Origin of the sequence: Streptomyces sp. NPDC048295 (genome assembly GCF_040652135.1) — a bacterium.
Taxonomy (GTDB): domain Bacteria; phylum Actinomycetota; class Actinomycetes; order Streptomycetales; family Streptomycetaceae; genus Streptomyces.
Map to the genome: position 1 here is coordinate 1 of NZ_JBEZLL010000026.1, position 56,475 is coordinate 56,475.

A 56,475-nucleotide genomic window follows, 5' to 3' on the forward strand; every position below is an offset into this window, starting at 1 on the left:
GGTCATGCGGGAGTTGCTCCTGTGGGGTGTGGGGGTGCCGTCCGGTGTCGGCGGCGGCGGTGCGGGGCGGGGCCCCTGTGTGGTGCGGGACGGGGCGAGCGGGTCCGGTGTTGTGCGTCCGGGCCGGTCGTGGTTCCCCGTGATGACAGCCATGGTTAGCGGCGGCCGTGGCGGGGGTCAATGATGTGACGTACTACCCCAATACGGAGCAATGTCCGGAATGAACCGTTCTGGGCTGGTTATGTACTGTTCGGGCGGGGTTCGTGTCTACTACCCGCCCTAGGATGTGACGTGGCCCCTATGGGTGGCATCACATCCACGCGGTCATTTCGGCGCCCTTTCGAGGTCCTTTGCGAGGCCGCGGCCGGGGTCCGCGTGTGGCGGTCTGCGGGCCTGGACCCGTGTACGGGGCACCGGCGGCCATCTCTTGCCGGTGCTAGCGCACGCGCGCTAGCGTGTTGGTGTGCCCAAGACACAGCTGAACGTGAGAGTGGACGAGTCCACCGCCGAGGCCGCGCGGCAACGCGCGCTGCAGAGGGGGATGAGCGTGAACCGGTACATAGAAGAGCTCGTACGGCAGGATGCGGGCGAGGTCGGACACACCTTCGTCGAGGCCGCGGCCGACTTCATGAAGCAGTACGAGTCGGTGTTCGCCGAGGAGTTCGGCCCGGAGCGCAAAGGCACGCGTTGAACCTGCAGATCGACCTTTCCTGGCTGCTCATGGTGGCCGAGCACAAGACCCCCGGCGATCCGCAGGTCGTCGACTGGGGCGCGCTCGTGGCCGCGGTGGCCCGGCATGAGGCCGAGATCTTCGGCAGCCCCGTGTACAGCGACCCCCACTCCCGGGCCGCTGCCCTTCTCCAGCTGCTGCTCCACGTCCCCGCGCTCGAACACTCCAACGCGATGTTCTCCTCGGCCGTCGCGTACGGATACCTCGTCGCCTCCGGCCTCAAGGTCATCACCTCGCCCGAGCAGGTGCGCGACCTGGCCAGACTGGTGAAGGAGGGCAAGGCGGACGTCCGGGCCATCGCCGACGAACTCCGCCAGTGGAGTCTGTGACGGTCCCGCCGCGCGGCGGCGGGCCGATGCCTCAGTCCAGCACGGCAGGGCGCCGCGCCACTCCCAGCACGCAGGCCGAAGTGGGCAGCCGGACGCCCCACTCCGGCATCCGTACCCTGCGGTAGGTCTCCACCACGAACCCGGCCCGCTCGATGGCGGCCAGGGTGTCGCGCGATGTATGGCATCCGCCCGTCACCAGCGGCCAGACCGTACGGTCCAGCGCCCGCTGCGTCATGGCCATGGCCCGGTCGTCGGCCCGTACATGCTCGAAGAAGCGCAGCTCACCGCCGGGCCGCAGCACCCGCACGAGCTCCGCGAGCGACCGCTCCACATTCCGTACGGTGCACAGCACCAGCGAGGCGACGGCCCCGTCGAACGCCTCGCTCTTCACCGGCAGCGCCTCTGCTGCGGCCGGCACCACATCCACCGGGATTCCCGCCCGCAGCGCCGACCGCACCGCCAACTGCCGCAGGCTGCGCTCGGGTTCGATGGCCACCACCTCCGACACCGCGGGCGGGTAGTGCGCGAAGTTCAGGCCATTGCCCGCACCGATCTCGATGACCCGGCCGGACAGGCCGGCCAGCAGCTCCGAGCGCACCGCGCCCAGACCCGCCTTGGTCTCCGCGGCCACGCTCATCCGGGCGTAGAACCGGGCGAAGACGGGATGGTGCACGGCGTCCTCGGGGATTCTCGTGCTGCGCAGACGCATGACGACCTCCTCGACCGGGCGCTCGGGCAGAAAGCACGCTACTTGGATTCTCCCCCGTCCTGAGCGGCTCAGACGCTCAGGACGCAGGCCGATTCCCGCCCAGTTCCGCCGCGAGCCAACTCCGGGAACGCGCACGGAAGTCGGCCGGCTCCAGGGCCCCCGCACCGGCCGGCACCGCCCCCAGCAGCGGGGCGCCCGCCACCACGGGAAGGTCCGCCAGATTGCAGCGCGCCGCGAGATCCGGTTCGGCGGGCATGCTGCCCACCACCACACCGAGGCACTCCAGCTCCCGGTTCCGCAGCGCCTCGGAGGTCAGCGCGGTGGTGTTGAGCGTGCCCAGACCGGGGGGCGTCACCACCAGTACCGGAGCGGCCAGCAGCCGCGCGGCGTCGGCAAGGGTCGAGCCCTCGTCGTCGAACCGTACGAGCAGCCCGCCCGCGCCCTCGATCAGCACCAGATCGTGCTCGGTCGCCAGCTTCCGGGCCGCTTCGGCGATCTCGTACGGCCGCACCGGCGGGAGCCCGGACCTGCGGGCCGCGGTGGCCGGTGCCAACGGTTCGGGGAACCGGGCCAGTTCGACCGCGGTGACATGGCCGCCCGCCAGCCGTGCCACTTCGGCGGCATCTCCCGGCTCGCCGGGGGCCAGCCCCGTCTGCGCGGGCTTCAGCACCGCGACACGGCGGTCCGGGCACGCCGCCGCCACGGCCGCCGTCACGACGGTCTTGCCGATCTCCGTGCCCGTCCCCGTCACTACCAGAACCGTCATCTCATCCCTCTCGCGCGGCCGCGCACACTGCGCGGCAGATCCGTGTCACGTCCTCGTCACCCGTCACGTAGGGCGGCATCGTGTAGACGAGATCGCGGAACGGCCGCAGCCACACTCCTTCCCGCACCGCGGCCCGGGTCGCGGCCGCCATGTCCACCTCGTGATCGAGCTGTACGACGCCGATCGCACCCAGTACCCGTACATCCCGCACCCCGGGCAGTTCCGACGCCGGGGCGAGCCCCTCCCGCAGTCCGGTGCCGATCCGCTTCACCTCCTGCTGCCAGTCCTGGCCGAGCAGCAGATCGACGGAGGCGCACGCCACCGCGGCGGCGAGCGGATTGCCCATGAACGTCGGCCCGTGCGCGAGCACCGGCACCTCGCCGCGCGAGATGCCCTCCGCCACCCGGGAGGTGCACAGTGTCGCCGCCATCGTCAGATAGCCGCCGGTCAGTGCCTTGCCCACGCACATGACATCGGGCGAGACCCCGGCGTGCCCGGCGGCGAACAGCTCCCCCGTACGGCCGAAACCCGTGGCGATCTCGTCGAAGACCAGCAGCACATCGTGCTCGTCGCACGCCTCGCGCAGCACCCGCAGATACTCGGGGGAGTGGAACCGCATCCCGCCCGCGCCCTGCACCACCGGCTCCACGATCACCGCGGCCAGCCGGTCGGCGTGCTCCGCGACCAGCTCCCGCAGGTGCCGGACGTACGCGGCATCCGGTTCGGCGTCGAAACCGGCCGGGGGCTCGTCCGCGAAGACCTGGCGGGGCAGGACACCCGACCAGAGCTCGTGCATACCGCCCTCGGGGTCGCACACCGACATCGGCTGCCAGGTGTCGCCGTGATAGCCGCCGCGCCAGGTCAGCAGCCGCTGCTTGGCCGGCCGCCCGGCCGAGCGCCAGTACTGCAGACACATCTTCACGGCGACCTCGACGGAGACCGACCCCGAGTCGGAGAGGAAGACATGCCGCAGCGGCTCGGGGGTGATCTCGACCAGCCGGGTGGCGAGCCGGACGGCGGGTTCATGGGTGAGCCCGCCGAACATCACATGGCTCATCCGGTCCAGCTGACCCCGGGCCGCCGCGTTGAGCACCGGATGGTTGTAGCCGTGCACCGCCGACCACCAGGACGACATGCCGTCGACCAACTCGCTCTGCCCGTGGGCCGGTTCGGCCAGCTTCAGCCGCACCCCGGACGCGGACTCCACGACCAGCGGCTCCTGGCGCCCCGGCATCGGGCCGTACGGATGCCAGACGTGGGCCCGGTCCAGGGACCGCAGCTCGGCGGGGGAGAGGACCTCAGGCATTGGGGGCGAGATCCGTTCCCGCGCCGCGACGGCGGACCGCCACCAGATCCGTGCGCGCGGCCGGCACCTCCTGGGCATCGGGCGCGGCCTCCCCGGGCACGTCACCACAGGGGGCACACCCGCCGTCGTGCGAACCGCATCCACCACCCGGCTGCGACCGGTGCGCGGGCAGTGTCGTCGTTCCCGCCCCCTCCACCTCGAAACCGGCGTCCGCGATCATGTCCAGGTCCGCCTGGCCCGCCTGCCCCTCGCTGGTGAGGTAATCGCCCAGGAAGATCGAGTTGACCAGGTGCAGGGCCAGCGGCTGCATCGAGCGCAGATGGACCTCGCGCCCGCCCGCGAGCCGTACCTCCACGTCCGGGCAGACGAACCGGACCATCGCCAGAATCCGCAGACAGCGCTGCGGGGTGAGGTTCCACTCCTTGGCCAGCGGAGTTCCCTCGAACGGGATCAGGAAGTTCACCGGCACCGAGTCCGGGTCCAGTTCGCGCAGCGAGAAGACGACATCGACCAGGTCGGCGTTGCTCTCGCCCATCCCGGCGATCAGTCCGGAACACGCCGAGAGCCCGGCGGCCTGTGCCTGGTGCACGGTCTCCACCCGGTCCGCGTAGGTGTGGGTGGTGGTGATGTCCCCGTACGTCCCCTCGGACGTGTTGAGGTTGTGGTTGTACGCGTCGGCGCCCGCCGAGCGCAGCCGGTCGGCCTGCCCGTCGGAGAGCAGACCGAGGCAGGCGCACACCTCGACGCCCTCGTTCTGCTCCTTGATCGCCTCGATGGTCTCCGACACCCGGTCGACATCACGGTCCGTCGGACCGCGGCCGCTCGCCACCAGACAGACCCGCTTGGCCCCGCCCGCCACCCCGGCGGCGGCGGCCTTCGAGGCCTCGTCGGGTTTCAGCCAGGTGTACTTGAGGATCTCGGCCTTGGAGCCGAGCCGCTGCGAGCAGTACGAGCAGTCCTCCGGGCAGAGACCGGACTTGAGGTTGACCAGATAGTTCAGTTTCACGCGCCGCCCGAACCACTGACGGCGCACCTTTCCGGCCGCGGCCACCACTTCGAGCAGATCGTCGTCGGAGGTCGCCAGTACGGCGAGGGCTTCTTCGCGGGTCGGCAGCTCGCGCCGCAGCCCCTTGTCCACCAGCGTGTTCAGGAGGTCCATGGCGAAGATCCTGGCCTACGGCACGGCCCGCAGCCAAGGAGGAACCGGACAACAGAGCCCGGCAAGGGTGTGTGTATTGCCACACCATGCCCGGCTGCGCCCACGGTTAGGGTCTGTGAGCTGCCTACAAAAGGGACCGCTCATGTCCTTGGACCCGTTCGACTGGATCGACGAGGAGGCGCGCCGCCGCGCCGACGCCGGACTCGTCCGTACTCTGCGCCCCCGGCCCGCCGCTCCCGTACTGCTGGACCTCGCGAGCAACGACTACCTGGGGCTGACCCGGCACCCCGACATCACCGCCGCCGCGGCCGGGGCCGCGCGCGACTGGGGCGCGGGCGCGACCGGATCGCGACTCGTCACCGGTTCCACCACGCTGCATGCCGAACTCGAGAACGAGCTGGCCGAATTCTGTGGTTTCGAGGCGGCGCTGGTGCTGTCGTCCGGCTACGCGGCCAACCTCGCGGCGGTCACCGCGCTGACCGGCCATGGCTCGCTGATCGTCTCCGATGCGGGCAACCACGCCTCGATCGTGGACGGTTGCCGGCTCTCGCGCGCCGCGACCGCCGTCGTCCCGCACGCCGATCCCGACGCTGTACGCAAGGCCCTGCGGTCGCACGAGGGGCGGGCGCTGGCCGTCACCGACTCGGTCTTCTCGGTCGACGGCGACGCCGCACCGCTGTCCCGGCTGGCCGAGGTCTGCCGTACGGAGGGCGCCGCGCTGCTCGTCGACGACGCACACGGCCTGGGCGTGCTGGGGGAGGGCGGCCGGGGCGCACTCGCCGCCGCCGGCCTCGCGGGCGGAGACGGAACCGTGACCACGCTCACCCTCTCCAAGTCCCTGGGCAGCCAGGGCGGAGCGGTCCTGGGCCCCGCCCGGGTCATCGAACACCTCGTCAACACGGCCCGTACATTCATCTTCGACACCGGACTGGCGCCGGCCGCGGCGGGCGCCGCACTGGCGAGCCTGCGGCTGCTGCGTCGTGAACCGGAACGGGCCGGCCGGGCCCGCGCGGTCGCCGCCGCGCTGTACGAGCGGCTGACCGCGGCCGGTCTGACCGCCGTGCGGCCCGACGCGGCCGTGGTCTCGGTGCGTGCCCCCTCGGCCGACGCCGCGGTGCGCTGGGCGGCCGACTGCCGCACTGCCGGAATCGCGGTCGGGTGCTTCCGGCCCCCGTCGGTGCCCGACGGGGTGTCCCGGCTGAGGCTGACGGCGCGGGCCGACCTGACCGAGGAGCAGATCGCCACCGCCGTGTCGGTCGTTCGGCGGACCGCTCCCGTCAGCTGACCGGAACCCGGTGGAGACCGCCGACGAACGAGGTCCAGGCCGCCGCGGAGAACCACAGCGGGGGCCTGGACACATCCTTGGAGTCCCGCACCGCCAGCCGCCCGTCACCGAACGGTGCGGCCTCCACACAGTTGTTCATGCCCGTGCTGCGGCTGCTGCGCCGCCACCGTAAGTCGTGCTGTGCGAGGCGATCCGACATGAGGGCCTCCCTCGGGCGCTCCGGGGTTCACCGACCGCCGCGGTCGATCGCGGCGATGAGGTCCAACGAGTGCTCCGGCGACAGCGCGTGTGCCTGCATCGTGCGGAAGGCCGAGCTGTACGCCTCAAGGTCTTCTTTCCGCTCCAGATAGAGGCTACTCGTCAAATGGTCGAGAACGACCACATCCAGATCAGAAGTGTTCGGAAATGAGAAGATAACGAAAGGCCCGGTGAGGCCGGCGTAGCCGCCCATCGAGAACGGCAGCAACTGAAGTTGCACATGGGGCAGTTGAGCCACCCGGGTCAAATGGCGCAGCTGCTCCCGCATCACCCGGCACCCGCCGACCTCGCGCCGCAGCACCGCCTCGTCGAGCACCGCACTCAGCCGCAGCGGCGGATCGGTCCGCAGTACGCCCTGCCGGGCCAGCCGTACCTCCACCAGCGAGTCCAACTGGCCCGCGGGCAGCCCGTCCAGCGATGCCCGGGTCACCGCACGCGCGTAGTCGGCGGTCTGCAGCAGCCCCGGCACCACCGAGGTCTCCAGCGTGCGCGCGGTCCGTGCCTGGGACTCCAGGCTGATGAAGTCGCGGTACTGGGGCGGGATCAGGCCGCGATAGGCGTGCCACCACCCGGTGCCGCCACCGCCCGCCGAGCCCGCCAGCGTGGCCAACAGGTCACGCAACCGGGCGTCGTCCACGCCGTACGTGTCCAGCAGCCGGGTCACGTCGGCCGGCCGCACCCCGCTCGCTCCGGTCTCGATCCGGCTCACCTTCGACTGGTGCCAGCCGAGTATCCGCGCCGCGTCCCGACTGGTCAGTCCCGACGCGTGGCGCAGACCCCGGAGCTCCTCCCCGAGCTTGCGGCGTCGAACCGCAGGGCCGTGCTGCATCCGCGGCCTCCCTCCCTCTTCTGCCGAGCGGACAGTGTGCCGCCCGCATACGGTCTTGTGTGGCAGGGTTCACCGCATTGAGCGACAGATATATGCATATCTTGGTGGATCGCCGTTACAGGGGGCAGCATCAATGGCAATCTGGTGCGAAGCGCAACCCGGACCGATCGCGGGTCCGTCCGGGTGGGAAAGGGACGGCTCGCCATGGCAGACCATCAGGAAGCAAGCGTCACTCTGCCGAGCGAGCCGGTCTCGGTCTCGGCGGCCCGCAGGTACGTGGACCGGGTGCTCGGCGAATGGGGTCCGGTCGCCGACACCGATTTCACCGACAGCGTCCGGCTCATCGTCTCGGAGCTCGCGACCAACGCCGTCCAGCACACCTTCGGGCAGTCGCCCACCTTCACCGTGGACCTCCGGCTGGAGCGGGAGGAGCAGCTCTATCTGGGAGTGACGGACAGTCATCCCCGCTGGCCCAGGCGGCTGCCCGCCGCCGTTCAGCAGGACAACGGGCGCGGCATGGTGATCATCAGGACCCTGGCCAAGGAGTGCGGGGGACGGCTCACCGTCAGTCCCACCGCCGACGGCGGCAAGACGGTGTGGATCGCGCTTCCCTGGAGCGTCCCGGTGCAGAGCTGACCGACGTGTCGCGGTGACCGTCCGTCCCCGCGGGCGCCCGGCTTCCACTCCGGCCCCGCCCCCGGACCCGCGGCGCCCCGGCCCTGCCCGGCGGAGCACGGCCGGGGACGCGGCCCCGGTCCGCCGGGCAGGACCCGTCTCAGCGGACCCGGCCGTAGTAGACGCTCCTGGTCCAGATCTTCTCCAGCCGGACCACCGAGCCGGTCCTCGGCGAATGCCAGATCTTTCCCTTCCCGGCGTAGATGCCCACGTGGTAGACGCTGCGGCCGTAGTGGAAGAAGACCAGGTCGCCGCGTTGCCTGTGCGAGGCCGAGATGTGGCGGGTCCTGTTGTACTGCTGCTGGGCCGTGCGGGGGAGCTTCTTGCCCACCTTCTTGAACGAGTAGAACGTCAGCCCCGAGCAGTCGAAGCGGTTGGGGCCGGTGGCCCCCCACCTGTACGGCGATCCCTTCTTCGAGGCCGCGATGTTGAGCGCCTTCATCGACAGGGTCGCCGCCTGGGCGTCCGTCGCGGCGCCCGGGGCGAACATGGTGGTGCCGACAGCGGCGAGAGTCAGAACCGAGGCCGTTCCGGCCCGGACGAGCAAAGACGGGACATGAACCTGCGCAGTCATGCGCAACCCTTCGTCAGCCGCCTGTGAAGGATGACCTGTCGGGTTCGGGCTGGCGAAGTTGCCCGGCCGCTTGCGGCGGCTTCACCCCGAGGGTCGACCGGTGTTCAGGCCGACCCGTTGTGCTCGGGTCCTCCACTCCTGCCGATCCACTTCTGTCGACCAGTCATCCGGGCGGCGGCAGGACTCGGCGTCCGCCCGGACCGCCCCGCCGCGGTGGCGGGGGCTTGTCGTCCCAGGGATCTTGACTCACGGACTGCCGGATTTCCGAGCCGAAACAGGGATATGTGAGGCTCCTCACGACTGATCCGTTCGGGTGGGCATGGTGCTTTTCGAGGCTCCGGCGGTGAATCCGACCGGTGTCGTACCAGGGGCGGAAGGCTGGATTCCGATCACGGGCCACTCGGAAAACGCAAGTTGAGCAGTCCCCCGTGAGGGGGGCTTCCTACGCCGAACGAGCGAGGAATTTCGATTGGACCGTCGGGCGTGTCGGGTACGGGAGTTGGGTGACGGCCACCGGGTGCCGGACGCCGGGGCAGGGGGAGTTGGCCCGGCCCCGGCGAGCACGCGGAGCGCGGAAACCGGTCAACTCGGCGGTGCGGGGGGTACGGTGACGCGCCCGGCCCGACGCTCCCCGTCCAGTACCCGCAGCGCCCGGGCGAGCGTCGTGGCGTGGATCTGCGCCTCCCCGCGCTCGTGCATCGACGCGAGCGCGTCCCGTAGCGCGCCCGCGTGCGATACCAGAGCCTGAGCGGCGCGAAGGGCGCCGTAGGTGTCGCTGCCGCGGGCCGGGTTGATCCGCCCGACCTGGTCGAGGACTTCGAGGTAGCGGTCGATGAACTCCCCCTCGGCGCGCGTCAGTGCGGGAAGCGGTGGGAACTCCGGTGGCCGCATCGGCGGATTCACCTCGTGCCGTGCGGAGGGGATGAGGACTTCCGGCTCTCCAGGACGTGGTCCACCAGCCCGTACGCCTTGGCGCCCGCCGCGTCGAGGATGAGGTCGCGCTCGATGTCCTCGGTGATCTGTGCGGCGTCGCGGCCCGTGTGACGGGTCAACAGCGTCGTGAGCATCGCGCGGACCCGTTCCAGCTCCTGGGCCTCGATCTCCAGGTCGGACGGCTGGCCCCGCATCGGTTCGGCGAGCTCGGGCTGCCGCACGACGACCCTCGCACCGGGCAGTGCGTGCCGTCGGCCGGGAGCGCCCGCGGCGAGCAGCGCGGAGGCGCAGGAACCGGCCTGGCCGAGGCAGTAGGTCTCCACCTCGCACGTGAGGTACTGCATCGTGTCGTAGATCGCCGACATGGCCCCGAACGAGCCGCCGGGGGAGTTGATGTAGAGCGAAACGGGGCGGTCCGGGGCGTCGTGCTCCAGGTACATCAACTGTGCGATCAGATCACCTGCCGCCGCGTCGTCGACCGGGGTGCCGAGGAAGACGATCCGTTCGGACAGCAGCTTGGAGTACGGGTCGAGGGTGCGGGTCCCGTTGGTCGTGCGCTCGGTGAACTCGGGCAGTACATGACGGGCGGTGGGACGGAACAGCATGGCGATGCCTCTCCTCCGGGGACCGTGCGGCTCTGCGTGGTCCCTTCACGGGGTCGTGCCGACTTCCGTGAGAAATGTACAGGACGTACAGAAGCTTGGTGTTGGCTTGCCCGGCCCATGCGGCGAGGAAGGCGTCCGGCACGCCGTTGACGGCAAGAGACGTGAGGCACGGGTGGCAGGCGTCGTGGAGCCGGACCTTTCGCAGCTCCAGCTTCCGCTGCAAGGAGTACGCGGCCTCACGCAGGTGACGGGTCGTGAGCGGCCGGTCGAGGTCTTGGGCCGCCGAGGGGCGAAGTCCTGTGCAGGCTCGGCCTCCACGCCTGCGGGCGCCGACAAGGAGCCGGGCGGCCACGGGCTCGACGTGTTTCTTCGTCGGTTCATCCAGGTCCTCGGCCGCGATTCCTCCTGCCGGGGAGGCCTTCTGTCCGGTCAGGCCCGCACGGTCATGCTCCCGTCATGGATCAGTGAGAGAGCGTGTGGGACGACGACGCCCTGCCGGCGCGTTCCGGCGAGGCTTCGTCGCGCAACGGGCTACGACGTCGTGACGCATGCGGCACCGGCGCCGTTCCGCTCCGGCTCTTTGCTGTCAAGCACCCGTGGCGAGGATGCGGTGACGATGCGAGTCGAGCGGCCGGAAGTCTGGCTGAGAGCGCGTGTGGCGGTCAGGCCGTGGCCGCTGACCGAACGCGCCAGTGGCGCGGGTCCACACTCGGCGGCTGAGGGCGCGGGGCCCGGATCCCGGGGGAGGGGGGCGCCGACGTCGCACGACACTCTCACGCGCGGATTGCTCGAAAGAGTCGCTCGCGCCGAGCGGTACGCGGGTCGGCCGCTGTGCCTCGGACCGAGCCGCTTGGCCTCCGTCTCGGGAACGACCGGCCGGTCGTTCCCGAGACGGAGGCCGTGAGGCTACCCGTGGGTGAAGTGCGGCGGCCGCTTCTCCACGAAGGCGGACATGCCCTCCTTCTGGTCGGCGGTGGCGAACACCGCGTGGAAAAGGCGGCGTTCGAAGCGGACGCCTTCGGTGAGGGTGGTCTCGAAGGCCCGGTTCACGGCTTCCTTCGCCATCATGGCGACGGGCTTGGACATCTCGGCGACGGTGGTCGCGACGGCGAGGGCCTCGGCGAGCAGCTCGTCGGCGGCGACGATCCGGGAGACCAGGCCGGCGCGTTCGGCCTCGGTGGCGTCCATGGTGCGGCCGGTGAGGCACAGTTCCATGGCCTTGGCCTTGCCGACGGCGCGGGTGAGGCGCTGGGAGCCGCCGATGCCGGGGATCACCCCGAGTCTGATCTCGGGCTGCCCGAACTTCGCCGTGTCCGCGGCGAGCAGGATGTCGCAGAGCATGGCCAGTTCGCAGCCTCCGCCCAGGGCGTAGCCGGAGACGGCGGCCAGGGTGGGGGTACGGACCTGGCCGAGGCGGTCCCACGCGGTGAACCAGTCGGAGAGGTACATGTCCATGTAACTCTGCGGGCGCATCTCCTTGATGTCTGCCCCGGCCGCGAAGGCCTTCGCCGATCCGGTGAGGACGATGCAGCCGACGCCCGGGTCCCGGTCGAGGTCTTCAGTGACTGCCACCACCTCGGTCATGACCTGGAGGTCGAGGGCGTTCAGCGCTTCGGGTCGGTTGAGGGTGACGACGGCCACCCGCCCCTTGCGTTCCAGCAGGATGGTCTCGTAGTCGCTCATGCGGGGCTTCCGTTCGGGTTCGGTCCGGTGGTCCGGAGGGTGCGGACGATCGCCGAGAAGTCCAGGGCCGCGCCCTCGCCCTCGGCGAAGTCCGCGTACATCTCCGCGGCCTTGAGGCCGAGCGGTGCCTCCACACCGCCGGCGTGCAGCGCGTTGGCGGCGAGGCCGAGGTCCTTGGCCATCAGGGGGGCGGCGAATCCTGGGCGGTATTCGCGGTTGGCGGGGCTGGTCGGGACCGGGCCCGGGACGGGGCAGTTGACGGTGAGGGCCCAGCACTGTCCGGAGGCGGTGGAAGCGACGTCGTAGAGGGCCTGGTGGTCGAGTCCCAGGCTCTCGGCGAGGACGAATGCCTCGCTGACGCCGATCATCGAGACGGCGAGGATCATGTTGTTGCAGATCTTCGCGGCCTGCCCGGCGCCGGGCAGGCCGCAGTGCACGGCCTTCTTCCCCATGGCACGGAGGAGCGGTTCGGCGTCCGTGAACTCCGGGGCCCCGCCGCCCGCCATGAAGGTGAGCGTGGCAGCCTCGGCGCCCACCACCCCGCCGGACACCGGGGCGTCGAGAGCGCGGTGCCCGGCGGCCGTGGCGGCCTCGTGGACGGTCCGGGCGTCGGCGACGTCGATGGTGGAGCAGTCGACGAACAAGGTGCCGGGACGGGCGGCCGCGAGCAGGCCCTGCTCGCGGTAGAGGGCGAGGACGTGGCGCCCGGCCGGGAGCATGGTGATCACGACGTCGGCCTCCGCGGCGGCCTCCGCGGCGGAGGCCGACGGCTCCACGCCGGCGGTCGCGGCGGACGCGAGGAGGTCCGGTACGAGGTCGAAGCCGAGGACGCGGTGCCCGGCCCTGACGAGGTTGGCGGCCATCGGTCCGCCCATGTGGCCGAGGCCGATGAATGCGACGGTGCTGTTCACCAGACGACCTCCTGAGACGAACCGGTCGCGGCGAGCCGGAGCTCGTTCGCGCCGAGCGGGGCGAAGAAGCGGTCCACGTCCGCGCGGGTGACGTCCGCCAGCGCGGACGGGGACCAGCGCGGAGCACGGTCCTTGTCGACGACCTGGGCACGGATGCCCTCGACGAGGTCGGGTGAGTCGAGAGCGGCGCACGAGACGCGGTACTCCTGCTCCAGCACCCGTTCCAGCGGCCCGAGACGGCGGGCCCGGCGCAGGGCGGCCAGGGTCACCTTGACCGCGGTGGGGGACTTGGAGAGCAGGGTGTCCGCGGTGTCCTTCGCGGCGGGTACGCCCGATGCGAGGAGCCGCGCCACGATCTCCTCGGCGGTGTCGGCGGCGTAGCAGGAGTCGATCCACTCGCGGGCGGCGGAGAGCCTTCCGGCCGGAGGCTCCGCCACATGCCGTTCCATCACTGCGTGTACGGAGTCGACGGCGAGTTCCCGGGTCAGCGCCGGCAGGGCCGACGCGGGCACGAAGTGGTCCGCGAGCCCGCACACCAGGGCGTCGGCGGCACCGACGGGTGCCCCCGTGAGCGCCAGATGGGTGCCGAGTTCGCCGGGGGCCAGGGCGAGGAGGTAGGTGCCGCCGACATCGGGGACGAAGCCGATGCCGGTCTCGGGCATGGCGATCCTGGAGCGTTCGGTGACGATACGGACGCTGCCGTGGGCGGAGACGCCGACGCCGCCGCCCATCACGATGCCGTCCATGAGGGCGACATAGGGCTTGGGGTAGCGGGCGATCAGCGCGTTGAGACGGTACTCGTCGCGCCAGAAGTCCGCGGTGGCGGTGCCGCCGGTACGGGCGTCCTCGTGGATCGCGCGGATGTCGCCGCCCGCGCACAGACCGCGTTCGCCGGCGCCTTCGATGACCACCCTCGCGACCGCGGGGTCGTCGGCCCAGGCGGAGAGCGCCTCCTCGATGCGGAGGACCATGGGACGACTGAGGGCGTTGAGTGACTTGGGACGGTTGAGGGTGATGTATGCAGCGTGACCCTCGGTGCGGGTCAGGACGTGGTCGTGGTCGGCCGGTGCTTCGTTGGTCATCGCAGGTTCTCCGTCAGTCCACGCGCGACGATCACGCGCATGACCTCGTTGGTGCCTTCCAGGATCTGGTGGACCCGTAGGTCGCGGACGATCTTCTCGATGCCGTACTCGCTGAGGTAGCCGTAGCCGCCGTGCAGTTGGAGGGCCGCGTCGGCGACGGCGTAGCCGGTGTCGGTGGCGAACCGCTTGGCCATCGCGCACAGGCGCGGGGCCAGCGGATCGCCCGCGTCCAGGGCTTCAGCGGCCTGCCGGACCAGGGCGCGGGCGGCGGCGAGTTCCGTGGCCATGTCGGCGAGACGGAACTGCAGGGCCTGGGCGTCCAGCAGCCGGGCGCCGAAGGCCTCGCGGTCCGCAAGGTGGGCCAGGCTGCGGTCGAGGGCGCTCTGCGCACCGCCGAGCGAGCAGGCGGCGATGCCGAGGCGGCCGCCGTTGAGGCCGTTCATGGCGATGCGGAAGCCGTCGCCCTCGGCGCCGAGCCGCCGGTCGGCGGGGACGCGGACGCCGTCCAGGATCACCTGGCGGGTGGGCTGGGCGTTCCAGCCCATCTTCCGTTCGTCGGGGCCGAAGGAGACGCCCGGGTCCTCCCGCTCGACGACGAAGGCGGAGATCCCGCCCGGGCCGGGCTCGCCCGTCCGTGCCATGACCAGGTAGAGGCCGGAGGCGCCGGCGCCGGAGATGAACTGTTTGACGCCGCTCAACACGTACTGGTCGCCGTGCCGTTCGGCGCGGGTACGCAGGGCGGCGGCGTCCGAACCCGCGCCGGGTTCGGTCAGGCAGTAGCTGCCCAGGGTCGCGGCGGAGCAGAGGCCCGGCAGCCAGCGGTCCCGCTGCGCCTCGTCGCCGTACCGGTCGATCATCCAGGCGACCATGTTGTGGATGGACAGGTATCCGGCGATGGAGGGACAGCCGGTGGCGAGGGTATCGAAGACGAGGACGCCGTCGGCGCGGCCGAGGCCGCAGCCGCCGTATGCCTCGTCGACGTACACACCGGCGAGGCCGAGCGAGGCGGCCCGCCGGATGACGTCGATGGGGAAGTGCTTGTCCTGGTCCCACGTGACGGCGTGCGGGGCCAGCTGCTCCTGGGCGAAGTCGAGAGTGACCTCGGCGAGGGCGCGCTGCTCCTCGGTGAGGGCGGTGGTCATGGCGGCGCTCACCCCATCGTCGGGATCGTGAAGTTCGCGCCCTCCTTGACCCCGGAGGGCCAGCGCGAAGTGACGGTCTTGGTACGGGTGTGGAAGCGGATCGAGTCCGGGCCGTGCTGGTTCAGGTCGCCGAAGCCGGAGCGCTTCCAGCCGCCGAAGGTGTGGTAGGCGACGGGCACCGGAATGGGCACGTTGACGCCGACCATGCCGGTGTTCACCCGGCGGGTGAACTCGCGCGCCGTGTCACCGTCGCGCGTGAAGACGGCGACGCCGTTCCCGAAGGCGTGTTCGCTGGGCAGGCGCAGCGCCTCCTCGAAGTCGGCCGCCCGGACCACCGAGAGGACGGGCCCGAAGATCTCCTCGCGGTGGATACGCATCGAGGGATCCACACGGTCGAACAGGGACGCTCCGGCGAAGAAACCGTTCTCGTGCCCTGGCAGGGTGAAACCGCGCCCGTCCACGACGAGTTCGGCTCCCTCGTCGATGCCGATGTCGACGTACCGACGGACTCGGTCCAGGGCGTCGCGGCTGACCAGTGGTCCGAAGTCGGCCGCGGGGTCGTCGGACCGGCCGATCCGCAGGGCCGAGATCCGGTCCTTGAGAGCGGCGACGAGACGGTCGGCCGTTTCCTCGCCGACGGGCACGGCGACGGAGATGGCCATGCAGCGCTCGCCCGCCGAGCCGTAACCGGCACCGATCAGGGCGTCGACGGCCTGATCGAGGTCGGCGTCGGGCATCACGATCAGGTGGTTCTTGGCGCCGCCGAAGCACTGGGCGCGCTTGCCGTGCGCGGCGGCGGTGGCGTAGATGTGCGCGGCGACCGGGGTGGAGCCGACGAAGCCCACTGCCTGGACCCGCGGGTCCTGGAGCAGCGTGTCGACGGCCTCCTTGCCGCCGTTGACGACGTTCAGTACGCCCGGCGGCAGCCCGGCCTCCAGGAAGAGCTCCGCGAGCCGCAGCGGTACGGACGGGTCGCGCTCGGACGGCTTGAGGACGAATGCGTTTCCGCAGGCGAGAGCGGGTGCGGCCTGCCAGAGCGGGATCATCGCGGGGAAGTTGAACGGGGTGATGCCCGCGACCACGCCCAACGGTGAGCGCAGCGAGTGCACGTCGATGCCGGTGCCGGCGTTGTCGGTGAACTCGCCCTTGAGGAGGTGCGGGATCCCGGCGGCGAACTCGACCACCTCCAAGCCCCGTTGAAGGTCGCCGTGAGCGTCGGCGACGGTCTTGCCGTGCTCCGCCGACAGCATCCGGGCCAGATTCTCACGCTCGCCCTCGACGAGCTGGAGGAAGCGCAGCAGCACGCGGGCCCGGCGCTGCGGGTTCCACTGGCCCCATTCCGCCTGTGCTTCCTCGGCGTTGGCGATGGCGGCCTCGGTGTCGGCCCGTCCGGCCAGAGGCACGCGGGCCTGGACGGTGCCGGTGTTCGGGTCGTACACGTCGGCGAAGAGCCCGGACGCGCCGGGGATGTGCTTTCCGCCGATGAAATGGGTGAGTTCACGGACCATGGGTGCCTGCTCTCGTCAGGTTGGATCCGGGGATGGCACGGCGGACCGGCGAGCGACACCCGGATGGGGGCGTGCCGCTGCGGGAAGCCGTGAGAACTACGAGCGTGCGGAAACTGTGTGCGCGCGCTCCGCCGGATCACCAGGGTCGTGGGTACGGACCGGTGCCATGCGTGTCTGCTCCATCCTCGTGGACAACACGGAACAACCCGCGGCCGGTATCCTGACTCCCGGATCCCCGCGCGCCGCCCGCCTTCCCGACAGACCTCGTCAGTGGCGTGTGGATGGCAGCACACTCCCCGGTCACAGTGGCGGGACCGTGCCGGACTTGCACCGGCTTCCCTGCACCGCGGACCTTGTGCCACGAACATATAGTTGGACGTCCTAGTAAGTCCAGGGTGCCGCCAGCGCGCCTAGAGTCGGAGCATGCGCATCGTCTCCCTGCTTCCGGCGGCCACGGACATCGTGGCGGACCCCGGACTCGTCGCCGACCTGGTCGGACGCACCCACGAATGCGACTAGCCCCCCACCGTGCTCGCCTCCGTGCCTGTCGTGACCCGCGCCGAATTCGACGCGGACGAGCTCGGCAGCCGGGAGATCTCCGACGCGGTCGGCGGAGCCGGACATGCCGGCTCCTCCCGAGGCTGCGCGGCTGGGAAGACCTGCCGGCGGTACGCGCCGGGGATGTGTGGGTCCTGGACGGTCCCGCGTACTTCAACCGGCCGGGACCGAGGGGCGTCCGGGGTGCCGAGGTGCTCGCGCACGTGCTGCACGGAGTGGCGGTGGGGGAGCCGGTGACCGTGGCGGAAGCCTCACGGGTCGGGCTGAGCGGGGCACCTGTCTACAGGTCCCCGTGTCCGGAGACTCGGTGCTCTGGGGCACAGGCGTGGCTGGAGCAGCTGACGTCGTGGCCCATCCACTACATCTGGGATGGCAAGAACAAGGCGCTCCCAGATGTAGTGTGAGGGGCGCTGGTGGTTCGCCGGGCGCTCCCGCGCTCGGCGAGGCAAGAGGGAACCCGGTGAAAGACCGGGGCTGCCCCGCAGCGGTGAGCGGGAACGACCGCCGTCAGAGGCACCGGGCGCCTGGGCTCCCGGTAAGCGACGGCCATAGGAGCCTCCGGAAGAGGCGTGCCCGCGAGTCCGAAGACCTGCCACTGGTGCGCCCGCCGACGAGCGTGGGCGCCGCTTCGAGGTCCAGGGGGAGGGCCGCGCGGCAGGTGCGCGACGTCCCGGCGGAGGGCCGTACCCGTCCGGCATCGTGCCGTCGGCCCATGCCGCGTCGCCTTCCACCGGCCTGCCTCGAAGCACCGGGCACGACGACAGGGGGAGACCGGCATGCGGAGTTCCTCTCTCGCGTCCCGGCGGACAGCTCCAGTACCTGGAAGCTGTGTCAGCGAGCAAGTGGCCGGCCGGTGTGGGCGGCTGGTGCGCCCGCTTTGTGCGGCGTGGCAGGAGAGAAGCGAGGAATGGCAGTGATCTGTGTCGGAGGCATGATCGGAATCGGCAAGACGAGCGTCGCCGAACTGATCGCCAAGGAGCTGGGCAGCGAGGTCTTCTACGAGAGCGTGGACGACAACCCGATCCTGCCGCTCTTCTACTCCGCGAGCCCCGAGGAGATCGAGGCGAAGCGCTACCCGTTCCTCCTCCAGCTGTACTTCCTCCGGACGAGGTTCGCCTCGATCAAGGAGGCGTACCGGAAGAACGACAACGTCCTCGACCGGTCCATATACGAGGACTGGTACTTCGCCAAGGTCAATCACGACCTGGGCCGGATCAGCTCTCTCGAGATGCGGCTGTACGAGGGGCTGCTCGACGAGATGATGCGCGAGATCGACGGCCTGCCGTACCGCAAGGCACCCGACCTCATGGTCTACCTCAAGGCCGACTTCGAGACCGTGCTGCACCGAATCGGGCTGCGCGGGCGCGAATTCGAGCAGGACGAGAGCCTCGTCGAGTACTACCGGACACTGTGGTCCGGCTACGACGACTGGGTGCACCAGCACTACTCGGCGAGCGACGTCCTCGTCATCGACATGAACCGCACCGACGTGGTGAACAACCAGGAGGACGCGGCGCGCGTGGCGCAGCAGGTCAGGGACGCCCTCGCCACGTCCGGCGCTGTCTGACCGGCGGAGGCACGCGAGGCTCGGTCCCAGCGGGCGGCGGCACCGGCCACGTCCGACCGGGCCCGGCGTCCATGCGCGCGTCCGCCCGCGGACATCGGGCCGGTATCGGGAGGACGAGCGCATGGCGTCGCGGTCGGAGGAGGAGACATCCGGCCGGCGAGAAGGCCATTGCCCTCGGCGACACGATCGCGCTGCGGCTGGGGCGCGCAGCACCTGGGCAGGACGCCCGCCGAGGGCTCCTGCCCCCTCTACACTCGCCCCTGCGGCGACCCCGTGCGTCGCCTTGCCCATCCGACCTCTGGAGCCGGGAACCCTCAGACCATGAACCCCCCGACGCGTCACCTCCTCGTCATCGGCATCGGAGCCGGTGATCCCGACCACCTGACCTTGGCGGCCGTGAAGGCGATCCGCCGTACAGACGTCTTCTTCGTCCTGGGCAAGGGCCCCGAGAAGTCCTCCCTCACCGATCTGCGGCGCGAAATGCTCGCCGAACACGCCGACGGCCCCTACCGTGTGATCGAGACGGACGACCCCTGGCGTGACCGGAGCCCGGCGGGCCGGGCGGCGTACACGGAAGCGGTCGACGACTGGCGGGCACGGCGCGCCGACGTCTTCGAGCGATTGATCACCACGGAACTGGCTCCTGGCGAGACCGGCGCCTTCCTGGTCTGGGGCGATCCCGCCCTGTACGACAGCACCCTCGCGATCCTGGAAACCATCGAGCGACGGGGAGAGGTCGCCTTCTCCGTGGACGTGATCCCGGGGATCAGCAGCGTTTCCCTTCTCGCGGCCCGCCATCGCGTCTCGCTCACCCGGATCGGGCGTCCCCTGCACATCACGCCGGCCCGCAGGCTGCCGGAGGTCGGCCAGGCCGACGACGGCGACATCGTCGTCATGCTCGACGCCCACGAGTCCTTCGACCGCGTCAGCGGGGAGGACGTCCGGATCTACTGGGGCGCCTACCTGGGCACGCCCGACGAACTTCTGGTCTCCGGCCTGCTCCGGGACGTCGCCGCCCGGATCAAGAGCCTCCGCGCCGAGGCCCGTGCCCGGCACGGCTGGATCATGGACACCTATCTGCTGCGCATCGTCGACTGACTTACCGGCGTTGGGCCGTGTCGACCGGGTAGGGCACCGGCGTGGCCCGGTCCGGGTCCACGGCCAGCCGGCCGCCCGCCGGCGGCCGGGCCCGCTGGGCACAGTCCCGGCGTTCGCAGATCCGGCAGCCGAGTCCGATCGGTGTCGCCGCCCGCGGATCGTCCAGGGACACGCCCTCGGCGTAGACCAGCCGGCCCGCGTGCCGCAGCTCGCAGCCGAGCGCGACGGCGAACTCGGCACGGTGCGCGTGATGGCCGAAGCCGCCCCGCGTCACGGTCCGGGCGACCCAGAAGGAGCGCTTGCCGTCGGGCATCTCGGCCACCTGACGCAGTATCCGGCCCGGTGCCGAGAAGGCCTCGTACACGGTCCACAGCGGGCATGTGCCGCCGAGCCGCGAGAAGTGGAAGTCCGTCGCGGACTGGCGCTTGGAGATGTTGCCGGCGCGGTCGACACGGAGGAACGAGAAGGGCACGCCGCGCCGTCCGGTCCGCTGGAGCGTGCTGAGCCGGTGGCAGACGGTCTCGAACCCGAGGCCGAAGCGGGCGGAGAGCAGCTCGATGTCGTAGCGGACGTCCTCGGCCGCGCGGTGGAACATCCCGTACGGCAGTAGCACCGCGCCGGCGAAGTAGTTCGCGAGCCCGATGCGGGCGAGGGCGGTCGACTCGGCGGAGGTCAGCTCGCCGGCCGCGGCTGCCAGGGCGTCGAGCAGCGGCCTCTGTTCGAGCAGGGCGAGCTGGGTGGCCAGCTGGAAGGCGCGCCGGCCGTCGGTGAGCCACGGCGAGAGGAACAGCAGCCGGCGCTCCGGGTCGTAGCGGCGCACGTCCGCGAGTCGCTCCGGGGCGGCCTGCACCACCGTGATCCCGTGCCGGCCGGCCAGCCGGGCGGCGAGCGCGTCGGCGGCACGGCCGGGCTGGAGCCGGAGCTCCTCCGCGAGCTGCTCCGCCGCGGTGTCCAGCGGCTCGAAGTGGTTGTGGTGGGCGTAGAAGAAGTCGCGCACCTGGTCGTGGGGTTCGCCGGGCGGCAGCGGACTGGTGCCCGACTCCGCCGTGGCGAGCGCCGCCGCCTGCTCGGCCGCGTCGCGGTACCGGCGGTGCAGGGTGACCAGGGCGCGCACCACCTCGGGGTGGCTGCGCGCGGCCTCGGCGATCTCCTCCTCCGGCGGCGGCTCCGCACCGGTGGCCTCGTCGGCGAGTGCCGCCCGCAGATCGGTGGCGAGCCGGTCCTCGGCCAGCTCGGAGAAGTAGGCCGCGTCGACGCCGAACACCTCGGCGATCCGCAGCAGCACCGCCGCGGTGAGCGGCCGCTGGCTCTGCTCGATCTGGTTGGCGTAACTGGTGGAGATGCCCAGCGCGCGGGCCATGTCCACCTGGTTCATGCCGTGTTCGCGGCGCAGCCGGCGCAGCTTGGCGTGCGCGTAGACCTTCCGCTCGGCCGGCCGACGTGGCATGGCGCAGCTCCTCGTCGAAGGGCGGTCGGCGCCGCGGGGACGGCGGGGCCTCCGTTCCCGCGCCCGACGGCACGGATGGGTCGGCCTCCGAGCGGGCCGGGAGCCTCCTTGCGAAAATACCATTCGCCGGATTCGCAAGATTCGCCGATTCGCAGCTCCGAAGCGTACGGATTCCACAGCTTCCGCCGGTGGTGCCGCCCACCTCCCGCGGGCAGGCTCGTCACGGAAAGCCCTCCGACCAGAACCTTCGCCCCGCGAGGAGTCCCGTGATCGAGCACCATGTCCGAGTCCACCCCAGCGCCGACCGGCTCGCCGCCGAGGAGCAGCTCGCCTGGAAGCTGGCCGCCGTCGCCACGGCCACCGAGGAACTGGACGACGACAGCGTCGCCATGGCGGTCAACCGGGTCGTCGACAACGCCTCGGTGGCCGTGGCCTCCCTGCTGCGCCGCCCGGTCGCCGTCGCGCGGGAACAGGCCCTCGCCCACGGCCCCGCCCGGCCGGCGCCTCGGTCTTCGGCAGCGAGACCCGGGTGTCACCGGAGTGGGCCGCCTGGGCGAACGGCACGGCCGTCCGCGAGCTGGACTTCCACGACACCTACCTCGCCGCCGACTACTCCCACCCCGGCGACAACATCCCGCCGCTCCTCGCCGTCGCCCAGCACACCGGGCGGAGCGGCGCCGACCTGACGCGCGGGATCATCGCCGCTTACGAGATCCACGTGGCCCTGGTCAAGGGCATCTGCCTGCACGCCCACCGCATCGACCACGTCGCCCACCTCAGCGCCGCCACGGCCTGCGGGCTCGGTGCGATGCTCCGGCTGCCGACCGGGACCGTCCACCAGGCGGTCCAACAGGCCGTCCACACCACGACGGCGACCCGTCAGTCCCGCAAGGGCGAGATTTCCAGCTGGAAGGCGTACGCCCCCGCCTTCGCCGGCAAGGCCGCCATCGAGGCAGTCGACCGCGCGATGCGCGGCGAGACCTCCCCGTCCCCGATCTACGAAGGCGAGGACGGCTTCCTCGCGTGGATGCTCGACGGCTCCGAGTCCGACTACCGGGTGCTGCTCCCCGAGCCCGCCGAGGCCCGCCGGGCCATTCTCGACACGTACACCAAGGAGCATTCCGCCGAGTACCAGGCCCAGGCCCTCATCGATCTCGCCCGGCGCGTGCGCGAGAAGACCGGCCCCCTCGACCGGGTGCGCACGGTCGTGCTCCACACGAGCCACCACACCCACCACGTCATCGGCTCGGGCGCCAACGACCCGCAGAAGTACGACCCCACCGCCACCCGCGAGACCCTCGACCACTCGATCCCCTACATCCTCGCCGTCGCCCTGGAGGACGGCGGCTGGCACCACGAGCGGTCCTACACCCCCGAGCGGGCCGGCCGACCCGGCACCGTGGCGCTCTGGCAGAAGATCAGCACGGCCGAAGACCCCGAGTGGACCCGCCGTTACCACGACCCCGACCCGGAGCGCCGGGCCTTCGGCGGACGTCTGGTGATCACCCTGGAGGACGGCACCGTCGTCGAGGATGAACTCGGCGTCGCGGACGCCCACCCGGCCGGCGCCCGCCCGTTCGACCGGCCCGCCTACGCGGGCAAGTTCCGCACCCTCGCCGACGGCATCGTCACCCCCGGCGCACAGGACACCTTCCTGAAGACCGCGGAGAACCTCGTCGGCCTGTCCGCCACCGACCTCGGAGGGCTCTTCCCGGCCGTCGACACCGCGGCTGTCACCGCCTTCGACGCGCAGCTCCCGAAGGGCCTGTTCTGATGCTGCTGCACACCCGCACCACCCCCGCGCAGCGGCGCCGAGCCTTCCGGGAACAGCTCGCCTCGGGCCGACTCCTGCGCATGCCCGGCGCGATCAACCCCCTTTCGGCCCGCCTTGTCCAGGACACCGGCTTCGACGCCACGTACCTCTCCGGCGCCGTGCTCGCCGCCGACCTCGGACTCCCCGACATCGGCCTGACCACGTCCGTGGAGATCGCGGCCCGGGCCCAGCAGACCACCCGGGTCACGGATCTGCCGGTCCTCATCGACGCCGACACCGGCTTCGGCGAGGCCATGAACGCCGCCCGCACCGTGCAGCTCCTGGAGGACGCGGGCCTGGCCGGCCTCCACCTGGAGGACCAGGTCAACCCCAAGCGCTGCGGCCACCTCGACGGCAAGACGCTCGTCACCCGCGACGAGATGGCCAAACGGCTCCGAGGCGCCGTCGACGCCCGGCGCGACCCCGACTTCCTCCTCATGGCCCGTACCGACGCCCGCGCGGTCGAGGGACTCGCCGCGGCGATCGACCGCGCCAAGGCGTACATCGACGCCGGCGCGGACGCGATCTTCCCCGAAGCCCTCGCCGACGTCTCCGAGTACGAGGCCTTTCGCAAGGCGGTCGACGTGCCGCTCCTCGCCAACCTCACGGAGTTCGGCAAGACCCCGCTCCTGGACACCCGGACCCTGGAGAACCTCGGCTACAACATCGCCCTGTATCCGGTCACCCTGCTGCGGATCGCCATGGGAGCGGTCGAGGACGGACTGCGCACCATCGCCGCGGAGGGCACCCAGAAGTCCCTCCTGCCCCGGATGCAGACCCGTTCACGGCTCTACGAACTCCTCGGCTACGAGGAGTACACGGCCTTCGACTCCGCCGTCTTCGACTTCACCCTCCCGCCCGGCTCCTGACCCCGCCCGGAGCGCAACCCCGCTCTGCGCCCGACCCCACCGGAGACCCATGTCCGCCACCGCCCCCGAGATCCACCGAGGACTCGCCGGTGTCGTCGTCGACACCACCGAGATCTCCACCGTCATCCAGGAGACCAACTCCCTCACCTACCGCGGCTACCCCGTCCAGGACCTGGCCGCCCGCCGCTCCTTCGAGGAGGTCGCCCACCTGATCTGGCACGGCGAGCTCCCCGACATCCTCCAACTGCGCGACTTCCGGGCGAGGGAACGCGCCCTGAGGCCCCTGGACCGAACCACGTCCGAGCTGCTGGCCACGCTGCCGCTCACCTGCCACCCCATGGACGTCCTGCGCACCGCGGTCAGCTTCTTCGGTGCGGAGGACCCCACGGAGGACGACGACAGCGTGGCCGGCCACCGCGCCAAGTCCCTCAACCTGCTGGCGAAGCTGCCGACGGTGGTGGCAGCCGACCAGCGGCGGCGGAAGGGGCTCGCCCCGATCCAGCCCGACCCCGAACTCGGCTACGCCGAGAACTTCTTCCACATGTGCTTCGGTGTCGTGCCCGCCCCGGAGGTCGTCCGCTGCTTCGAGATCTCCCTCGTGCTGTACGCCGAACACAGCTTCAACGCCTCCACGTTCACCGCCCGGGTGGTCACCTCGACGCTCTCCGACCTGTACAGCGCGGTCACCGCCGCCATCGGCGCCCTCAAGGGCCCGCTGCACGGCGGGGCCAACGAGGCCGTGATGCACATGCTGGGAGAGATCGACGACCCGTCGCGCGCCGAGGAGTGGCTGGACCGCGCCCTGGCCGGGAAGCGCAAGATCATGGGCTTCGGACACCGGGTCTACAAGCACGGCGACTCGCGGGTGCCCCTCATGCAGGAGGCTCTCGACGCACTCGTCGCCCGTGCCGCCGATCCCGAGGTCACCCGGCTCGCGACGGTGCATGCCGCGCTGCGTCACGCCATGCTCCAGCGCAAGGACATCCACCCGAACCTGGACTACCCCGCCGGACTGGCCTACCACCTGATGGGCTTCGACATCCCCGCGTTCACCCCGATCTTCGTGATGAGCAGGATCACCGGCTGGACGGCCCACATCACCGAGCAGCTCGCCCACAACGCACTGATCCGGCCCCTCGCCTCGTACGCGGGACCGGACCAGCGGGGGGTGCCGGCCGCTGACTGACCCGCCCGGCTCACGGCGGGGGGCCGACCCGGCCGGACGCCGGGCGCTCGGCCGTCCCCGCGGTGGCTCCCCGCCCGATTCGGTGGAGCGCACAGTTCCCGGGCCACTCCCTGGTGGGGACGGACGAAAATCTGGGTTTCCGCAGGTCATATGCTCCCTGGCAATCGAGCAGGGGAGGGAAACCGTGCGGGAGTCTGCCGGATCGGAGCAGGGCGATATCGGTGTGTGGCTGCGTGAGAGTCTGCCGGGGCTGATCGACGAGTGCCAGGTGCCGGGGGCCGCCGTGGCCGTGCGGGCCGGGGGCAGGTACGTGGAGGCGGCGGCCGGGGTGCTCAGTACGGGCACGGGGGTCCGGGCCACGGTGGACTCGCTGTTCCAGATCGGGTCGATCACGAAGGTGGTGACCGCGACGCTGGTCATGCAGCTGGTCGAGGAGGGGCTGCTGGACCTGGACCTCCCTGTGGTGGACGTGCTGCCGGAGTTCCGGATCGCCGACGCGGAGGCGGGCCGCCGGGTCACGCCGCGCCGGCTGCTCAGCCACACCGCCGGGTTCGAGGGCGACATCTTCACGGACACCGGGAAGGGCGACGACTGCCTGGAGCGGTACGTGGGAGTGCTGCGGGACGTGCCGCAGCTCTTCCCGCCGGGCGAGATGTTCTCGTACAACAACGCCGGGTACTGCCTGCTCGGCCGGATCGTGGAAGTCCTGCGGAAGCAGCCGTTCGACGTGTGTGCCCGCCGGTACGTGTTCGGGCCGCTGGGGATGAGCCACACCGCGAGCGATCCGTACGAGGCGATCGTGCACCGCACGGCCGTCGGGCACGTGGGGGAGCCGTTGGAGCCGACGCCGGTGTGGGCGCTGGCCCGTTCGAACGCGCCGGCCGGGTCGATGCTGGCGATGAGCGCCCGAGACCTGCTTGCCTTCGCGGGGATGCATCTTGCCGGGGGCACGGGACCGGACGGCGGACGCCTGCTGCGTCCCGAGACCGTCCGGGCCATGCAGCAGCCGCACGTCACGCAGCCCGACATCGAGCAGGGCGCGGCCTGGGGGCTGGGCTGGGAGCTCTTCGACCTGTCGGGGCCCACCGTCGTCGGGCACGACGGGAACACCATCGGCCAGTCGGCGTTCCTGCGCCTGGTACCGGAGCGGGACATCGCGGTGGCGGTGCTCACCAACGGCGGCCTGTCGCGGCGGCTCCAGGCGCGGATCACCGAGCGGGTCCTGGGGGACCTGGCCGGCATCACGCCGCCCGCGCCGTCGGTCCCGGACCGGGACGCGCCCGTTCCGCACGCGTCCCGGTACACCGGCACCTACACGTCGAGCACCGCGCGGACCACGGTGAGCCAGGACGCGGCGGGACGGCTGTGGCTGGAGCGTCAGCCGCTGGGCGTCGCCGCGGACCTGGACGAACCGTCCTACCGCACGGAACTCGTCGGCCTGCGCGGCGACACCGTGATCCCGGTGGAAGCGGAGCGCGGCAGCCACGCACCGCTCGCCTTCCTCGGCGACGACGGCCACGGGCGCGCGTCGTACCTGCACAACGGCCGCGCCGAGCGGAGGACGCCGTGACGGACGACCTGCACCGGCGCGCCGTCGTCGCCGACCTGCACAACGACCTGCTGTGCGCCGTGGCCGCCCGGCCCGTGGACCGCTGGGCGGCGTTCTTCCGGGAGCGCTGGCTGCCGCAGCTGCGCGCCGGGGGAGTGGACCTGCAGGCGCTGCCCGTGTTCGTCGAGGACGCGTACCGGCCCGAGGGGGCGCTGCGGCGCACGCTGCGGATGATCGAGGCGGCCCACCGGCTGGCGGAGGGCAACCCCGACGCCGTCGCACTGTGCCTGGACGGTGCGCAGATCGACCGGGCCCTGGCGCAGGACCGGATCGCCCTCGTCCTTGCGCTGGAGAGCGCGCCCGGCGTCGGCGAGGACGTGGAACTCCTGGAGACGCTGTTCCGGCTCGGGGTGCGGATCGCCTCCCTGGCGCACTTCGGGCGCACCGCCCTGGCCGACGGCAGCGGCGAGGACGCGACGGGCGGACGGCTGACCCGGGCCGGCATCGAGGCGCTGTCCGAGATGGAACGTCTCGGCATGCTCTTCGACATCAGCCATCTCGGCGCGGCCGGCGTCGAACACGTCCTGGAGCTGGCGTCACGGCCGGTGGTCGCGACGCATTCCAGCGCGCGGGCCCTGTTCGACCACCACCGGAACCTGACGGACGAGCAGATCCGGGGCGTGGCCGCGGGCGGCGGAGTCGTGTGCGTGAACTTCTTCGCGCCGTATCTGCACGCGAGTGACTACCGGGTGGACCGGCTGGTCGACCACATCGAGCACATCGCCTCGGTGGCCGGAATTGCCCACGTCGGCCTCGGACCCGACTTCGTCAAGGAAGTACTCGCCGACACCACCCCACCGTGCTGCGCCCCCGACTTCGTCCAGGGCGTGCCGGCCGACGCCTACCTGCCCGGACTCGAAGGGCCGGCCGGGCTCCCCCTGGTCACCGAGGCGCTGCAGCGGCGTGGCTGGGCCGAGCAGGACATCGTCGCGGTGCTCGGCGAGAACGTACGGCGTCTGCTGCGGGCGGAACTGGGCCGTCCGGCCTGACCGGTACCCCTTCGTGCGATCGGACCGGCGCACGCTCCCAGGTTCAGTGAAGCCGACGAACGACGCCTGGAACAGGTGTCTCAAAATCGTCGGGTGGTCGAGGAAGAGGAAAGGGAGGTACCCCGTGCGCCCGAGCGACGGTGCAAAGAGCGCGCGTGAGTCCGCGGACAGCGGCCGCGTGCTGACGATCAGCGATCTGTCGGTGGAGATCCGGCGCGGCGACCGGACCGTCCGGCCGGTGTCCGGCGTGACGCTCTCCCTCGACCGGGGCGAGACCCTCGGCATCGTCGGGGAGACCGGTTCGGGCAAGTCCATGACCGGCCTGGCGGTGATGGGGATGCTGCCGTCCGGCGGCCGGGTGACCGGCGGATCCGTCGACTTCGAAGGGACCGAACTGGTCGGGCTGCCGGCCGCCCGGTACCGGCAGCTGCGCGGCGACGACATCGCGATGGTGTTCCAGGACTCGTCGACGGCACTGAACCCCACCCGCAGCATCGGCGAGCAGATCGCCGAACCCCTGCGGTGGCACCGCGGCACGTCCCGGCGGGCCGCACGGGAACGGGCCGCGGAGATGCTCGGCCTGGTCGGGATACCGAGGCCGGTCGAGCGGCTCGACGACTATCCGCACCAGCTCTCCGGCGGGATGCGGCAGCGCGTGATGATCGCGATGGCCCTGGTGTGCGAACCGAAGGTGGTCATCGCGGACGAGCCGACCACCGCGCTCGATGTCTCCGTCCAGGCGGAGATCCTCGACCTCCTGGACGAGCTGCGCTCGCGGCTCGGCATGGCGATGATCCTCATCACCCACGACATGGGCGTGATCGCCCGGCACGCCGACCGGGTGGGTGTGATGTACGCCGGGAGCCTGGCCGAGACCGGCCCCACCCCCGATCTGTTCCGGCACACTCGGCACCGCTACACCCACGCGCTGCTGTCCTCGATCCCGTCACTCGCCCAGGACCGGAACGAACGCCTCTCCAGCATTCCCGGGGCCCCACCGGACCTGGCCGCACCCACCCCGGGCTGCGCCTTCGCTCCGCGCTGTGCGGCGGCCACCGAGCGCTGCCACGAGGAGCGGCCGCCGGTCACCGCGGCGGAGAACGGGCACACTCACGCCTGCTGGCACCCGGTCGAGGAGGGGCAGGAGCGGTCCCACGCCGCCGCTGCCGCCGTGTCCGTCCGGACACCCGCGGCCGTGCCCGCCCCGGAGCCCCGGCTCCGGGTCGTCGACCTCCGCCTGGAGTACCCCCTGGGACGCCAGGGCCTCCTGGGGCGCCGCCGCACCGTCAAGGCGGTCTCCGGCGTGAGCTTCGACGTGGCGCCGGGCGAGACGTTCGGCTTGGTCGGGGAGTCGGGCTGCGGGAAGTCCTCGCTCGGCCGGATGCTGGTGGCGCTCGCCCGGCCCACCGGGGGTGAGGTGGTCTTCGACGGCGCGCCGGTGACCCGGATGAGCACCCGTGAACTGGCGCCGCAGCGCGCCAAGTTGCAGATGATGTTCCAGGACTCGAACGCCTCCCTCGATCCCCGGATGCGCATCGGCACCATCCTGCGCGAGCCCCTGGCGATCCAGGGCGTCGGCAGCCGTGCCGCGCGCACCGCCCGGACCCGTGAACTCCTCGGTGACGTGGGCCTGCCCGCGAGTGTCCTGGAGCGCTACCCGCACGAACTGTCCGGCGGACAGCGCCAGCGGGTGGGCCTGGCCCGCGCGCTGGCCCTGGACCCCACGGTCCTGGTCGCGGACGAGCCGGTCAGCGCCCTCGACGTGTCCGTCCGCTCCCAGGTGCTCAACCTGATGCGCGGAGTCCAGCGCGAACGCGCCCTGAGCAGCGTGGTGATCTCCCACGACCTGGCCGTGGTGCGCTACCTGGCCGACCGGGTGGGCGTGATGTACCTCGGCAAGCTGGTCGAGACCGGCACCGCCGACGAGGTGTACGGAGCCCCGGCCCACCCCTACACCGCCGGCCTGCTCGCGGCCGTCCCCGAGGCCGACCCCGCCGCCCCGAAGCCGTCGGCCGGCACCCGGATCCGCGGTGAACTGCCCAGTCCCGTCGACCCGCCCAGCGGCTGCCGTTTCCGCACCCGGTGCGCACGGGCCACCGGGCTGTGCGCGGCGACGGAACCCGAACCGGCGTCCCTCGGCGGTACCCACCAGGTCGCCTGCCACCACCCCCTGTGGGAGCCGGAGGAGACCGCCGCAGCACTCCGAGGCACCCGGCCGGAGACCCACCGGCGAGGAGAGGAACACGCATGACCTGGTACATCGTCCGGCGGCTGGCGATATCCGCCGTCGTTCTGCTGGGGATCTCCGCGATCGTCTTCTTCCTGCTGCACGTGGTCTCCGAGGACCCGGGCCGCGTGATCCTCGGACAGCGGGCCTCGCCCGAGGCCGTCGCCGACTTCAACCATGAGCACGGATTCGACCGTCCGGTCGTCGTCCAGTACTTCGGCTACCTGGACCAGCTCGCCCACGGCGACCTCGGCAGGTCGTACAAGCTGAACGAGAACGTGGCAACGGTCCTCGGCCAGCACGCGGCCCGCAGCGCGATGCTCTCGCTCGCCGGGCTGCTGCTCGCCCTGCTGATCGCCGTTCCGCTCGGGATCCTGCAGGCGGTCCGCAAGGGCAGGGTCGTCGACCGCGCCACCACGGCCGTCTCCTACGTGCTGTACGCGACGCCGTCTTTCCTGCTGGGGCTCGTCCTGATCGCGGTGTTCAGCCAGACCCTGCCGCTGTTCCCCGCAGAGGCGTCGTCGTCGCACTCGGCGTGGGTGGTGTTCACCGACCCGAGGGCGATGGCCCTGCCGGTGATCACGCTCGCCGTCACCAGCGTGGCGATCTTCTCGCAGTACCAGCGCTCCTCGGCGCTCGAACAGCTCGGGCAGGACTACATCCGGGTCGCGCGGGCCAAGGGGCTCCCGGAGCGCCTCGTGCTCCGGCGGCACCTGCTGCGCAACGCCTGCCTGCCGCTGATCACCCTGGTCGGCACGCTCGTCCCGAGCCTGCTCGCCGGGAACCTGATCGTCGAATCGCTCTTCAACTACCCGGGTCTCGGGCTGCTGTTCCTCAACAGCCTCCAGCAGGAGGACTACCCGGTGCTCCTCGCCTACACCTTGATCGGCGGCGTCCTCACCGTGGCCGGCAGCTTCGGCGCCGACCTCGCGGTGGCAGCCGCCGACCGCCGAATCGAGCTGGAGAAATGACCTCAACCCACGCTCCTGCCCTGACCGGTCCGGGGAAACGGTTCGGCGTGCAGCGCGCCCTTCGCACCGTGCGCAACCCCCCTCTCGGACTCGTGGGCGGACTGCTCCTCGTCCTCGTCGTCGCCTTCTGCCTCCTCGGCCCCCTGCTCCACCGCACCGACCAGACCGACGTGGACCTGGTCAACGCCGCGCTGCCGCCCAGCGCCGCGCATCCCCTCGGCACCGACCTCAAGGGCTTCGACGTGCTCGGCCGGCTGATGGCGGGCGGCCGGGTGTCCCTGCAGATCGGACTGCTCTCGGCCGTGTTCGCCACCGTCATCGGGACGGTCTACGGTGCCGTCGCCGGACTCGCCGGCGGTGTCGTCGACGGGTTCCTGATGCGGGTGGTCGACACCCTCCTCTCGATTCCCTTCCTCTTCTTCGTGCTGATCCTCTCGGCGCGGTTCCACGCGAACGCCGTCTCGCTGAGCCTGGTCATCGGCGCCTTCTCCTGGCTGGTTTCGGCCCGCCTGGTACGCGGCGAGGTCCTGACCCTGCGGGTGCGGGAGTTCGTCCTGGCAGCGCGAGTGATGGGTGCCTCCCGCCGCCGGCTCCTGTTCACCCACCTCGTCCCCAACGCGCTCGGCGTGATCGTCGTAGTGATCACCTTCCAGGTCGCCGACGCGATCCTGGTCGTCGCCGCCCTCGGTTTCCTGGGCTTCGGCCTGACGTACCCGACCGCCGACTGGGGCAGCCAGCTCGCCGACGGTGCGACGTATCTCTCGGCCGGCTACTGGTGGCTGGTCTACCCCGTCGGCCTGTGCATCGTCCTCACCGTCCTCGGGCTCAACCTCCTGGCCGACGCGCTGCGCGACGCCCTCGGCCGCCGTGCCGACTGAACCACCCCGTCCACTCTTCGCAGGGAGCCCCTCATGACACATCTGCCCGGCACGGCGCGGGGACGTCGCCTCGCGGTGCTCGTAGCCGTCCTCGCCCTTCTCACCACGGCCTGCGGCGGCGGCGACCTGGAGAAGGCCCTCCGGGGCGGCTACCAGACCCTTCCCCGGGAATCCGGCAGCCCCAAGGACGGCGGCACCGTCACCGTCGCGCTGACCCCGGGCCTCACCCCGAACTACATCTACCCGTATCCGCCGGCCTCCGCCAACGGCACCGCCATCGCGAAGGGGATCCTCTGGCGCTCCCTCTACCGCCCCAGCGGCGAGGGCGACCAGGTGACGGACGCCTCGCTGAGCCTGGCCGAGCCGCCGCGGTACAGCGACGACCGCCGGACGGCGGCCATCGAGATGAAGAACTACGAGTGGTCCAACGGCCGGCCGGTCACCGCCGACGACGTCGTCTTCTCGCTGGCCCTGCTCAAGGCGGCGATCAAGGAGAGCCCGGCCAACTGGAGCTTCTACACCCCCGGCCAGTTCCCCGACGGCGTGACGGTGAAGGCGAGCTCGTCCCACCGGCTCACGCTGACCACGGAGACGGCCTACAACCCGTCCTATCTGATGTCCATGCTGACCCTGCTGTACGTGATGCCCGCCAAGGAGTGGAGCATCGCCCGCACCGGAGGACCGCACCTGGACTACACACGGCCGAAGAACGCCGCGGCCGTCTACCGCTACCTCACCAGGCAGTCGCAGACCCCGGCCACCTTCGCGGGGAACCCGCTGTGGCAGATCGTCAACGGCCCGTACCGGCTGAAGAGCTTCGACCCCACCACCGGCTCGTACACCCTGGTCCCCAACCGGAACTACAGCGGCCCCGGTGACGCGCGCCTGGACCAGGTCGACTTCAAGTCGTTCACCTCCGCCTCGGCCGTCCTCAACCAGTTCAAGGCCGGCAACCTGACCGTGGGGACGCTGGACTCCAGCTTCATCATGCAGATCGGCGCGCTGAAGAAGCAGGGCTACCACGTGTACGGCGCCGCGGCCCCCGCCCGCTTCGACCCGCTGACCCTCAACTTCGAGAACACCACCGGCAACTTCGACAAGGTGATCGCGCAGCGGTACGTGCGACAGGCCCTGCAGCACCTCATCGACCAGGACGGCTACGTCCGCAGCCGCGGCGTGTACAGCGGGGCTGCCTCCGTCAACTACAGCCCCGCGGGCAGCGACTCCCCCTACCCGCCGGCCTTCGGGAACAAGGCGCCCTACCCGTACGACCCGGCCGCCGCGAAGAAGCTGCTCACCGGTCACGGCTGGAAGGTGGCACCGGGCGGCACCACCACCTGCGTCCGCCCGGGGACCGGTGCGGATGAGTGCGGGGCCGGAATCCCGCGCGGGCAGGCGATCGACTTCGCACTGGCCTCCGCGAGCACCCCGGCCTACGTGGGCGCCCGGGACATCGCGTTCGCCTCGGAGGCGAAGAAGCTCGGCATCAGGATCACGCTGGACACCAAGTCGCTCAACTACCTGTACAGCAACTACGGCAACTCCTTCGCGCCCGCCAACAAGGACAAGTGGGCCGCGCAGGACTACGGGCCGCTGTACCTGGCGGCCGGCTATCCGAGCAGCAACACCGTGTTCAACACCGGAGGCAGCTTCAACCTCGGCGGATACCGGGATGCCGAGGGGGACAAGTTGATCAACGCATCGACCTTCGGAGCGGACTCCGGCGCTCTGGCGGACGAGGTGACCCACCTCGGCGAGGACCTCCCCGTGCTCTACTTCCCCACTCCGCACACGCTCGTGGTGTGGAAGGACTCCCTCTCCGGGCCGCCGGCTTCGTTCCGGTCGCTGCTGTCCTTCCTGTACACGCCGGAACTCTGGTACTTCCACCGCTGACGAAGGGGACTGGTCGTCATGAACACGCACAGGGAAGCGCCGGGCAGGCCGCTCGGCAAGGCGGTGAGTCCGTCCGACGTGACACGGCTGCGTGAAATCGTCGGTGACGCACGGGTGGTGGCGCTCGGCGAGGGCGGTCACAACATCACCGAGTTCTACGGGCTCAGGGACCGGCTGTTCCGGTACCTGGTGCGGGAGTGCGGGTTCACCGGACTCGTCCTGGAGTCCGGATTCGCGGAGGGGCTCGGCGTCGACGCCTGGGTCCACGGCGGACCGGGGCGCGTGCAGGACGTCAGCAGGACGGGCATCACCTACCGCTTCGGGGAGTGCGAGCCGATGCGGCGCCAGCTGCGCTGGATGCGGCGGCACAACACCACCGGGGAGGGGACGGTCTCCTTCTACGGGATGGACCTGCCGGGATCGTCCACCTCACCGCTGTCCGCGGTCCGTGCCTGCCTCGACCGGCTGCCCGCACAGCCCGGGGACGCGGCGCTGCTGGCTCTGAGCGACCTGGGGGAGCGGTCGCGGGCGGCGGTCCGGTACGCGGCGATGGACTCCGCGGAACGAGCCCGGCTGCTCGACAGCATGCAGCGGCTGGCGCACCGTGCCCGCCGGCACGGCTCCGGCGTCCTCGCTCGGTGCGGGGCCTCGCTGGAAGCCTTCGCGGCCGAGCTGACCGGGACACCCCCTCCCGAACTTCCCTATCCGCGCGAGGAGTTCATGGCCCGGAGTGTGCGATGGGTCCTGGAGCGCGAAGCGCGTGTCGTGGTGAGCGCCCACAACTCCCATGTGCGCCGCACACCGTTCCACGGCCGCCCCACTCTGGGCAGCCTCCTCTCACCCACGCTGGGAGCGGACCTCGTCGTGGTCGGCATGACGTACGGATCCGGGCCGGAGGTCCGGTTCACCCAGCGTTCCCCGCGCCCCTTCGACTGCGACGTCACTCTCGGGCGGCGAGTGCTCGTCCCTGCGAGCGTCGAGTCCCGCCTGGAACACCTGGGGCCCCGGGCGGCCCTCCTCACCACGTGCGACGCGCCCCCCGGGTTCTTCGACGGCGTGCACGGCACCCTCGCCGGCGGCGGGCTCGATCCGGTGGACGACTTCCCGGCCGCCTACGACGCGCTGCTCCACTTCCGGCGGGTGAGCAGGACCCCCGGCGCGTTCGAGAGAACCCGCGCCGAATTCGCCGACGCCCGTTCCGCGCAGCACGAGGAGACATCCCGGTGAACAGCAGCAGCCCGCTCCGGCCCGCACGGACCGTCGACGCCTTCGAGGAGGTCGCGGGGCTCCGGGTGCCCGACCCCTACCGGTGGCTGGAGGGGGAGACGGACGAGGTGCGGCGATGGCAGCGGGAACAGGCCCGGCTCGCCACGTCGACCGCCTACCGGAACCAGGACCCCGCCGCCGTGCACGATCTGATCGAGACCTACGACGCGGGCGCCCGGCCCCCGCTGCCACGCCACGCGTCGGGCCGCTGGTTCCGTGCGGAGGGGACCGCCCTCGTCGTGGCCGGGGAACCGTACGGCCCGGGCCGTACGGTCGTCGACCTCGCCGCGTCCGGGCCGGCTGTGCTGTCGTGGTTCGCGCCCTCCCCGGACGGCCGGGTGCTCGCGCTCGGCGTCTGCACCGACGGCAGCGAGCACAACACCGTGCGGCTCGTCGAAGCGGACTCGGGGCGCCTGCTCGACGGCGCGCCGCCGCAGGTCCTGCACAGCGCGTGGGCCGGCGGGGTCTCCTGGCTGCCGGACAGCAGCGGCTTCTACTTCTTCGCCCTGACCGGCACTCCGCAGGAGTTCCGGCAGGCCGTGTACCTGCACCGGCTCGCCACGGCAGACCGTGCGGCCGCGACGGCGGTGGAGCCGGTACCGGTGGGCGCGGGCTCCCGTGAGTACACCCTCGTGCAGCTCTCCGCCGACGGCCGCTGGGCCGTCGCCAGCCACCGGGTGGGCAGCCCCGTCCCGGTCGCCGTACGCGACCTGACCCGTCCCGGAGCCCCGTGGCGGCCCTTCCTCACCGACTGCGCCGGCACCGTCGCCGGGCACATCGTCGGCGACCGCTACATCGCGGTCACCGACGTGGACGCACCGCGCGGACGGGTCGTCGCCCTCGACCTCGGCGCCGGCAATCCCCACGACCCGTCCACCTGGACGGAGTTGGTGCCCGAGGGCGAGACGGTGCTGCGGTCGCTGACCCCGGTCGGCGAACACCTCTACCTCAGCGAGTTCGACCGGACCCACGCCCGGGTGCGCGTCATCGATCACGACGGTGTCGTCACCGGAGAGATGCCGTTGCCGGGGAAGGGCGCGCTGTCCGCCCCGTTCTTCGCCCTGACCGGGCTGGCCGTGGGCCCGCCGACGGACGACTTCGTGTTCGCGTTCTCCACCCTGACCAGCTCCTGGGGCGTCTACCGGCACCGGCCGGGGGAGTCCGGCGTCGAGACACTGTCCGCACCCGCGGTCACCCTCGTCGCCGAGGTCACGTACGAGCATGCCGTCGCCGCCGACGGCACGGAGATCCCGTACCACGTGGTACGTCCGGGGGGCAGCCGTCCGGACGGGCCCGCGCCGACCCTGATCTCCGCGTACGGGGCGGCCAACGTGCCGCTGCTGCCGCAGTACCAGCCGGAGATGGCCGCGTTCGTGGCGGCGGGCGGCGTCCTCGTCCAGGCACACCTGCGCGGCGGCGGCGAGTTCGGCCGGGACTGGCACCTGGCCGCGCACCGGGAACACAAGCAGGTGCGCGACCAGGACCTGGTCGCGGTGGCGGAGCACCTGATCGGCTCCGGGCTCACCGCGCCCGGCCGGCTCGCCCTGTCCGGCGGCTCGGACGGCGGCCTCATGTGCGGGATCGCCGTCACCAGGCGGCCCGACCTGTGGTGCGCCGTGCTGCCGCTGGCCCCGCTCCTCGACCTCCTCGGCGGCATCCGCGACCCCTATCTGAACTTCGTGATCCGCAAAGCGTGGGCCGATCCCGACGACCCCGGCGACGTCCGGCGCCTGCTGGGCCTCTCGCCCTACCACCTGATCGAACCCGGCGACTTCCCCGCCGTCTACGTCCAGGCCGGGGCGGCCGATCCGCGGTGCGCGCCGTGGCACGCGCGCAAGTTCACGGCACGGCTGCAGGCGGCGCAGCGGGGGGACGCGCCGATCGTGCTGCACGTCTTCGACCAGGCGGGACACGGCGCGGCCACCTCGCCCGAGGTCGCCGTCGCGCAGGACGCCGAGTGGCTGGCCTTCCTGATCGGAGTCCTCGGCCTGGACGGAGTGCCGTCCGCCGGCCGGACGGCAGGGGTGCCCGGCGGTTCCTGATCCGGTTCCCCGGTCCGGACGGAGGCCCGGCGGGCGGGCCCGCTCAGCGGCCCGGAGCGTCTCTGAGCGCCATCAGGTGCAGCTGGAGCATGGCCGACAGACGCGCGGAGCGGTCGTCGAGGTCGATCCGGCCGACCTCGGCCGCCCGTCGCAGGCGGTAGCGGAACGTGTTGGGGTGGACGAACATCGCGGCGGCCGCCGTCGCGACGTCGCCGAACGCATCGAGCCACTGCCGCAGCGTCTCCAGGAGGTTCGTCTCGTGCGTCGCGTCGTAGGCGATGACGCGGGCGACGGCCCCGCTCGGCAGATCACCCCGCGGGACGAGGTCGGCGAGTTCGCAGAGCAGCGCCTCGACATGGATGTCGTCCAGGCGGGCGACCTGCCGCGCCGGGCCGCCCGAGCGGAGCACCCGCAGGGCCCGCTCGGCGCCGGTTCGCGAGCGGGCGAGCGCCGACGCGTCGTCCGCGTAGGGGCCCACGCCGATCAGCGGACGCAGCTGTGAGCCCACCCGGGCGAGGAACTCGGTGGCGATCCTGGCTGCCCGCTCCTCGGCCTCGTGCCGGTCCTGCGACAGCTGAGGCAGGACGCCGTAGGCGATGTCGCCGATCAGCGCCGCGGTGGCGCGTGGATGGACCGCGGCCAGGTGCATGTCGAAGGCGTCGGCGAGGCGTTTGCGTTCGGTGGCCGTGCGGGCGGGCAGCCGGTGCTCGCTCGCGGAGTCCACGACGGTGAGCGCGAGCACCACGGACGGCTCGTCCTTCAGACCGAGCCGGTGGATCGCCTCCGGGGTGCCCGGGCCGCTCTCCAGCGCCGTGGCGAGCAGCTCCGCCCGTTTGCGCCGCTCCATGTCGGCGTCGGCGCGCTGCCACACCATGTGCATCGCCACCAGCTTCGACGCCTCGTAGAGCGCCTCGCTGCGGTCCTCGCTCAACGGCTCGGACACCACCACCCAGATCGTGCCGAGGATCTCGTCCCCGGCCCGCACCGCGATCGCCGCACGCGGCAGCTCACGCGGCTGGTCCGTGCCCTCCGGCTCGGGCAGTTCGGCGACGTGCACCGGACGGTCGCTGCGGTAGATCGTCTGGAACACACCGCGCTCCTTGAGGATGCGGGTGTAGTGCTCGGGGACCTGACGGCCCAGGATCGTCTGGACCCGTGAGTGGTCCACGTCCTCCTGACGGCTGGAGAACGCGAGCAGCCGTGAGTTGCGGTCCTCGATGGTGACGGGGGCGTCGAGCAGCGCCGCGATGGCGTTGGCGACGGCGAACAGGTCACCGGACTCGATCCGGCCCGCCGCCGGCCCCTCGGGGCCGTCGCTGCTGGTGAGGGTGCGCAGCATCCCCGCCAGATGGGTCCAGGAAGCGCCGCGCGTGAAGGCGAGCAGCACCACGCCCGACGACGCGACGGCCTTCGCCAGCACGTCGTCGGCGACGACGGGCGCGCGCACCACGAGGGCCACGGCGCCGCGCTCGCCGAGCCGGGTGAGGACGCGGGCGATGTCGTCCGGCTCGCGCAGGGCGACGCCGAGGACCAGGGCCCGGTCCGGGAGTTCGGGTTCGTCGAGCGGGTCGTGGATGACGACCCCGCCGATGTCACCGGCGCGCTCGGCGTCGCCGCAGACGACGTCGAGCAGGGTGGAGCCGAGCTCCTCGAGTACCCGTCCGAGGCCGGCCCGGGGGAGTCTGGTCACAGGCATGAGCACAGCGCAGAACGTAGCGCGGAGCTGTGCGGCCGGAGTTCGTCGTACATGACGAAAGAATGCCACCCGGTCCGTCCGGCAGGACGGACCGGGTGGCACTTCGCCGGCTCAGGAGGCCGGCAGCGGCAGCCAGGTCGTCGAGGTGGTCACCTCGGCCAGGACCTCGGGGAGCGGGGAGACGCCGAGGCCCGGGCCGGTCGGCACCGTGAGACGGCCGTCCGCCAGCTGGAACGGCTCCGTGAGGTCGGTGCGGTAGTAGCGGTCGGAGGCCGAGGTGTCGCCGGGCAGGACGAAGCCGGGCAGCGAGGCGAGCGCCACGTTCGCGGCGCGGCCGAGGCCGGTCTCCAGCATGCCGCCGCACCAGACGGGCACGTCGTGCGCCGCGCACACGTCGTGGATCCGGCGGGCCTCCAGGTAGCCGCCCACCCGGCCCGGCTTGATGTTGACCACCTGGCAGGCGCCGAGGGTGAGGGCGGTCGCGGCGGCGCGGGCCGAGACGATCGATTCGTCGAGGCAGATCGGGGTACTGATCCGCCGGGCCAGTTCCGCGTGGCCGAGCAGGTCGTCCTCGGCCAGCGGCTGCTCCAGCATCAGCAGGTCGAAGGCGTCGAGCCGGGCCAGATGACGGGCCTCGCCCAGCCGGTAGGCCGCATTGGCGTCCACCTGCAGCGGAATGTCGCCGAACCGTTCGCGTACGGCGCGCACCGGCTCGATGTCCCAGCCCGGTTCGATCTTCAGCTTGATCCGCAGATAGCCGGCCTCCAGATACCCGCCGACGACGTCGAGCAGCGTCGGAACCGACTCCGTGATCCCCACCGACACCCCGCACGGCACCCGGTCGCGGACCCCGCCCAGCGCCTCGGCGAAGGACACCCCCCTGGCCCTCAGCTCCGCGTCCAGCACCGCCGTCTCCAGTGCGGCCTTCGCCATCCGGTGCCCCTTGAACGCCGCGAGCGCCGGGGCCACCCGGTGTGCGGTGGGATCCGGCACCGCGCCGAGTGCCGGGACCAGGAAGCGGCCGAGCACGTCCGCCGCACCGTGGGTGTACTGCGAGGAGTACAGCGGAGCCGTGCCCGCCCCGCACTCGCCCCAGCCCTCGGACTCCGCGCCGACCACCCGCACCAGCAGCGCCTCGCGCACGGTCTCGGTGCCGAAGGACGTGCGGAACGGGGAGACCAGGGGCACCTCGACGGTGCGCAGCTCCACTCCTTCGATCTTCATGCCGTCTCCTGTGAGGTGTCGCCGCGGTCCACCAGGTACCAGCCCGCCGGGTCGAACCCGCGGACCCGCCCGCCGTCGCCAAGCAGCCCGGCCAGCACGTCACGTACCGCGCCGCGCCAGCTCGCCGCGCAGGCGGGATCGCTCTCCCGCAGCCCTTCGATGTCCTCCGGGACGGCCACCAGGACGGTTTGTGCCCCGTGCGTGGTGCGCGCCTCCGACGGCCCGCCGCCGGGGGAGACCCCGAGCGCGACGGCCGCCCCCCGGTCCAGCGCCGCCCGCGCGTCGACCCGCCGTGGCCGGCCGGCGCACGCCGCCGCGGTGTCCTGCGCGGCCAGCGTCCACCGCACAAGGATCCGGTCGCTGTGGTCGCTCCGGTTGATCCCGTCGTCGATCGGCCCGTAGAAATCCGGCAGGTACTCGGCCGGTTCGGCGGCCAGCTTGGCGAGGTTGAAGTACGCGTTGCGCCGCACCAGCGGGTCGTACGTCCAGCAGATCTCGCCCACCCCCTGGGCCAACGCCCAGGCCCGCTGGTGCAGTTTCAGGGCGAAGCCGATGTTGCGACGCCGGGCACCGGGCAGCACCCCCGCGATGTGGCTGTGCAGGGCGCCGCGCGCGGGCGGGGAGAAGAACCCGAAGCAGGAGCCGACCAGTTCGCCCTCGTGGTACGCGCCGCTGATGTAACTGCCGGCCTTCGCCAGGGCCCGCAGCAGGTCGGCCGTCACCACCGGACTGCTCTCGCCGGTCCGCCAGATCCGCTCGTACAGGCGCCGGACGGCTTCCAGGTCGGCGACGCTGTCCAAGGTGCGGATGCCGACACCGGCGGCGCGCGCGGCGGCGTCGGCCACGGCGTACGCGGCGGCGGGGGGCGGAGAAGGGGGCTCGGCGCGGTCGTGCAGAAGGTCACTCACGTCGGTCATGGTTTCAGCCCAGTTCGTCCGGCAGCTGGTGCGGACGCACAGGATCGCCCTGGCCGCCTGGTGCGCCCGGACAGCCGCCCGGCTCCCGCAACAGCTCCGCCACCAGTGCCGTGAGCAGCCGCGTGCGCGGCACCAACTCCGCCACCAGCACGTGCTCGTCCTCCGCGTGCGCGCCGCCGCCGACCGCACCCAGACCGTCGAGGGTGGGGGTACCCACGCCCGCGGTGAAGTTCCCGTCCGAGGCGCCGCCGACGGCCACCTCGGTGAGCGGCGCCAGCCCGAGTTCCCGCGCGATCCGGCTCGCCCGGTCGAACAAGGCCTGCGAAGCCTCCAGCGGCGGACGGTTCGGGCCGCCGCGCACCTCCACCGCCGCGCCGGGCAGCTGGGCCCGCAGGCCGCGCATCGCACGGTCCACCCGGTCCTGCTCGGCGGTGTCCCAGACCCGGACGTCGATGTCGAAACGGGCCGACGCGGGCACGGTGTTGCTCGTGGTGCCCGCGGCCATACAGGTCGGCGTGACGGTGGTCCCGCGCCCCGGGTCCCCCGTCCCGGCCACCGCCATGACCTGGTGGGCGGCCTCGACCGTCGCGTTCACACCACGTTCCGGTTCGAGCCCGGAGTGCGCGGCCCGCCCGCGCACCAGCACCTCGTAGCGTGAGACCCCCTTGCGCCGGGTCTTCAGTGCTCCCCCCGGCCCCGCGGCCTCGAGCACGAGCGCGGCCGTACAGCCGTGCGCCTCCCGCTCGATCAGCTCCCTGGACGTGGGCGAGCCCGGCTCCTCGTCGCCGGTGACGAGCAGGGTGACACCGTCCAGCGGGTGCGCGGAGCCGGAATGGCCCGGGTGCGCCCCGGCCAGCGCCGCCAGTGCGTGGAACGCCATGGCCAGGCCCGCCTTCATGTCGAAACAGCCGGGGCCCCGCAGCACGCCGTCCCGGACCTCGAAAGGACGGTCGTCCAGCGATCCGACGGGCCAGACCGTGTCGTGATGCCCCAGGAGCAGGACGCGCGGGGTGCCGCCGAAGCGCCACCGCAGGTGCGTCCGGCCGTCGATGACGACGCGCTCGGTCTCGGCCCCGATCCGGGCGGCCCCGACCCGGGCCACGGTCTCCGCGCTCCGGGCCACGGCCGACAGGTCGTCGGAGGGCGACTCGCACCGCACGAGCCGCTCGATGTCGGCGAGCAGCGCGGCCTCCTGCTCCTCGGCCCCGACGGCGTTGCTTCGTACGGTACTTCGGTTCATCACGGCATGGCGATCGGGCACAGCGGACCCTCCGGTCGACGGATTTGCTCCAGCATCGTGAGCCGGGTCCTGCCGCGAGCTGTCCGTTCGGCCAAGAACGGGGCGCCGCGTTGGGCCGCGCAGATGAAATGCCGCGGAGCCGGGCGCCCGCCCGGCCGGAGCTCCGTGCGGGGCCGGTCGAGCGGGTCGTTCCGCCGCACCGGAGACCCACCAGGATTCAGTGTGATCGGAAAGCTCTTCGTCCCGCCTCGTCTCGCACATCTCCCGGGAACGAGAGCGCACCGGAGCACACGAGAGCCTCTGACCTGGATAATCGCTGTCGTCACGGACCACGGCGGACCAGGTGGACATTACATAAGCTAGGGAACATGGCCTACGAGATTCCGGTGACGCAAGCCCGGGCTGAGCTCGCCGATCTGATCAACCGCGTCGTCTACGGCGGTGAACGCGTCGTCGTGACGCGGCACGGCAAGCCGCTGGTGGCGCTCGTCTCGGCCGCTGACCTGGAGCGACTGGAGAAGGACGAGGCGGCCGCGGACGAGCAGGTGATCAGCTCGGTCTCCTCGATCGGCTCCTCGGTGTCCGCTCCCGGCGAACGGCGCCGCTTCGGCATCGCGGCGGAGCACAGGGGGCACCACGAACCGGGCAGCTGAGCGCCGTACCGGCGGCTGATGAAGCGTGCACGCCCGGGCACCACCCGTCTGCTGCGACGGGGGTGCCGGCATGCCCGGCGGAGCTGCCGGAGAGCGGCCTGCGCGGCCCGATGTCCCCGCACCCTCCGGAGTCCCGTTAACGCGCCGGAAAAACTTCGGCTCTAACGTGCACCACCTCGCCGCGATTCGGTGGCCCGCAGTTCGACGACCGCGTCGGACGCGGCCGTCGTCTCGCCGCGCCCAGGGCCGGTACTGGGCACACGACTGTGAGGTGGACGCATGCGACTGACCCCGCACGAGCAGGAACGCCTGCTCGTCCACGTTGCCGCCGATGTGGCCCGGCAGCGCAGGGCGCGCGGACTGCGGCTCAACCACCCCGAGGCGGTCGCGCTGATCACCGTGCATCTGCTGGAGGGCGCCCGCGACGGCCGCAGGGTCTCCGAGCTGATGGCGTCCGGCCGCACGGTGCTCACCAGGGACGACGTGATGGACGGGGTGCCCGAACTGATCCATGACGTCCAGGTCGAAGCCACCTTCCCGGACGGCACCAAGCTCGTCACCGTCCACGAGCCGATCGTCTGACGGGAGCCGGCACCGATGATCCCCGGAGAGATCCTCTACGCGGACGGGCCCGTGCCCTTCAACGAAGGCCGCCCCGTGACCCGCCTCACCGTGCTCAACGCCGCCGACCGGCCCGTCCAGGTCGGCTCGCACTACCACTTCGCCGAGGCCAACCCCGGACTGGACTTCGACCGTCCGGCCGCCCGCGGCCTGCGGCTGAACATCGCCGCCGGAACCGCCGTGCGCTTCGAACCCGGCGTACCGGTCGGCGTCGAACTCGTACCGCTCGCCGGACGGCGCATCGTCCCCGGACTGCGCGGCGAGACCGGAGGTGCCCTCGATGGCTGAACTCGACCGCGCCGCATACGCCGACCTGTTCGGCCCCACGACCGGCGACCGCATCCGGCTCGCCGACACCGATCTGCTCGTCGAGATCGAGGAGGACCGCTCGGGCGGCCCCGGACTCGCCGGTGACGAGGCGGTGTTCGGCGGCGGCAAGGTCATCCGCGAATCGATGGGACAGGCTCGCACCACCCGCGCCGAAGGGGCCCCGGACACCGTCGTCACCGGCGCCGTGATCATCGATCACTGGGGCGTGGTCAAGGCGGACATCGGCATCCGGGACGGCCGGATCAGCGGGATCGGAAAGGCCGGCAACCCCGACACCATGGACGGTGTCCACCCCGGTCTGGTCATCGGCCCCGAGACCGAGATCATCGCGGGCAACGGCAGGTTCGTCACCGCGGGGGCCATCGACGCCCATGTCCACTTCATCTCGCCGACCCTGATCGACCAGGCGCTCTCCTGCGGGATCACCACCCTGGTCGGCGGCGGCACCGGGCCCGCCGAAGGCACCAGGGCCACCACCGTCACCCCCGGACCATGGCACCTCGCCAGGATGTTCGGGGCACTGGAGCCCTACCCCGTCAACATCGGTCTGCTCGGCAAGGGCAACACCATGTCGCGCGAGGCCATGCACTCCCAACTGCGCGCCGGCGCACTCGGATTCAAGATCCACGAGGACTGGGGCGCCACCCCCGCCGTCATCGATGCCTGCCTGGGTGTCTGCGAGGACACCGGCGCCCAGCTCGCCATTCACACCGACACCCTCAACGAGGCCGGATTCGTCGCCGACACCCTCGCCGCCATCGCCGGGCGCACCGTCCACGCGTACCACACCGAGGGTGCCGGCGGTGGGCACGCGCCGGACATCATCCGCATCGTCTCGGAGCCGTACGTCCTGCCCAGCTCCACCAATCCGACCCGGCCGCACACCGTCAACACCATCGAGGAACACCTCGACATGCTGATGGTCTGCCACCACCTCAACCCGGCCGTGCCGGAGGACCTGGCCTTCGCCGAATCCCGCATCCGGCCGTCCACCATCGCGGCCGAGGACATCCTGCACGACCTCGGAGCCATCTCGATCATCTCGTCCGACTCCCAGGCCATGGGACGCATCGGCGAGGTCGTGCTGCGCACCTGGCAGACCGCCCATGTGATGAAGAAGCGCCGTGGAGCACTGCCCGGCGACGGGCGGGCCGACAACCGGCGGGTGCGTCGCTATGTCGCCAAGTACACCATCAACCCGGCGATCGCCCAGGGGCTCGACCGGGAGATCGGCTCGGTGGAGACGGGCAAGCTCGCCGACCTGGTGCTGTGGGAACCGGCGTTCTTCGGTATCAAGCCGCAGACCGTCATCAAGGGCGGCCAGATCGCCTACGCGCAGATGGGCGATGCCAACGCCTCCATCCCGACCCCGCAACCGGTGCTGCCCCGACCCATGTTCGGCGCGGTGGGCCGTTCCCCCGCGGCCAATTCCTTCAACTTCGTGACCGAGGCGGCCATCGGGGACGGGCTGCCCGAGCGCCTCGGGCCCGGGAAGCGGTTCGTGCCGATCACCAACACCCGAGGCGTCACCAAGGCGGACATGCGGGAGAACGACGCGACTCCGCGGGTCCAGGTCGACCCCGACAGCTTTGCCGTGACGATCGACGGCGAACCGGTCGAACCGGCACCGGCGGCCGAACTGCCCATGTCCCAGCGCTACTTCCTCTTCTGATGCGGCGCATGCGATGCCCCGGGCAGGTTGCGCGGTGAGCCGCGCCGCGCTGCTCGTCCTCGCCGACGGCCGGTTCCCCGCCGGTGGCCACGCCCACTCCGGTGGCGCCGAACAGGCCGTGCGGGCGGGACGGATCCGCAACGCCGAGGACCTCGCCGAATTCTGCCGGGGCCGCCTGCACACCACCGGGCTCACCAGCGCCGCACTCGCCGCGGCGGCCGCCCACGGCCACGACCCGCTGGCACTCGACGAGGCCGCGGACGCCCGTACCCCCTCACCCGCGCTGCGGTCCGTCTCCCGCAGGCTCGGCCGGCAGCTGATGCGGGCGGCCCGCGCCACCTGGCCCGGCCCCGGACTCGCCGCACTCGCCGCCGCCCGGCCGCGCGGCGCCCACCAGCCCGTGGTCCTCGGCCTCACCGCGCGCTCGGCGGGACTCGGACCCCAGGACGCCGCGCACTGTATCGCCTACGAAACCGTCGGTGGACCCGCCACCGCCGTCGTCCGCCTGCTCTCCCTCGACCCCTTCGAGGCCACCGCCGTCCTCGCCCGCCTCGCCCCCGAACTCGACCGGATCGCCGAACAGGCCGCCGTCGCGGCACACGGCGGCATCGACGCCCTGCCCGCCGCCTCGGCCCCGCTCCTCGACATCACCGCCGAGGCACACGCGGCCCGCCCGGTCCGCCTGTTCGCCTCGTGACCCCGCACGCATCAGGAGCCGCACCCATGCATCTCGATCACACCCAGCACGGCCCCGCCGCCGTGAGCGCCGACGCCGCCCGCCCCGACGGAACCCGTCGCGCCCTGCGCATCGGACTCGGCGGACCGGTCGGCTCCGGCAAGACCGCGACCGTCGCCGCCCTCTGCCGGACCCTGCGCGAACAGTTCTCCATCGCGGTGGTCACCAACGACATCTACACGCGTGAGGACGCCGCCTTCCTTCTGCGCCACGCCGTCCTGCCGCCCGAGCGCATCCAGGCCGTGGAGACCGGCGCCTGCCCCCACACCGCGATCCGCGACGACATCTCCGCCAACCTCGAAGCCGTCGAGGACCTGGAGGACACCGTCGGGCCCCTTGATCTGATCCTGGTCGAATCCGGCGGCGACAACCTCACCGCAACCTTCTCCAAGGGCCTGGTCGACGCCCAGATCTTCGTCATCGACGTGGCGGGCGGCGACGACGTCCCGCGCAAGGGCGGCCCCGGCGTCACCACCTCCGACCTGCTCGTCATCAACAAGACCGACCTCGCCCCGTACGTCGGCTCCGACCTCGGCCGGATGGCCCACGACGCCGCACAGCAGCGAGGACCGCTCCCCGTGGCCTTCACCTCGCTCACCTCCGAGGAGGGCGTGGGGCCCGTCGCGGACTGGGTGCGTGCGCGGCTCGCCGCCTGGACCGCATGAGCGTCCGGGCCACCGCGAGGATCACCGCCGCACTCGACGGCCGGGGCGTTACCTCGCTGCCCGTGCTGCGGGGCGACGGGCCGCTCGCCCTGCGCCGGACCCGGGCCGCCACCGGGTCCGGTACCCGGGTCACCGTCGTCGGCGCCATGAGCGCACCGCTCGGCGGAGACCGGCTCGCCGTCGAGGCCCGGGTCGGCGACGGCGCCCGGCTCACCGTCGACTCCGCGGCGGCGACCGTGGCCCTGCCGGGGCCGGGCGGTGAGGCCGCCACGTACGGGATCGAGCTGAGCGTGGGGGAGCGGGCCGGGCTGCGCTGGCTGCCCGAACAGCTCGTCTCGGCGCACGGCAGCGTGCTGCACATGACCACCCGGGTACGCCTCGCCGCCACCGCACGGCTGGTGCTGCGGGAGGAGCAGATCCTCGGCCGCCACGCCGAAGACACCGGCACCCTCGTCAGCCGCCTCACCGTGCACCGCGCGGGACGCCCGCTGGTCGACCAGCAGCTGGCGTACGGGCCGGGAGCCCCCGGCGGCTGGGACGGTGCGGCGGTCCTGGGCGGCCACCGGGCCGTCGGTCAACTCCTCGTCGTGGAACCGGCATTCGAAGAGATGCGCCCCGGCGCGCGCCTGCTGGGGGAGACCGCCGTCCTCACCCCGCTCGCCGGACCGGCCGTGCTGGTCACCGCCGTCGCCCCCGACGCGCGCCTGCTGCGCGGAGTCCTGGACCGGGCACTGGGCGAACTGCTCAGCATCCCGGTGGAGTGAGCACCGCCGGGCCGCGCCTCACGCCTTCCGGTCGTACGCCTCCAGCCAGGCGTCCTCCGCCGCATAGTCGAAGAGCTTCCTCCCGTACGCCCGCAGCATGGCGGGAAAGGCCTCCGTCCAGTCCCTGCCCTCCAGTTGCGCCGCGATCCACTCGACCGTCGCGGGCAGCGACCGCGCGTAGTCCGTGACCGGCCGGTACCCGAGCTCGCGCTCGGCGGCCGTCATGTCGTACACGATGGGATGGGCGCCGCCCCACGGGGTGCCACCGACGCCGTCCTCCCCGGGCGCGCCCGCCATCAGCACGGTCTCCGTCGCGCGGCCGAGCGCCGCGTCGACGGCCTCGCCGATCTCCGCGGACGTCGGCGCCTGCGGATCCCCGGCGTTGAGCACCCGCGAACCGGGCCGCAGGGCGGCCAGCCGGATCAGCTCGGCCACATTGGAAGCGTGGACCGGGTGGAAACGCGACTTCCCGCCGAACGCGAGCACCCGCCGGTCGCGGCCGTCCAGGAGCCGCTTCACGAAGAACAGCTCGCGCGGGGAGCGGCAGTACATCCCGTGAATCGCACCGGCCCGCAGCAGCGTCACCGGCAGCGCGTCCCCGGCCGCCAGCAGATCCTGCTCAAGCCGTATCTTCCGCGTCCCGTACGTCGCGTCGCCGGCCGGCAGGGTGCGCTGCGACTCCGGGATCGGCAACGGGTAGTGCGGAGCACCGTCGGGTTCGCCCTGGGTGTCGAAGCTGCGGCCCCGGTCGTCCTCGTACACCGCACCGCTGGAGACGACCACCGCCGATCCGATCCGGTCCGCGAGAGCGGTCAGCTGACGGGCGTGCCCACCGTCGTACGCCACCATGTCGACCAGTACGTCACAGCCGTCGCCCAGCGCCGCCGCGAGCGCCCCGTCGTCGTCCCGGTCCAGGGCCGTCGTGCGCACCGCCCCGTCCCACCGCGCGTCCCGGCCGCCGCCCCGCGAGGCGGCCGTCACCTCCCAGCCGTCCTCGACGAGCGACTGCACGGCCACCCGTCCGATCTGTCCCGTCGCCCCCAGCACCCACGCGTTTCCTTTGCTCATGGGGTCACGCTAGGGGCGGTCGGGCACCCGGGACGGCGCCGTTCACCGAGCGCGGATCCGCCGTGAGCGTCGCAGTTTCGGGAACTTCTTCGGCCGGCCGCTCTGTTCGGCCTGCGCGGCCTTCACCTTGACCGCGTACTCGTCGACGTACTCCTGGCCCGAGAGCCCCAGGATCGCGTACATGATCTCGTCGGTGACGGCCCGGACCGCGGCCTTCTGGTTCTCCAGACCGGCGTACCGGGAGAAGTCCAGCGGCTCACCGAAGCGGATGGTGACACGCCTGATGCTCGGGACGACCTGACCCGGCGGCTGGATCTCGAACGTGCCGACCATCGCGCACGGCACCACGGGCACCTGCGCCTTGATCGCCATGACGGCCACGCCCACCTTGCCCTTGTAGAGCCGGCCGTCGTGCGAACGGGTGCCCTCCGGGTAGATGCCCAGCAGCTCGCCCTTGCTCAGCACCCCGAGCCCCTCCCGGATCGCCGCCTGCCCGGCCTCCTTGCCGGAACGGTCCACCGGGATCTGCCCGATGCCGCGGAAGAAGGCGGCGGTCAGCCGCCCCTTCACCCCCGGGCCGGTGAAGTACTCGGCCTTGGCAAGGAACGTGATCCGCCGTTTGAGGATCGCCGGCATCAGGAAGTGGTCGGAGAACGACAGATGGTTTCCGGCGACGATCGCCGCGCCGTCCTCCGGGATGTGTTCCAGGCCCTCGATCCGGGGACGGAAGAGCAAGCGCAGAAGCGGCCCGATGAAGACGTATTTGAGCACCTGGTAGAACACGGGGCGGCTCCTGGGCCTCTCGTCTGGATGGTGTCCGGCTGGCCGGCGCGCTTCTTTGGGAGGGCAGCCTATGTGCAGGTGTCGTCCGCCGCAGCCGTCTTCCTGACGTAGTCCTCCACCGCCGCGTCGAGCCCGATGTCGTGCTGGGCCCGCTCGGACAGGTACCAGCGGTGTTCGAGGAGTTCGTGGTACAGCTCGGCCGCGTCCATCCGGGCGGGCACGCGGTCGCGCGCCGCGCGGACCGTGGGCCGGAAGATCTCGCGGACCCAGCGGTGGGCCAGTACCTCGGTGCGGGCGCCGTGCCGGTCGCCGGGGGCGTAGTCGTCCTGGGTGGCCATCCAGCTCTCCAGGTCGCCCAGGAGCCGTCGCGCCTGGTTCTCCTCGGCGTCCATCCCGGTCAGGCGCAGGAGCTGGCGCTGGTGATGGCCGGCGTCCACGACCTTCGGCACGAACGTGACCGTGTCCCCGTGGTCCGAGTGCGAGATCTGCATCTCGGCGACGTCGAAGCCCAGGTCGTTGAGGCGGCGGATGCGGCGCTCCATGTAATGGTGCTTGCCCGCCGGGTAGACGGAGGTGCGCGTCAGCTCCGTCCACAGTCCCTGGTAGCGCTCCTCGATCTCCACACCGAAAGCGATCGGGTCGATGGACGGATGCAGCGCCCCGGCCGCCTCCAGATCGAGCATCTCGCCGCTGATGTTGACCCGCGCCAGCTCGATGTCGTACGCGCGCTGCCCGTCGCTCAGCCGGGGGTGCAGCTCCCCGGTCTCGGCGTCCACGAGATACGCGGCGTACGCGCCCGCGTCCCGCCGGAACAGGGTGTTGGACAGCGAGCAGTCGCCCCAGGCGAAGCCCGTCAGATGCAGCCGGACCAGGAGGACGGCGAGGGCGTCCATCAGGCGGTGCACCGTGCCGGGGCGCATGGTCGTCTCGAACATCGACCGGTAGGGGAGCGAACCACCCAGATGGCGGGTGATCAGCACGGGTTCGAGGGGCGATCCGCCGGCCTCGGTCCGGCCGGTGACCACGGCGAGCGGGTCGACCGCCGGTATCCCGAGACGGTCGAGCGTACGCAGCAGCTCGTACTCGCGCAGCGCCGGCCGTTCGGCGAGTTCCTTCACGGCCACGGTCTCCTCGCCCGCCCGCGCATAGCGCACGACGTGCCGGGAGATGCCGCGGGGCAGCGGCACGAGGTACTTCTCGGGCCACTCCTCCAGGGGAATGTGCCAGGGCAGTTCGAGCAGGAGGGCCGGGTGTTCGGGGTTGGTGGCGCTGATCTGCAGAGTCATGCGGTCACAGTCCCTGGGTCGGGCGGCGGGTCCACCGTGATCGGACCCCGAAGGGGCGGTGCGGGTCAAGACCGCTGCGGGACCCGCACCGCCGCCGCGCGGCGTCAGTCCTTCAGATGCTCCAGGATCCGGTGCATGCCGCTGTTCCAGTTCTCCTTGAGTGCCGCGACGGCCGCGTCCAGGTCGCCGCGCTGCAGGCACTCGGCGATCCGTTCGTGCTCCTGTGCCGAACGCTCCAGGATGTCCTGGTCGCCCAGGGCCACCCGCTCGTAGCGGTGCATCGTCACCTTCAGGGAGGTGATCAGCTTCATCAGACGGTCGTTGGTGCAGCCGGACAGCAGCAGGTCGTGCCAGGCGTCGTCATAACGCTCTATGACGTCGTGGGGCGCCTGCGGCGCCGAGAACGCGCGCGCCTCCGCCAGCAGACGGGGGGCCGTCGCCGCCAGGTGCCCGGGATCGCTGGACTCCAGGGCGAGCGCCTCCAGCGCCGCGACGATCGCGGACAGGTCGCGGAACTCCTGCGCGCTGAGCGGCGTGAAGCGGAAGCCCTTGCCGCGCTCGCTGGTGATGACGCCCTCGCGCTCCAGCGTGATCAGGGCCTCGCGCAGCGGTGTCCGGCTGACGCCGAGTTCGGTGGCGAGCTGGCCCTCGTTGATCGGCTCACTGGTCGCGATCGTGCCGCGCCCGAGGCGCTTGATCAGTTCCTCCTTGACCTGTTCGCGCAGCGGGCGGTTTTCGATTGGCATGTGAGGCTGCCCTCCCCTTCGGTCCGGTCGATTATCCGCTACCGGCGGGTCACGCGGTACCGGCGCCGTCGACCGGGATGACCGCTCCGCTCAGGAACGCCGAGGCGTCGGAGGCGAGGAACGCCACGGTCCGGGCGATGTCCCGGGGCTGCCCGATCCGGCCGAGCGGCCGGTCCGCGGCGTCGGCGTAGAAGGCGTCGGAGCTCTCGCCGAGCTGGCGGGCCTCCTCGGCCAGCATCCCGGTCGCCGTGTCACCGGGGCAGACACAGTTGACGCGGATGTTGTCGGGGCCGTGGTCGATGGCCATGGCGCGGGTCATGTTGACGACGGCGCCCTTCGACGCGCAGTACGAGACGGCCCGGCCGCCGCCGCGGATGCCCCACCCGGAGCCGGTGTTGACGATGGAGCCGCCGCCCCGGGCCGCCATCCCGGGGATCACGAGACGGCTCATCAGCATCACCGAGCGGATGTTCACGGCCATCACCAGGTCCCAGTCGTCCTCGGTGATCTCGCAGACCGTGGAGCGGCGGATGATGCCCGCGTTGTTGAAGAGGACGTCCACGCCGCCGAACCGCTCCTGCGCCGTGTGGACGACGGCCTCGCAGTCCTCGCGCCGTGACACGTCGCAGCGTACGAAGGTTCCGCCGGTGTCCTTCGCGGTGCGTTCGCCGCCGTCCGTGTCGATGTCCGCGATCACCACGCGGGCGCCGAGTTCGGCGAGCACCTGGGCGGTGGCACGGCCGATGCCGGCTCCGCCGCCGGTCACGATCGCGCGCTTGCCGTCGAGGGAGATCATCTTGGGCTCCTTGTGTCCGGTGTCGGGGGTACGTGGTCACATGGCCAGGCGGTACAGCGAGGTGTGCCGTCTGCCGGTGATGACGGGATGGTGGCCGGACAGCTCCGCGTCGAGCGCGTCGTCGCCGGTGTCCAGGAGAAGGGGGCGGCCGCCGAGCGCGGCCAGTTTCGCTTCGGTGCACAGCACGAGCAGGCGCTCGCGGCCGCCCGCCGCGCGCAGGACGCGCGCCGAGATCTGCTGGTTGCCGCGGCCCAGGAGGAAGCCCTGGCCCCCGATGGGGGAGAGTGCGATCCAGGCGGGCCCGAGAGCGAGGAGGGCGTCCTCGCCCACGTCCCGGGCCACGATCCGGGGCGGGTGGCCCGGCCGCAGGCCGAGCACGTCGACCCCGGTCAGCGAGACGTCCGCGCCGAGCGCCGCCGCCACCGCCCGGGTGGTGCTGCCGGGGCCGAGCACGAGCAGCCCGGACCCGACCCGCTCGGCGACCTCGGCCGCGATCCCCCCGACCGCCTCCGGTGCCGCGGCGGCGCTGCCGGTCTTGCGCTGCTGCACGCGGACCGGCACGTCGGGAACGGGGAGCCACCCGAAGAGCCGCGAGGTGACGCGCCCCTCGCCCAGGGCGTCCTCGTCGCGGTCCATCACCTCGGCGTCCCGCAGCCGGACCCTGCCCGTGCGGGCGAGCCACGCCGCCGCGACCTCTCCCGCGGCGCGCGGGCTGACGGCGAAGACGGCCGAGTGCATCTTCACGCCGGTCGGCACGCCGAGGACCGGGCAGGGTACGCCGGTGAGGGAGCGGAGGGAGCCGAGCACGTCCCGCGCGGTGCCGTCGCCCCCGGCGAAGAGCAGGAGGCCGACGCCCTCGGCGACCACGGCCCGCACGGCGGCGGCCGTGTCCGCGGCCGAGGTGTCCCGGCCGGTCCCGGCGTACACGATCCGTTCCGTGAGCCCCGCGGCGGCGACGGACTCGGCGCCCAGCGGGCCGGCGGCGGTGACGACGAGGAGCCCGTCCCGCGCCGGCCCGCCCGCACGCGCCGCCAGTTCACCCAGCGCCGCGGCCGCACGTGCCGCCGCCAGCGGGCGTGCGCCCAGCGACAGCGCCGTGCGGGCGCGGTCCGGTCCGTCGGTGCCGCCCAGGCCCACCCGGCCGCCGAGCCCGGCGACCGGGTTGACCACCAGACCGACCCTCGTCACCGGCCGGCCTCGCCGAGCACCTTGCGGCGGTAGGCGCGCCAGGAGACCGCCCAGACCGCGGGGTCGTCCAGGGCCTGAGGGCGCACCCGGTGGATGGTCGAACGGTGCGGTGCCGTGCGCACGGTCTCCGGGTCCTCGTACGCCTCGCGGGCGATCTCCGCGAGGATCGCCGCGTACTCGTCGAGGTCGGCGCGCGTGTAGGACTCGGTCGGTTCCAGCGTCATGGGTTCCGGCACCACATAGGGGTGGTGACTGGTCCAGTAGTGGGTGCCGAAGTCCGCGGCGCGCAGACCGATGTCCTCGGAGTGCAGGCCGGTGTCCTCGTGGAGCTTCTGCCAGCTGTAGCGGACCTGCTCGACGCGCGGGCGCCCCGCCGCGTACGGGACGGAGACGCCCGGTATCCGCCGGACCTTGTGGAGCAGGTAGTTGTTGTTGAGGACGGCCGTCTCGGCGGCGGCCCGCAGGCCCTCGGCGCCGAGCGACATGATCCACGCGTACGCGCGGACCAGGTTCGGCACGACGCCGTGGAACGGCCGCATCTTGCCGACCGATTCGGGCCGGTCGTCGTCCAGCCGGTACCTGCCCGTCCCCGGGTCGAACTCGACGGTCGGGCGCGGGAGGTACGGGGCGAGTTCCTCCGTGACGGCACAGGCGCCCGCCGCCGGACCACCGCACGCGTGCGGTGTCGAGAACGTCTTGTGCAGGTTGAAGTGGCACAGGTCGAAGCCCGCGTCCCGGGCCCTGGTGATGCCGAGGATGCCGTTCGCGTTGGCCTGGTCGTACGCGCACAGGCCGCCCGCCTCGTGCACGATCCGGACGAACTCCTCGATGCGTGGGTTGTAGATCCCGGTGTCCTCGGGGTTGGTGATGAGGAGCGCCGCCGTGCGAGGGCCGACCGCCGCCCTGAGCGCCTCGATGTCCGGGTAGCCGTCCGCGTCCGGGTGGAGTGTGATGACCTTGAAGCCCGCCGTCTTCGCGCAGGCCGCGTTCGACGGGTGGGAGAAGATGGTCGTGATGATCTCGTCGCGCTGCTCCAGCTCGCCGCGCGCCGAGAAATGGGCCCGGATCATCGACACGTTGGTGTAGATCGCGGCGGAGCCCGCACCCGGCTGGAGCGACACCCGGTCCATGCCGGAGATCTCCTTGAGGAGCTGCTCCAGGCTGTGGATGATCCCGAGGACGCCCTGGACCGTGTCCTCGTCCTGGAGCGGGTGCAGCGATGCGATCCGCGGGTCGCGGACGAACTGGTCGTTGACCTTGGGGCTGTACTTCATGGTGCAGGTCCCCTGGCCGACATCGATGTTGAGGTCGGCGCCCAGATTCTCCTGCGAGAGGCGCAAGTAGTGGCGCAGGACCTGCTGCTGGGACATCTCCGGCAGGGCGGGCGGTTCGGCGCGGCGCAGGGCGGCGGGGATCGCGGGCCTTTCGAGGGACGGGCCGGCGGACGGTACGAGGACGCCGCGCTCGCCCGGCGAACCGAGTTCGAAGATCAGCTTCTCGTCCCAGGACGCCTGCTGGAACCGGCGCAGACGCGGCTTGCCGGCGATGCGCGCTTCCTCGGGGGAGACGGACACGGGCGCGTGGGCGGTCACTTGACGATCTCCTCAAGGGTCGCGGCGAGCCGGTCGATGTCGGCCCTGGTGTGGACTTCGGTGACGCAGTACGCGGCCTCGTGCTCGCCGGTCGGCACGCCGCCGAAGATGCCCCGCTCCTTCAGGCCGGCGCGGATCTCGTCGGCGGTCCGGCCACCCGTGTACCGGACGGTGAAGTCGGCGAAGTGCAGGGCGTCGCCGTACGGGACCTCGATGCCGGGCACCTCGGCGAGGCGGTTGCGGGCGTACGCGGTGAGCGCGAGGACGGTGTCGCCGATCTCCCGCATGCCCTGCGGTCCCATCAGCGCGAGATACACCCCGGCCCCGATGCCGTGCAGCGCGGCGGCCGTGCCGACCCACTCCTTGCCCTCCTCGCGCAGCGCGAACGAGGTCCGTTCGTAGGCGACGTCGCCGAAGCCGTACTCGCCCTCGACGCTCGTCGGCACCAGGCCGAACAGACGCGAGGGGTACTCGGCGACCAGCCGTTCCTCGTCGCGGGTGGCGATGAAGCCCGCGTTGGCGCCGCCGAAGCTCTGGTGCAGGCCGAGCGGCTGGATGTCGCCGCAGGCGATGTCGGCGCCGTATGCGGAGGGCGGCGCGAGCACGCCGAGGGTGAGCGGATTGCAGCCCACGACATACAACGACCCGGCCTCGTGGGCGAGTTCGGCGAGGCGGGGGAGCGCCTCGTCGACGATGCCGAGCGCGGAGGGCGAGTCCGCGTACACCGCGGCCGTGTCCCCGGCGGCGAGCGCCCCGCGCACCGCGTCGAGGTCGGCGCGGCCGGTGTCCGGACCGACCGGGACCACCGTCACGTCGTGGTCGGGGCTCACGTAGTCGCGTATCCGGGAGAGCTTGTCGGCGTCGATCGCGGTGGCGACGAGCAGGCGGCGGCGGCCGGTGATCCGGCCGGCCATGCGCAGGGCGGTGCCCGCGGCCTGGAAGCCGTCGTACACCGGGACGTTGACGACCTCGACGTCCAGCAGTTCGGCCATCATCGACTGGTACTCCCACAGCGCCTGGAAGCGGCCGTGGTCCTCGTACGGCTCGCCGGCGTATGCCGTGAGGAACTCGCTCCGGTTGACCACCTCGTCCACCACCGCCGGGACGTGGTGCTGGTAGCAGCCGGAGCCCAGGAAGCTGAGCGCCTGCCGGGTCGAGGTGTTGCGGCCGAGCAACTCCTCCATGTGGCGGGTGAGTTCGGCCTCCGAACGCAGTGGGGCCGGTAGGTCGAGGGGGCGGTGGAGCCGGATGCCGTCCGGGATGTCGGCGTAGAAGTCCTCTACGCTCCCGGCGCCGATCTCCTCCAGCATCGCCTGCCGTACGGCCGGGACCGCGTTCGGGATGTAGGGATGGGTGTAGGTGTGTACGGAGTCCTGGGGTGACGTCATGCCGCGCCTTTCGCGTGAGCCGGCTCGGGGGCCGGCCATGGACCACAGCAGCAAAAGTCTTTGGGTGTACACCTCTTGACGGCAGCCTCCGTCATTCAGTGTTCTGAATACAGCATTAGGCATTCAGGCTCCAGGAGGCAAGAGTGTCAACAGGACCCACCCGACGGGCCGTTCTGGCCACAGGCATCGCGGCCGCGGCATCGTCCCTGGTCA

At 71.8% G+C, this 56,475-nt stretch carries 51 protein-coding genes, 1 pseudogene and 3 riboswitches (1 of these 55 only partly in view); of the genes and pseudogenes, 25 read left to right on the plus strand and 27 right to left on the minus strand.

What is annotated here, in order from left to right; translation table 11 throughout:
* Positions 1-463 precede the first annotated feature (463 nt).
* Together AB0D53_RS31095 and AB0D53_RS31100 are read left to right on the plus strand one after the other, a co-directional pair.
* Positions 464-691, plus strand: a complete 228-nt coding sequence (locus AB0D53_RS31095) for an antitoxin (RefSeq protein ID WP_329820831.1) — start codon at positions 464-466, stop codon at positions 689-691.
* Positions 688-1,059: a fic family toxin-antitoxin system, toxin component gene (locus tag AB0D53_RS31100; protein ID WP_093551070.1), complete on the plus strand. Its 372-nt coding sequence runs from the start codon at positions 688-690 to the stop codon at positions 1,057-1,059. Before AB0D53_RS31095 ends, AB0D53_RS31100 begins: the two co-directional genes overlap by 4 nt.
* Positions 1,060-1,090: 31 nt before the next feature.
* On the opposite strand, the gene AB0D53_RS31105 is transcribed toward AB0D53_RS31100, so the two are convergent.
* The 4 genes from AB0D53_RS31105 to bioB form a co-directional block, all read right to left on the minus strand.
* Positions 1,091-1,768 carry a methyltransferase domain-containing protein gene (locus AB0D53_RS31105; RefSeq protein ID WP_362452425.1) on the minus strand — a complete coding sequence of 226 codons (678 nt, stop codon included), beginning with the start codon at positions 1,766-1,768 and terminating at the stop codon, positions 1,091-1,093.
* 76 nt (positions 1,769-1,844) lie between these two features.
* Positions 1,845-2,534: a dethiobiotin synthase gene (gene bioD / locus AB0D53_RS31110; protein WP_362452426.1), complete on the minus strand. Its 690-nt coding sequence runs from the start codon at positions 2,532-2,534 to the stop codon at positions 1,845-1,847.
* Between the two features lies 1 nt (position 2,535).
* Complete coding sequence (locus AB0D53_RS31115) at positions 2,536-3,840, minus strand: adenosylmethionine--8-amino-7-oxononanoate transaminase (protein WP_362452428.1); 1,305 nt, start codon at positions 3,838-3,840, stop codon at positions 2,536-2,538.
* Positions 3,833-4,999 carry a biotin synthase BioB gene (gene bioB, locus AB0D53_RS31120; protein WP_362452429.1) on the minus strand — a complete coding sequence of 389 codons (1,167 nt, stop codon included), beginning with the start codon at positions 4,997-4,999 and terminating at the stop codon, positions 3,833-3,835. Before bioB ends, AB0D53_RS31115 begins: the two co-directional genes overlap by 8 nt.
* A gap of 142 nt (positions 5,000-5,141) precedes the next feature.
* Here bioB and AB0D53_RS31125 point away from each other — a divergent pair, with 142 nt between their 5' ends.
* Positions 5,142-6,284, plus strand: coding sequence for an 8-amino-7-oxononanoate synthase (locus AB0D53_RS31125; RefSeq protein ID WP_362452431.1), 1,143 nt, complete (start codon positions 5,142-5,144; stop codon positions 6,282-6,284).
* Here the strand turns inward: AB0D53_RS31125 and AB0D53_RS31130 are convergent.
* The gene (locus AB0D53_RS31130) at positions 6,277-6,483 is read right to left on the minus strand and encodes a DUF397 domain-containing protein (protein ID WP_362452433.1); all 207 of its coding nucleotides are present in this window, start codon (positions 6,481-6,483) and stop codon (positions 6,277-6,279) included. The genes AB0D53_RS31125 and AB0D53_RS31130 overlap by 8 nt on opposite strands.
* 27 nt (positions 6,484-6,510) lie before the next feature.
* The gene (locus AB0D53_RS31135) at positions 6,511-7,371 is read right to left on the minus strand and encodes a helix-turn-helix transcriptional regulator (RefSeq protein ID WP_362452435.1); all 861 of its coding nucleotides are present in this window, start codon (positions 7,369-7,371) and stop codon (positions 6,511-6,513) included.
* Positions 7,372-7,575: 204 nt separating this feature from the next.
* Between AB0D53_RS31135 and AB0D53_RS31140 the strand changes: the two genes are divergently transcribed.
* Positions 7,576-8,007: an ATP-binding protein gene (locus tag AB0D53_RS31140; protein ID WP_362452437.1), complete on the plus strand. Its 432-nt coding sequence runs from the start codon at positions 7,576-7,578 to the stop codon at positions 8,005-8,007.
* Positions 8,008-8,146: 139 nt separating this feature from the next.
* On the opposite strand, the gene AB0D53_RS31145 is transcribed toward AB0D53_RS31140, so the two are convergent.
* The 8 genes from AB0D53_RS31145 to AB0D53_RS31180 all read right to left on the minus strand — a co-directional run bounded on the left by AB0D53_RS31145 (position 8,147) and on the right by AB0D53_RS31180 (position 16,484).
* Positions 8,147-8,620, minus strand: coding sequence for a C40 family peptidase (locus AB0D53_RS31145; RefSeq protein WP_362452438.1), 474 nt, complete (start codon positions 8,618-8,620; stop codon positions 8,147-8,149).
* 3 nt (positions 8,621-8,623) lie between these two features.
* A riboswitch (cyclic di-AMP (ydaO/yuaA leader) is annotated at positions 8,624-8,810 on the minus strand.
* A gap of 392 nt (positions 8,811-9,202) precedes the next feature.
* A complete protein-coding gene (locus AB0D53_RS31150; RefSeq protein ID WP_362452439.1) occupies positions 9,203-9,511 on the minus strand; it encodes a hypothetical protein in 309 nt (102 codons plus the stop codon).
* An 8-nt stretch (positions 9,512-9,519) separates the two neighbouring features.
* The gene (locus tag AB0D53_RS31155) at positions 9,520-10,155 is read right to left on the minus strand and encodes an ATP-dependent Clp protease proteolytic subunit (protein WP_362452581.1); all 636 of its coding nucleotides are present in this window, start codon (positions 10,153-10,155) and stop codon (positions 9,520-9,522) included.
* Between the two features lie 909 nt (positions 10,156-11,064).
* Complete coding sequence (locus AB0D53_RS31160) at positions 11,065-11,841, minus strand: enoyl-CoA hydratase (RefSeq protein WP_362452440.1); 777 nt, start codon at positions 11,839-11,841, stop codon at positions 11,065-11,067.
* Complete coding sequence (mmsB, locus tag AB0D53_RS31165) at positions 11,838-12,752, minus strand: 3-hydroxyisobutyrate dehydrogenase (RefSeq protein ID WP_362452441.1); 915 nt, start codon at positions 12,750-12,752, stop codon at positions 11,838-11,840. The genes AB0D53_RS31160 and mmsB overlap by 4 nt, the downstream gene beginning before the upstream one ends.
* Positions 12,749-13,834 (minus strand): enoyl-CoA hydratase/isomerase family protein, encoded by a 1,086-nt coding sequence (locus tag AB0D53_RS31170; RefSeq protein WP_362452443.1) that lies wholly within the window; start codon positions 13,832-13,834, stop codon positions 12,749-12,751. The genes mmsB and AB0D53_RS31170 overlap by 4 nt, the downstream gene beginning before the upstream one ends.
* A complete protein-coding gene (locus tag AB0D53_RS31175; RefSeq protein ID WP_362452444.1) occupies positions 13,831-14,976 on the minus strand; it encodes an acyl-CoA dehydrogenase family protein in 1,146 nt (381 codons plus the stop codon). The genes AB0D53_RS31170 and AB0D53_RS31175 overlap by 4 nt, the downstream gene beginning before the upstream one ends.
* Positions 14,977-14,984: 8 nt before the next feature.
* Entirely contained in the window at positions 14,985-16,484 is a 1,500-nt protein-coding gene (locus tag AB0D53_RS31180) for a CoA-acylating methylmalonate-semialdehyde dehydrogenase (RefSeq protein ID WP_362452445.1), read from the minus strand.
* 192 nt (positions 16,485-16,676) lie between these two features.
* Positions 16,677-16,862: riboswitch (cobalamin riboswitch) on the minus strand.
* Between the two features lie 577 nt (positions 16,863-17,439).
* A riboswitch (cobalamin riboswitch) is annotated at positions 17,440-17,654 on the plus strand.
* Positions 17,655-17,949: 295 nt separating this feature from the next.
* Between AB0D53_RS31180 and AB0D53_RS31185 the strand changes: the two genes are divergently transcribed.
* A complete protein-coding gene (locus tag AB0D53_RS31185; RefSeq protein ID WP_362452446.1) occupies positions 17,950-18,609 on the plus strand; it encodes a deoxynucleoside kinase in 660 nt (219 codons plus the stop codon).
* 321 nt (positions 18,610-18,930) lie between these two features.
* Positions 18,931-19,707, plus strand: coding sequence for a precorrin-6A synthase (deacetylating) (gene cobF / locus AB0D53_RS31190; protein WP_362452447.1), 777 nt, complete (start codon positions 18,931-18,933; stop codon positions 19,705-19,707).
* A 1-nt stretch (position 19,708) separates the two neighbouring features.
* Here the strand turns inward: cobF and AB0D53_RS31195 are convergent, their stop codons facing one another.
* The gene (locus AB0D53_RS31195; RefSeq protein WP_362452448.1) at positions 19,709-21,154 is read right to left on the minus strand and encodes a short-chain fatty acyl-CoA regulator family protein; all 1,446 of its coding nucleotides are present in this window, start codon (positions 21,152-21,154) and stop codon (positions 19,709-19,711) included.
* A gap of 266 nt (positions 21,155-21,420) precedes the next feature.
* On the opposite strand from AB0D53_RS31195, the pseudogene AB0D53_RS31200 reads away from it, so the two are divergent.
* From AB0D53_RS31200 to AB0D53_RS31250, 11 genes and pseudogenes are all read left to right on the plus strand, one after another.
* A pseudogene (locus AB0D53_RS31200) lies at positions 21,421-22,928 on the plus strand (MmgE/PrpD family protein).
* Positions 22,928-23,836 (plus strand): methylisocitrate lyase, encoded by a 909-nt coding sequence (gene prpB, locus AB0D53_RS31205; RefSeq protein ID WP_362452450.1) that lies wholly within the window; start codon positions 22,928-22,930, stop codon positions 23,834-23,836. Before AB0D53_RS31200 ends, prpB begins: the two are co-directional and overlap by 1 nt.
* Before the next feature lie 49 nt (positions 23,837-23,885).
* Positions 23,886-25,022, plus strand: coding sequence for a bifunctional 2-methylcitrate synthase/citrate synthase (locus tag AB0D53_RS31210; protein WP_362452451.1), 1,137 nt, complete (start codon positions 23,886-23,888; stop codon positions 25,020-25,022).
* Between the two features lie 184 nt (positions 25,023-25,206).
* A complete protein-coding gene (locus AB0D53_RS31215; protein ID WP_362452453.1) occupies positions 25,207-26,592 on the plus strand; it encodes a serine hydrolase domain-containing protein in 1,386 nt (461 codons plus the stop codon).
* The gene (locus tag AB0D53_RS31220) at positions 26,589-27,620 is read left to right on the plus strand and encodes a dipeptidase (RefSeq protein WP_362452455.1); all 1,032 of its coding nucleotides are present in this window, start codon (positions 26,589-26,591) and stop codon (positions 27,618-27,620) included. Before AB0D53_RS31215 ends, AB0D53_RS31220 begins: the two co-directional genes overlap by 4 nt.
* Positions 27,621-27,744: 124 nt before the next feature.
* A complete protein-coding gene (locus tag AB0D53_RS31225; protein WP_362452457.1) occupies positions 27,745-29,871 on the plus strand; it encodes an ABC transporter ATP-binding protein in 2,127 nt (708 codons plus the stop codon).
* Positions 29,868-30,818 carry an ABC transporter permease gene (locus tag AB0D53_RS31230; protein ID WP_362452459.1) on the plus strand — a complete coding sequence of 317 codons (951 nt, stop codon included), beginning with the start codon at positions 29,868-29,870 and terminating at the stop codon, positions 30,816-30,818. Before AB0D53_RS31225 ends, AB0D53_RS31230 begins: the two co-directional genes overlap by 4 nt.
* Complete coding sequence (locus AB0D53_RS31235; RefSeq protein ID WP_362452460.1) at positions 30,815-31,696, plus strand: ABC transporter permease; 882 nt, start codon at positions 30,815-30,817, stop codon at positions 31,694-31,696. Before AB0D53_RS31230 ends, AB0D53_RS31235 begins: the two co-directional genes overlap by 4 nt.
* A gap of 33 nt (positions 31,697-31,729) precedes the next feature.
* Complete coding sequence (locus AB0D53_RS31240; protein ID WP_362452461.1) at positions 31,730-33,589, plus strand: ABC transporter substrate-binding protein; 1,860 nt, start codon at positions 31,730-31,732, stop codon at positions 33,587-33,589.
* 18 nt (positions 33,590-33,607) lie between these two features.
* Entirely contained in the window at positions 33,608-34,816 is a 1,209-nt protein-coding gene (locus tag AB0D53_RS31245; RefSeq protein ID WP_362452462.1) for an erythromycin esterase family protein, read from the plus strand.
* Positions 34,813-36,897 carry a prolyl oligopeptidase family serine peptidase gene (locus AB0D53_RS31250; protein ID WP_362452463.1) on the plus strand — a complete coding sequence of 695 codons (2,085 nt, stop codon included), beginning with the start codon at positions 34,813-34,815 and terminating at the stop codon, positions 36,895-36,897. The genes AB0D53_RS31245 and AB0D53_RS31250 overlap by 4 nt, the downstream gene beginning before the upstream one ends.
* A 43-nt stretch (positions 36,898-36,940) precedes the next feature.
* Here the strand turns inward: AB0D53_RS31250 and AB0D53_RS31255 are convergent, their stop codons facing one another.
* The 4 genes from AB0D53_RS31255 to AB0D53_RS31270 all read right to left on the minus strand — a co-directional run bounded on the left by AB0D53_RS31255 (position 36,941) and on the right by AB0D53_RS31270 (position 41,974).
* Entirely contained in the window at positions 36,941-38,593 is a 1,653-nt protein-coding gene (locus AB0D53_RS31255) for a helix-turn-helix domain-containing protein (RefSeq protein ID WP_362452464.1), read from the minus strand.
* Positions 38,594-38,704: 111 nt separating this feature from the next.
* Positions 38,705-39,817 carry an o-succinylbenzoate synthase gene (menC, locus tag AB0D53_RS31260; protein WP_362452466.1) on the minus strand — a complete coding sequence of 371 codons (1,113 nt, stop codon included), beginning with the start codon at positions 39,815-39,817 and terminating at the stop codon, positions 38,705-38,707.
* Positions 39,814-40,734 carry a GNAT family N-acetyltransferase gene (locus AB0D53_RS31265; RefSeq protein ID WP_362452467.1) on the minus strand — a complete coding sequence of 307 codons (921 nt, stop codon included), beginning with the start codon at positions 40,732-40,734 and terminating at the stop codon, positions 39,814-39,816. Before AB0D53_RS31265 ends, menC begins: the two co-directional genes overlap by 4 nt.
* 4 nt (positions 40,735-40,738) lie before the next feature.
* Positions 40,739-41,974: a M20 family metallopeptidase gene (locus AB0D53_RS31270; protein ID WP_362452468.1), complete on the minus strand. Its 1,236-nt coding sequence runs from the start codon at positions 41,972-41,974 to the stop codon at positions 40,739-40,741.
* A gap of 368 nt (positions 41,975-42,342) precedes the next feature.
* Here AB0D53_RS31270 and AB0D53_RS31275 point away from each other — a divergent pair, with 368 nt between their 5' ends.
* The 7 genes from AB0D53_RS31275 to AB0D53_RS31305 all read left to right on the plus strand — a co-directional run bounded on the left by AB0D53_RS31275 (position 42,343) and on the right by AB0D53_RS31305 (position 47,415).
* Positions 42,343-42,627 (plus strand): type II toxin-antitoxin system Phd/YefM family antitoxin, encoded by a 285-nt coding sequence (locus tag AB0D53_RS31275; protein ID WP_362452470.1) that lies wholly within the window; start codon positions 42,343-42,345, stop codon positions 42,625-42,627.
* 279 nt (positions 42,628-42,906) lie between these two features.
* Complete coding sequence (locus AB0D53_RS31280) at positions 42,907-43,209, plus strand: urease subunit gamma (RefSeq protein ID WP_362452471.1); 303 nt, start codon at positions 42,907-42,909, stop codon at positions 43,207-43,209.
* Between the two features lie 15 nt (positions 43,210-43,224).
* Complete coding sequence (locus tag AB0D53_RS31285; protein ID WP_362452473.1) at positions 43,225-43,536, plus strand: urease subunit beta; 312 nt, start codon at positions 43,225-43,227, stop codon at positions 43,534-43,536.
* A complete protein-coding gene (locus AB0D53_RS31290) occupies positions 43,529-45,250 on the plus strand; it encodes an urease subunit alpha (RefSeq protein WP_362452474.1) in 1,722 nt (573 codons plus the stop codon). The genes AB0D53_RS31285 and AB0D53_RS31290 overlap by 8 nt, the downstream gene beginning before the upstream one ends.
* Positions 45,251-45,284: 34 nt before the next feature.
* Positions 45,285-45,947: an urease accessory UreF family protein gene (locus AB0D53_RS31295; RefSeq protein ID WP_362452475.1), complete on the plus strand. Its 663-nt coding sequence runs from the start codon at positions 45,285-45,287 to the stop codon at positions 45,945-45,947.
* A 26-nt stretch (positions 45,948-45,973) separates the two neighbouring features.
* Complete coding sequence (ureG, locus tag AB0D53_RS31300) at positions 45,974-46,651, plus strand: urease accessory protein UreG (protein WP_362452477.1); 678 nt, start codon at positions 45,974-45,976, stop codon at positions 46,649-46,651.
* A complete protein-coding gene (locus AB0D53_RS31305; protein WP_362452478.1) occupies positions 46,648-47,415 on the plus strand; it encodes an urease accessory protein UreD in 768 nt (255 codons plus the stop codon). Before ureG ends, AB0D53_RS31305 begins: the two co-directional genes overlap by 4 nt.
* Before the next feature lie 18 nt (positions 47,416-47,433).
* Here the strand turns inward: AB0D53_RS31305 and AB0D53_RS31310 are convergent, their stop codons facing one another.
* The 8 genes from AB0D53_RS31310 to gcvPA all read right to left on the minus strand — a co-directional run bounded on the left by AB0D53_RS31310 (position 47,434) and on the right by gcvPA (position 56,262).
* Complete coding sequence (locus tag AB0D53_RS31310) at positions 47,434-48,483, minus strand: NAD-dependent epimerase/dehydratase family protein (protein ID WP_362452479.1); 1,050 nt, start codon at positions 48,481-48,483, stop codon at positions 47,434-47,436.
* 42 nt (positions 48,484-48,525) lie between these two features.
* Positions 48,526-49,266 carry a lysophospholipid acyltransferase family protein gene (locus tag AB0D53_RS31315; RefSeq protein ID WP_362452480.1) on the minus strand — a complete coding sequence of 247 codons (741 nt, stop codon included), beginning with the start codon at positions 49,264-49,266 and terminating at the stop codon, positions 48,526-48,528.
* A 68-nt stretch (positions 49,267-49,334) separates the two neighbouring features.
* Positions 49,335-50,552: a DUF4032 domain-containing protein gene (locus AB0D53_RS31320; RefSeq protein WP_362452482.1), complete on the minus strand. Its 1,218-nt coding sequence runs from the start codon at positions 50,550-50,552 to the stop codon at positions 49,335-49,337.
* 104 nt (positions 50,553-50,656) lie between these two features.
* Positions 50,657-51,298 (minus strand): GntR family transcriptional regulator, encoded by a 642-nt coding sequence (locus AB0D53_RS31325; RefSeq protein WP_362452483.1) that lies wholly within the window; start codon positions 51,296-51,298, stop codon positions 50,657-50,659.
* A 49-nt stretch (positions 51,299-51,347) separates the two neighbouring features.
* Entirely contained in the window at positions 51,348-52,094 is a 747-nt protein-coding gene (locus tag AB0D53_RS31330) for an SDR family oxidoreductase (protein ID WP_362452484.1), read from the minus strand.
* Between the two features lie 36 nt (positions 52,095-52,130).
* The gene (locus tag AB0D53_RS31335; RefSeq protein WP_362452485.1) at positions 52,131-53,282 is read right to left on the minus strand and encodes an NAD(+)/NADH kinase; all 1,152 of its coding nucleotides are present in this window, start codon (positions 53,280-53,282) and stop codon (positions 52,131-52,133) included.
* Positions 53,279-54,874 (minus strand): aminomethyl-transferring glycine dehydrogenase subunit GcvPB, encoded by a 1,596-nt coding sequence (gcvPB, locus tag AB0D53_RS31340; RefSeq protein WP_362452486.1) that lies wholly within the window; start codon positions 54,872-54,874, stop codon positions 53,279-53,281. Before gcvPB ends, AB0D53_RS31335 begins: the two co-directional genes overlap by 4 nt.
* Positions 54,871-56,262, minus strand: a complete 1,392-nt coding sequence (gene gcvPA, locus AB0D53_RS31345; protein WP_362452487.1) for an aminomethyl-transferring glycine dehydrogenase subunit GcvPA — start codon at positions 56,260-56,262, stop codon at positions 54,871-54,873. Before gcvPA ends, gcvPB begins: the two co-directional genes overlap by 4 nt.
* A gap of 143 nt (positions 56,263-56,405) precedes the next feature.
* Between gcvPA and AB0D53_RS31350 the strand changes: the two genes are divergently transcribed.
* A protein-coding gene (locus tag AB0D53_RS31350; RefSeq protein ID WP_362452488.1) for a sugar ABC transporter substrate-binding protein crosses the window boundary here: on the plus strand, positions 56,406-56,475 show its 5' end (the start). 1,268 nt of this gene lie beyond the right edge of the window; the window shows 70 of its 1,338 coding nt (coding positions 1-70); it begins with the start codon at positions 56,406-56,408; its stop codon lies off the right edge, out of view.

Bases quoted from the DNA above. Each gene is read 5' to 3' on its own strand.
- AB0D53_RS31180 (WP_362452445.1), bottom strand. From the start codon at position 16,484: ATGGTCCGTGAACTCACCCATTTCATCGGCGGAAAGCACATCCCCGGC.
- AB0D53_RS31320 (WP_362452482.1), bottom strand. From the start codon at position 50,552: ATGACTCTGCAGATCAGCGCCACCAACCCCGAACACCCGGCCCTCCTG.
- AB0D53_RS31290 (WP_362452474.1), top strand. From the start codon at position 43,529: ATGGCTGAACTCGACCGCGCCGCATACGCCGACCTGTTCGGCCCCACG.
- AB0D53_RS31275 (WP_362452470.1), top strand. From the start codon at position 42,343: ATGGCCTACGAGATTCCGGTGACGCAAGCCCGGGCTGAGCTCGCCGAT.
- AB0D53_RS31160 (WP_362452440.1), bottom strand. From the start codon at position 11,841: ATGAGCGACTACGAGACCATCCTGCTGGAACGCAAGGGGCGGGTGGCC.
- AB0D53_RS31130 (WP_362452433.1), bottom strand. From the start codon at position 6,483: ATGTCGGATCGCCTCGCACAGCACGACTTACGGTGGCGGCGCAGCAGC.
- AB0D53_RS31280 (WP_362452471.1), top strand. From the start codon at position 42,907: ATGCGACTGACCCCGCACGAGCAGGAACGCCTGCTCGTCCACGTTGCC.
- AB0D53_RS31255 (WP_362452464.1), bottom strand. From the start codon at position 38,593: ATGCCTGTGACCAGACTCCCCCGGGCCGGCCTCGGACGGGTACTCGAG.
- AB0D53_RS31310 (WP_362452479.1), bottom strand. From the start codon at position 48,483: ATGAGCAAAGGAAACGCGTGGGTGCTGGGGGCGACGGGACAGATCGGA.
- AB0D53_RS31105 (WP_362452425.1), bottom strand. From the start codon at position 1,768: ATGCGTCTGCGCAGCACGAGAATCCCCGAGGACGCCGTGCACCATCCC.
- AB0D53_RS31135 (WP_362452435.1), bottom strand. From the start codon at position 7,371: ATGCAGCACGGCCCTGCGGTTCGACGCCGCAAGCTCGGGGAGGAGCTC.
- AB0D53_RS31330 (WP_362452484.1), bottom strand. From the start codon at position 52,094: ATGATCTCCCTCGACGGCAAGCGCGCGATCGTGACCGGCGGCGGAGCC.
- AB0D53_RS31230 (WP_362452459.1), top strand. From the start codon at position 29,868: ATGACCTGGTACATCGTCCGGCGGCTGGCGATATCCGCCGTCGTTCTG.
- cobF (WP_362452447.1), top strand. From the start codon at position 18,931: ATGAACCCCCCGACGCGTCACCTCCTCGTCATCGGCATCGGAGCCGGT.
- AB0D53_RS31175 (WP_362452444.1), bottom strand. From the start codon at position 14,976: ATGACCACCGCCCTCACCGAGGAGCAGCGCGCCCTCGCCGAGGTCACT.
- AB0D53_RS31285 (WP_362452473.1), top strand. From the start codon at position 43,225: ATGATCCCCGGAGAGATCCTCTACGCGGACGGGCCCGTGCCCTTCAAC.
- bioD (WP_362452426.1), bottom strand. From the start codon at position 2,534: ATGACGGTTCTGGTAGTGACGGGGACGGGCACGGAGATCGGCAAGACC.
- gcvPA (WP_362452487.1), bottom strand. From the start codon at position 56,262: ATGACGTCACCCCAGGACTCCGTACACACCTACACCCATCCCTACATC.
- bioB (WP_362452429.1), bottom strand. From the start codon at position 4,999: ATGGACCTCCTGAACACGCTGGTGGACAAGGGGCTGCGGCGCGAGCTG.
- AB0D53_RS31240 (WP_362452461.1), top strand. From the start codon at position 31,730: ATGACACATCTGCCCGGCACGGCGCGGGGACGTCGCCTCGCGGTGCTC.
- menC (WP_362452466.1), bottom strand. From the start codon at position 39,817: ATGAAGATCGAAGGAGTGGAGCTGCGCACCGTCGAGGTGCCCCTGGTC.
- AB0D53_RS31245 (WP_362452462.1), top strand. From the start codon at position 33,608: ATGAACACGCACAGGGAAGCGCCGGGCAGGCCGCTCGGCAAGGCGGTG.
- AB0D53_RS31235 (WP_362452460.1), top strand. From the start codon at position 30,815: ATGACCTCAACCCACGCTCCTGCCCTGACCGGTCCGGGGAAACGGTTC.
- AB0D53_RS31140 (WP_362452437.1), top strand. From the start codon at position 7,576: ATGGCAGACCATCAGGAAGCAAGCGTCACTCTGCCGAGCGAGCCGGTC.
- AB0D53_RS31195 (WP_362452448.1), bottom strand. From the start codon at position 21,154: ATGCCACGTCGGCCGGCCGAGCGGAAGGTCTACGCGCACGCCAAGCTG.
- AB0D53_RS31210 (WP_362452451.1), top strand. From the start codon at position 23,886: ATGTCCGCCACCGCCCCCGAGATCCACCGAGGACTCGCCGGTGTCGTC.
- AB0D53_RS31125 (WP_362452431.1), top strand. From the start codon at position 5,142: ATGTCCTTGGACCCGTTCGACTGGATCGACGAGGAGGCGCGCCGCCGC.
- AB0D53_RS31185 (WP_362452446.1), top strand. From the start codon at position 17,950: ATGGCAGTGATCTGTGTCGGAGGCATGATCGGAATCGGCAAGACGAGC.
- AB0D53_RS31270 (WP_362452468.1), bottom strand. From the start codon at position 41,974: ATGAACCGAAGTACCGTACGAAGCAACGCCGTCGGGGCCGAGGAGCAG.
- prpB (WP_362452450.1), top strand. From the start codon at position 22,928: ATGCTGCTGCACACCCGCACCACCCCCGCGCAGCGGCGCCGAGCCTTC.
- AB0D53_RS31170 (WP_362452443.1), bottom strand. From the start codon at position 13,834: ATGACCAACGAAGCACCGGCCGACCACGACCACGTCCTGACCCGCACC.
- AB0D53_RS31145 (WP_362452438.1), bottom strand. From the start codon at position 8,620: ATGACTGCGCAGGTTCATGTCCCGTCTTTGCTCGTCCGGGCCGGAACG.
- ureG (WP_362452477.1), top strand. From the start codon at position 45,974: ATGCATCTCGATCACACCCAGCACGGCCCCGCCGCCGTGAGCGCCGAC.
- AB0D53_RS31115 (WP_362452428.1), bottom strand. From the start codon at position 3,840: ATGCCTGAGGTCCTCTCCCCCGCCGAGCTGCGGTCCCTGGACCGGGCC.
- AB0D53_RS31305 (WP_362452478.1), top strand. From the start codon at position 46,648: ATGAGCGTCCGGGCCACCGCGAGGATCACCGCCGCACTCGACGGCCGG.
- AB0D53_RS31150 (WP_362452439.1), bottom strand. From the start codon at position 9,511: ATGCGGCCACCGGAGTTCCCACCGCTTCCCGCACTGACGCGCGCCGAG.
- AB0D53_RS31265 (WP_362452467.1), bottom strand. From the start codon at position 40,734: ATGACCGACGTGAGTGACCTTCTGCACGACCGCGCCGAGCCCCCTTCT.
- AB0D53_RS31325 (WP_362452483.1), bottom strand. From the start codon at position 51,298: ATGCCAATCGAAAACCGCCCGCTGCGCGAACAGGTCAAGGAGGAACTG.